The 57,671-nt window shown below is 43.0% G+C and carries 57 protein-coding genes (1 of these 57 cut by a window edge); 36 read left to right on the top strand and 21 right to left on the bottom strand.

Translation table 11 applies throughout. From position 1 onward, the window contains the following. Positions 1-839, bottom strand: the 5' portion of a protein-coding gene (gene folE2, locus GSF13_RS21080) for a GTP cyclohydrolase FolE2 (protein ID WP_102057492.1). Its footprint begins 82 nt before the window's first position; 839 of the gene's 921 nt are visible here — the first part of the coding sequence; it begins with the start codon at positions 837-839; its stop codon lies beyond the left edge, outside the window. A gap of 321 nt (positions 840-1,160) precedes the next feature. Here folE2 and arcB point away from each other — a divergent pair, with 321 nt between their 5' ends. Next, positions 1,161-3,482 carry an aerobic respiration two-component sensor histidine kinase ArcB gene (arcB, locus tag GSF13_RS21075; RefSeq protein ID WP_010607596.1) on the top strand — a complete coding sequence of 774 codons (2,322 nt, stop codon included), beginning with the start codon at positions 1,161-1,163 and terminating at the stop codon, positions 3,480-3,482. Between the two features lie 6 nt (positions 3,483-3,488). Here arcB and arcA read toward each other — a convergent pair whose 3' ends face one another. From arcA to trmB, 5 genes are all read right to left on the bottom strand, one after another. After that, the gene (gene arcA / locus GSF13_RS21070) at positions 3,489-4,208 is read right to left on the bottom strand and encodes a two-component system response regulator ArcA (RefSeq protein WP_010379411.1); all 720 of its coding nucleotides are present in this window, start codon (positions 4,206-4,208) and stop codon (positions 3,489-3,491) included. 107 nt (positions 4,209-4,315) lie between these two features. Beyond that, positions 4,316-4,837, bottom strand: coding sequence for a YfiR family protein (locus GSF13_RS21065; RefSeq protein WP_010607597.1), 522 nt, complete (start codon positions 4,835-4,837; stop codon positions 4,316-4,318). Further along, entirely contained in the window at positions 4,834-6,456 is a 1,623-nt protein-coding gene (locus GSF13_RS21060) for a HAMP domain-containing sensor histidine kinase (RefSeq protein WP_010607598.1), read from the bottom strand. The genes GSF13_RS21065 and GSF13_RS21060 overlap by 4 nt, the downstream gene beginning before the upstream one ends. 164 nt (positions 6,457-6,620) lie before the next feature. Beyond that, the gene (locus GSF13_RS21055) at positions 6,621-7,649 is read right to left on the bottom strand and encodes a methyltransferase (protein ID WP_174169733.1); all 1,029 of its coding nucleotides are present in this window, start codon (positions 7,647-7,649) and stop codon (positions 6,621-6,623) included. An 80-nt stretch (positions 7,650-7,729) separates the two neighbouring features. Further along, positions 7,730-8,455, bottom strand: a complete 726-nt coding sequence (gene trmB, locus GSF13_RS21050; protein ID WP_174169734.1) for a tRNA (guanosine(46)-N7)-methyltransferase TrmB — start codon at positions 8,453-8,455, stop codon at positions 7,730-7,732. Between the two features lie 143 nt (positions 8,456-8,598). Between trmB and mutY the strand changes: the two genes are divergently transcribed. Both mutY and GSF13_RS21040 read left to right on the top strand, forming a co-directional pair. Then, on the top strand, positions 8,599-9,660 hold the full coding sequence (gene mutY, locus GSF13_RS21045) for an A/G-specific adenine glycosylase (RefSeq protein WP_174169735.1): 1,062 nt from the start codon (positions 8,599-8,601) through the stop codon (positions 9,658-9,660). A gap of 65 nt (positions 9,661-9,725) precedes the next feature. Beyond that, the gene (locus GSF13_RS21040) at positions 9,726-9,998 is read left to right on the top strand and encodes an oxidative damage protection protein (protein WP_010379401.1); all 273 of its coding nucleotides are present in this window, start codon (positions 9,726-9,728) and stop codon (positions 9,996-9,998) included. 49 nt (positions 9,999-10,047) lie between these two features. Here the strand turns inward: GSF13_RS21040 and ispB are convergent, their stop codons facing one another. After that, a complete protein-coding gene (gene ispB, locus GSF13_RS21035; RefSeq protein WP_174169736.1) occupies positions 10,048-11,019 on the bottom strand; it encodes an octaprenyl diphosphate synthase in 972 nt (323 codons plus the stop codon). Between the two features lie 417 nt (positions 11,020-11,436). Here ispB and rplU point away from each other — a divergent pair, with 417 nt between their 5' ends. From rplU to glsB, 7 genes are all read left to right on the top strand, one after another. Then, on the top strand, positions 11,437-11,748 hold the full coding sequence (gene rplU / locus GSF13_RS21030; protein WP_010374575.1) for a 50S ribosomal protein L21: 312 nt from the start codon (positions 11,437-11,439) through the stop codon (positions 11,746-11,748). A 19-nt stretch (positions 11,749-11,767) separates the two neighbouring features. After that, entirely contained in the window at positions 11,768-12,025 is a 258-nt protein-coding gene (rpmA, locus tag GSF13_RS21025; RefSeq protein WP_010374578.1) for a 50S ribosomal protein L27, read from the top strand. 168 nt (positions 12,026-12,193) lie between these two features. Further along, positions 12,194-13,351, top strand: a complete 1,158-nt coding sequence (cgtA, locus tag GSF13_RS21020) for an Obg family GTPase CgtA (protein WP_010374580.1) — start codon at positions 12,194-12,196, stop codon at positions 13,349-13,351. 379 nt (positions 13,352-13,730) lie between these two features. Then, positions 13,731-14,222: a type 3 dihydrofolate reductase gene (folA, locus tag GSF13_RS21015; protein WP_029215928.1), complete on the top strand. Its 492-nt coding sequence runs from the start codon at positions 13,731-13,733 to the stop codon at positions 14,220-14,222. Between the two features lie 79 nt (positions 14,223-14,301). Beyond that, on the top strand, positions 14,302-14,673 hold the full coding sequence (locus tag GSF13_RS21010) for a DUF3718 domain-containing protein (protein WP_010607605.1): 372 nt from the start codon (positions 14,302-14,304) through the stop codon (positions 14,671-14,673). 207 nt (positions 14,674-14,880) lie between these two features. Further along, entirely contained in the window at positions 14,881-15,237 is a 357-nt protein-coding gene (gene raiA / locus GSF13_RS21005; RefSeq protein WP_010374586.1) for a ribosome-associated translation inhibitor RaiA, read from the top strand. Positions 15,238-15,323: 86 nt separating this feature from the next. After that, positions 15,324-16,241 (top strand): glutaminase B, encoded by a 918-nt coding sequence (gene glsB, locus GSF13_RS21000; RefSeq protein ID WP_174169737.1) that lies wholly within the window; start codon positions 15,324-15,326, stop codon positions 16,239-16,241. Positions 16,242-16,324: 83 nt separating this feature from the next. On the opposite strand, the gene GSF13_RS20995 is transcribed toward glsB, so the two are convergent. Further along, positions 16,325-17,629: an inosine/guanosine kinase gene (locus tag GSF13_RS20995; RefSeq protein ID WP_174169738.1), complete on the bottom strand. Its 1,305-nt coding sequence runs from the start codon at positions 17,627-17,629 to the stop codon at positions 16,325-16,327. Positions 17,630-17,888: 259 nt separating this feature from the next. On the opposite strand from GSF13_RS20995, the gene tadA reads away from it, so the two are divergent. Next, positions 17,889-18,389 (top strand): tRNA adenosine(34) deaminase TadA, encoded by a 501-nt coding sequence (gene tadA / locus GSF13_RS20990; protein ID WP_099030450.1) that lies wholly within the window; start codon positions 17,889-17,891, stop codon positions 18,387-18,389. Here the strand turns inward: tadA and GSF13_RS20985 are convergent. Both GSF13_RS20985 and mltF read right to left on the bottom strand, forming a co-directional pair. Then, positions 18,386-18,568 (bottom strand): hypothetical protein, encoded by a 183-nt coding sequence (locus GSF13_RS20985; RefSeq protein WP_174169739.1) that lies wholly within the window; start codon positions 18,566-18,568, stop codon positions 18,386-18,388. The two genes, tadA and GSF13_RS20985, sit on opposite strands and share 4 nt — an antisense overlap. Positions 18,569-18,697: 129 nt before the next feature. After that, the gene (gene mltF, locus GSF13_RS20980) at positions 18,698-20,128 is read right to left on the bottom strand and encodes a membrane-bound lytic murein transglycosylase MltF (RefSeq protein WP_069022778.1); all 1,431 of its coding nucleotides are present in this window, start codon (positions 20,126-20,128) and stop codon (positions 18,698-18,700) included. Between the two features lie 201 nt (positions 20,129-20,329). On the opposite strand from mltF, the gene purL reads away from it, so the two are divergent. From purL to GSF13_RS20960, 5 genes are all read left to right on the top strand, one after another. Further along, on the top strand, positions 20,330-24,214 hold the full coding sequence (gene purL, locus GSF13_RS20975) for a phosphoribosylformylglycinamidine synthase (RefSeq protein ID WP_211866993.1): 3,885 nt from the start codon (positions 20,330-20,332) through the stop codon (positions 24,212-24,214). A gap of 104 nt (positions 24,215-24,318) precedes the next feature. Further along, positions 24,319-25,437 (top strand): hypothetical protein, encoded by a 1,119-nt coding sequence (locus GSF13_RS24850; protein WP_249122724.1) that lies wholly within the window; start codon positions 24,319-24,321, stop codon positions 25,435-25,437. After that, positions 25,416-26,870 (top strand): YdbH domain-containing protein, encoded by a 1,455-nt coding sequence (locus GSF13_RS24845; RefSeq protein ID WP_249122723.1) that lies wholly within the window; start codon positions 25,416-25,418, stop codon positions 26,868-26,870. Before GSF13_RS24850 ends, GSF13_RS24845 begins: the two co-directional genes overlap by 22 nt. Positions 26,871-26,873: 3 nt before the next feature. After that, positions 26,874-27,053, top strand: a complete 180-nt coding sequence (locus tag GSF13_RS20965; protein WP_010374602.1) for a YnbE family lipoprotein — start codon at positions 26,874-26,876, stop codon at positions 27,051-27,053. A 9-nt stretch (positions 27,054-27,062) separates the two neighbouring features. Beyond that, positions 27,063-27,383 (top strand): YdbL family protein, encoded by a 321-nt coding sequence (locus tag GSF13_RS20960; protein WP_010607614.1) that lies wholly within the window; start codon positions 27,063-27,065, stop codon positions 27,381-27,383. A 66-nt stretch (positions 27,384-27,449) separates the two neighbouring features. Here the strand turns inward: GSF13_RS20960 and GSF13_RS20955 are convergent, their stop codons facing one another. Both GSF13_RS20955 and waaA read right to left on the bottom strand, forming a co-directional pair. Further along, the gene (locus GSF13_RS20955) at positions 27,450-27,992 is read right to left on the bottom strand and encodes a DUF1415 domain-containing protein (RefSeq protein ID WP_211866991.1); all 543 of its coding nucleotides are present in this window, start codon (positions 27,990-27,992) and stop codon (positions 27,450-27,452) included. Positions 27,993-27,995: 3 nt separating this feature from the next. Further along, complete coding sequence (gene waaA / locus GSF13_RS20950) at positions 27,996-29,264, bottom strand: lipid IV(A) 3-deoxy-D-manno-octulosonic acid transferase (protein WP_211866989.1); 1,269 nt, start codon at positions 29,262-29,264, stop codon at positions 27,996-27,998. A gap of 145 nt (positions 29,265-29,409) precedes the next feature. Here waaA and GSF13_RS20945 point away from each other — a divergent pair, with 145 nt between their 5' ends. The 3 genes from GSF13_RS20945 to hldE are packed head-to-tail and all read left to right on the top strand — an operon-like array spanning position 29,410 to position 32,937. After that, positions 29,410-30,855: a capsule assembly Wzi family protein gene (locus tag GSF13_RS20945; RefSeq protein ID WP_211866987.1), complete on the top strand. Its 1,446-nt coding sequence runs from the start codon at positions 29,410-29,412 to the stop codon at positions 30,853-30,855. Positions 30,856-30,895: 40 nt separating this feature from the next. Further along, on the top strand, positions 30,896-31,492 hold the full coding sequence (locus tag GSF13_RS20940; protein WP_010374612.1) for an SIS domain-containing protein: 597 nt from the start codon (positions 30,896-30,898) through the stop codon (positions 31,490-31,492). Beyond that, positions 31,489-32,937, top strand: coding sequence for a bifunctional D-glycero-beta-D-manno-heptose-7-phosphate kinase/D-glycero-beta-D-manno-heptose 1-phosphate adenylyltransferase HldE (gene hldE, locus GSF13_RS20935; RefSeq protein WP_010607618.1), 1,449 nt, complete (start codon positions 31,489-31,491; stop codon positions 32,935-32,937). The genes GSF13_RS20940 and hldE overlap by 4 nt, the downstream gene beginning before the upstream one ends. Here hldE and GSF13_RS20930 read toward each other — a convergent pair. Then, positions 32,934-33,647, bottom strand: coding sequence for a 3-deoxy-D-manno-octulosonic acid kinase (locus GSF13_RS20930; RefSeq protein WP_211866985.1), 714 nt, complete (start codon positions 33,645-33,647; stop codon positions 32,934-32,936). The genes hldE and GSF13_RS20930 overlap by 4 nt on opposite strands. 107 nt (positions 33,648-33,754) lie before the next feature. Between GSF13_RS20930 and GSF13_RS20925 the strand changes: the two genes are divergently transcribed. From GSF13_RS20925 to glpG, 6 genes are all read left to right on the top strand, one after another. After that, positions 33,755-34,822, top strand: coding sequence for a glycosyltransferase family 9 protein (locus GSF13_RS20925; protein ID WP_211866983.1), 1,068 nt, complete (start codon positions 33,755-33,757; stop codon positions 34,820-34,822). Then, positions 34,815-35,369: a D-glycero-beta-D-manno-heptose 1,7-bisphosphate 7-phosphatase gene (gene gmhB, locus GSF13_RS20920; RefSeq protein WP_010607621.1), complete on the top strand. Its 555-nt coding sequence runs from the start codon at positions 34,815-34,817 to the stop codon at positions 35,367-35,369. Before GSF13_RS20925 ends, gmhB begins: the two co-directional genes overlap by 8 nt. 225 nt (positions 35,370-35,594) lie before the next feature. Further along, on the top strand, positions 35,595-36,791 hold the full coding sequence (locus tag GSF13_RS20915) for a glycine C-acetyltransferase (RefSeq protein WP_010374617.1): 1,197 nt from the start codon (positions 35,595-35,597) through the stop codon (positions 36,789-36,791). Between the two features lie 44 nt (positions 36,792-36,835). Then, complete coding sequence (gene tdh / locus GSF13_RS20910) at positions 36,836-37,861, top strand: L-threonine 3-dehydrogenase (RefSeq protein WP_010607622.1); 1,026 nt, start codon at positions 36,836-36,838, stop codon at positions 37,859-37,861. Between the two features lie 104 nt (positions 37,862-37,965). Then, on the top strand, positions 37,966-38,283 hold the full coding sequence (gene glpE, locus GSF13_RS20905; RefSeq protein ID WP_010374619.1) for a thiosulfate sulfurtransferase GlpE: 318 nt from the start codon (positions 37,966-37,968) through the stop codon (positions 38,281-38,283). Beyond that, positions 38,280-39,107 (top strand): rhomboid family intramembrane serine protease GlpG, encoded by an 828-nt coding sequence (glpG, locus tag GSF13_RS20900; protein WP_010607623.1) that lies wholly within the window; start codon positions 38,280-38,282, stop codon positions 39,105-39,107. Before glpE ends, glpG begins: the two co-directional genes overlap by 4 nt. Positions 39,108-39,160: 53 nt before the next feature. Here glpG and GSF13_RS20895 read toward each other — a convergent pair whose 3' ends face one another. After that, positions 39,161-39,556, bottom strand: a complete 396-nt coding sequence (locus GSF13_RS20895) for a flagellar basal body-associated protein FliL (RefSeq protein WP_010607624.1) — start codon at positions 39,554-39,556, stop codon at positions 39,161-39,163. A 157-nt stretch (positions 39,557-39,713) separates the two neighbouring features. Between GSF13_RS20895 and GSF13_RS20890 the strand changes: the two genes are divergently transcribed. Further along, positions 39,714-40,241 carry a chorismate lyase gene (locus GSF13_RS20890; RefSeq protein ID WP_249122722.1) on the top strand — a complete coding sequence of 176 codons (528 nt, stop codon included), beginning with the start codon at positions 39,714-39,716 and terminating at the stop codon, positions 40,239-40,241. After that, a complete protein-coding gene (gene ubiA / locus GSF13_RS20885; RefSeq protein WP_010607626.1) occupies positions 40,234-41,097 on the top strand; it encodes a 4-hydroxybenzoate octaprenyltransferase in 864 nt (287 codons plus the stop codon). Before GSF13_RS20890 ends, ubiA begins: the two co-directional genes overlap by 8 nt. Before the next feature lie 55 nt (positions 41,098-41,152). On the opposite strand, the gene GSF13_RS20880 is transcribed toward ubiA, so the two are convergent. The 3 genes from GSF13_RS20880 to GSF13_RS20870 all read right to left on the bottom strand — a co-directional run bounded on the left by GSF13_RS20880 (position 41,153) and on the right by GSF13_RS20870 (position 44,144). Next, positions 41,153-42,055, bottom strand: coding sequence for a LysR family transcriptional regulator (locus GSF13_RS20880; RefSeq protein WP_010607627.1), 903 nt, complete (start codon positions 42,053-42,055; stop codon positions 41,153-41,155). 108 nt (positions 42,056-42,163) lie between these two features. Next, the gene (locus GSF13_RS20875) at positions 42,164-43,687 is read right to left on the bottom strand and encodes a DUF3369 domain-containing protein (protein WP_010607628.1); all 1,524 of its coding nucleotides are present in this window, start codon (positions 43,685-43,687) and stop codon (positions 42,164-42,166) included. A 58-nt stretch (positions 43,688-43,745) separates the two neighbouring features. Continuing rightward, complete coding sequence (locus GSF13_RS20870; RefSeq protein ID WP_010374626.1) at positions 43,746-44,144, bottom strand: DUF2721 domain-containing protein; 399 nt, start codon at positions 44,142-44,144, stop codon at positions 43,746-43,748. 109 nt (positions 44,145-44,253) lie between these two features. Here GSF13_RS20870 and GSF13_RS20865 point away from each other — a divergent pair, with 109 nt between their 5' ends. The 3 genes from GSF13_RS20865 to tsaD are packed head-to-tail and all read left to right on the top strand — an operon-like array spanning position 44,254 to position 46,241. After that, entirely contained in the window at positions 44,254-44,601 is a 348-nt protein-coding gene (locus GSF13_RS20865; protein ID WP_010607629.1) for a DUF2007 domain-containing protein, read from the top strand. Next, positions 44,585-45,178: a YjaG family protein gene (locus tag GSF13_RS20860; protein WP_010607630.1), complete on the top strand. Its 594-nt coding sequence runs from the start codon at positions 44,585-44,587 to the stop codon at positions 45,176-45,178. Before GSF13_RS20865 ends, GSF13_RS20860 begins: the two co-directional genes overlap by 17 nt. Before the next feature lie 49 nt (positions 45,179-45,227). Then, positions 45,228-46,241 (top strand): tRNA (adenosine(37)-N6)-threonylcarbamoyltransferase complex transferase subunit TsaD, encoded by a 1,014-nt coding sequence (tsaD, locus tag GSF13_RS20855; RefSeq protein ID WP_010607631.1) that lies wholly within the window; start codon positions 45,228-45,230, stop codon positions 46,239-46,241. Positions 46,242-46,502: 261 nt separating this feature from the next. Here the strand turns inward: tsaD and plsY are convergent, their stop codons facing one another. After that, the gene (gene plsY, locus GSF13_RS20850) at positions 46,503-47,093 is read right to left on the bottom strand and encodes a glycerol-3-phosphate 1-O-acyltransferase PlsY (RefSeq protein ID WP_029215929.1); all 591 of its coding nucleotides are present in this window, start codon (positions 47,091-47,093) and stop codon (positions 46,503-46,505) included. 124 nt (positions 47,094-47,217) lie between these two features. On the opposite strand from plsY, the gene folB reads away from it, so the two are divergent. The 3 genes from folB to GSF13_RS20835 are packed head-to-tail and all read left to right on the top strand — an operon-like array spanning position 47,218 to position 48,861. Continuing rightward, entirely contained in the window at positions 47,218-47,568 is a 351-nt protein-coding gene (gene folB / locus GSF13_RS20845; RefSeq protein ID WP_010607633.1) for a dihydroneopterin aldolase, read from the top strand. Between the two features lie 7 nt (positions 47,569-47,575). Next, a complete protein-coding gene (folK, locus tag GSF13_RS20840) occupies positions 47,576-48,064 on the top strand; it encodes a 2-amino-4-hydroxy-6-hydroxymethyldihydropteridine diphosphokinase (RefSeq protein WP_095729838.1) in 489 nt (162 codons plus the stop codon). After that, positions 48,061-48,861: an undecaprenyl-diphosphate phosphatase gene (locus tag GSF13_RS20835; RefSeq protein WP_010607635.1), complete on the top strand. Its 801-nt coding sequence runs from the start codon at positions 48,061-48,063 to the stop codon at positions 48,859-48,861. Before folK ends, GSF13_RS20835 begins: the two co-directional genes overlap by 4 nt. 67 nt (positions 48,862-48,928) lie before the next feature. Here the strand turns inward: GSF13_RS20835 and GSF13_RS20830 are convergent, their stop codons facing one another. Next, positions 48,929-49,885, bottom strand: coding sequence for a methylenetetrahydrofolate reductase (locus tag GSF13_RS20830; protein ID WP_174169752.1), 957 nt, complete (start codon positions 49,883-49,885; stop codon positions 48,929-48,931). 270 nt (positions 49,886-50,155) lie between these two features. Here GSF13_RS20830 and GSF13_RS20825 point away from each other — a divergent pair, with 270 nt between their 5' ends. Then, the gene (locus GSF13_RS20825; RefSeq protein ID WP_206472120.1) at positions 50,156-53,032 is read left to right on the top strand and encodes a pitrilysin family protein; all 2,877 of its coding nucleotides are present in this window, start codon (positions 50,156-50,158) and stop codon (positions 53,030-53,032) included. Positions 53,033-53,107: 75 nt separating this feature from the next. On the opposite strand, the gene GSF13_RS20820 is transcribed toward GSF13_RS20825, so the two are convergent. Continuing rightward, on the bottom strand, positions 53,108-53,515 hold the full coding sequence (locus GSF13_RS20820; RefSeq protein ID WP_010374636.1) for a diacylglycerol kinase: 408 nt from the start codon (positions 53,513-53,515) through the stop codon (positions 53,108-53,110). Between the two features lie 243 nt (positions 53,516-53,758). On the opposite strand from GSF13_RS20820, the gene cysE reads away from it, so the two are divergent. After that, complete coding sequence (gene cysE, locus GSF13_RS20815) at positions 53,759-54,580, top strand: serine O-acetyltransferase (RefSeq protein ID WP_010607638.1); 822 nt, start codon at positions 53,759-53,761, stop codon at positions 54,578-54,580. Positions 54,581-54,628: 48 nt separating this feature from the next. Here cysE and xseA read toward each other — a convergent pair whose 3' ends face one another. Continuing rightward, a complete protein-coding gene (gene xseA, locus GSF13_RS20810; protein ID WP_174169754.1) occupies positions 54,629-55,966 on the bottom strand; it encodes an exodeoxyribonuclease VII large subunit in 1,338 nt (445 codons plus the stop codon). Positions 55,967-56,097: 131 nt separating this feature from the next. Between xseA and guaB the strand changes: the two genes are divergently transcribed. Continuing rightward, positions 56,098-57,567: an IMP dehydrogenase gene (guaB, locus tag GSF13_RS20805; protein WP_174169755.1), complete on the top strand. Its 1,470-nt coding sequence runs from the start codon at positions 56,098-56,100 to the stop codon at positions 57,565-57,567. Positions 57,568-57,671: the final 104 nt, after the last annotated feature.

The raw sequence follows: 57,671 nt of genomic DNA, 5'->3' as shown, positions 1-57,671 counted from the left end.
TTAACGTAGAAATCTAAATAAGTTTGCTGGTTTAGCAATGCTTTTAACTTCCTCGCTGCATCTTCACAAAACATTAGGTTTTGGCCGTTAAGGCGCGCAAATTCTTGTTCATCTTCTCGTTTTACTGCGGCTTGAACAGGAGTTTTTAACTCGTTTTCAACCAATTCGATCAGATCTAAAATCTCAAACTCACTACTATTATCTGTGAGCTTAACTTTTATATTTGCAATCGAGCGCTGAGAGTGGGGGGTTGCAACGATCCCTTCTGTGCTACCTAGCCAGTCATGCACACTATGGAAATCTAATTGTTTACCATCAAAAGCTTGTTGGAAAGCGTTTTGGATCAGTTGACGAGACAGTGCAGCTGAACAGGGGCAAGTAGACGAGTAAGCAACGTCAAGCGCCAGTTCTAGCTTGTAAATACCGTTTATCAACGTCGCATCAAGGGTAATTGGGTATGATTTCCATCCCATTTTTTTACTTAAAAGCGAAGGGCGTCTGATAGGCAATTCAAACTGTAGTGTTACTTTTGCACCTGTACTTAAGTCGTTATGCGTACTTAAAAAGTTATCTAACAACTGTTTTAGAGTTTTTGGTGTAAGTATTTGCTCACAAGAAAGCGTGTCAAGAGCAAGAAAGAGGCGTGACATGTGAATGCCTTTTGCGTCTTCTTTTTGCAAATTAACAAAAGCATCGGCTTTGGCTGTAACAGTAACTTGATTTAGGCCTTTGCTTTCTAATACTAAAGGCAACTCTATGTTACCCATGCCTACCCAGTCTAAAGTTCCCGTTTGTAACGCACTAGCACTGTGTGCAATGTCTGGCATGTTATTTTGCATCGACGTTCTCTTTTCTCACGACTTAAAAAACGGGCATATTACACGAAATCAGATTAAGTTGGGATGGTGAGCTTAAATCTATCCGCACTAAATTAGATGATTTGTGCATTTAGTGATACAGAGTCTCATTTCTGTTATCTATCATTCTGCTTTGCGTACATGAAATTGACTGAATGATCTGACCCTGCAATTTCTATACTCGCTTATTACTAGGGCTTTTGTATAATATTTACTTTGAGGGCTTGAAAAGCAATTCAGTCAGGCTCAAGCGGTAGAATATAAACTTGCCTGACAAGTGTTTAACAATGGTGAAGTAATAATATGACAGAAAATTCGTTTGGCTCATGGGCTCGAATTTTATCAAACTTGGTAGAAAAATACGGCAACAAGCGGGCGTTTGCCATCGCTTATGCTTTTACGCTCTTCGTTGCAGTTATTCTATCTTGCATGTTTTACTATGTTGCATTAGGTGTAGTTGAAATTGTCGATATATCGGCACTCTTTTTCTTAACTGCTGTTATTGCGCCCGCTCTCATCATGATGTCCGTCGCAGCAATGCGGGAGGTACATTCATCCAAGGCTTATTTGGAGTCGGCAACACAACAAGAAAAGATGCTGAACCAAACGCTAAAGGACAATATTAATCGTTTAAATAGTGAGATTGACGAGCGTAAAATTGCTCTGCATGCTAAACACCGCGCGATAGATGAATTAAGAAAAGAAATTGCAGAACGTAAAAAGACCCAACAAGAACTTGCGCAGCAAGGTATGTTGCTGCGGAGTATTGTTGATTCATCTCCTGATCTGTTCTATTACCGCGATGAAAACGGTGTATTCGCAGGTTGTAACAAGATGTTCGAATTAGTGATGGGCAAAAGCAGTGAAGAACTAATTGGTAAGTCAGTCGAACAGATATATTCAAAGCAATACCTTCCAAAAGTACTAGAAACAGATAGCCAGGTATCAGAAACACAGCAACCATTAACACTTGACGTTGAGTATCCTGTTGAAGGCGAGTCTCGTTGGTTTGAAATGCGTAAGCTGCCATTTATCAACGATAACGGCGAATATATAGGCTTGCTGGCCTTTGGCCGTGATATTACAAGTCGTAAAGAAGCTGAGCAGGCGTTAGAAACTGCGTATAAGGATAAAGGAAAGTTTATTGCTACGCTAAGTCATGAATTAAGAACCCCGCTTAATGGTATTGTTGGTCTGACGCGCATGATGTTAGACACTGATCTGACGGCGCAACAAAAAAGCTGGTGTAATACTGTGTTTTCAAGTGCGGAGACGCTTGGCAATATTTTTAACGACATCATTGATCTAGATAAAATTGATAGGGAGCAGCTAGATATTGCAACGGACAGTATCAATGTCTCTGATTTTATAAATGATGTGGTCAACTTTGCAGGCCTAATTGCTGATCAAAAGGGCCTAGAGTTTACTATCAATCGCTCTGGAATATTGGACGTTTACGCATTACTCGATCCGACACGTTTGCGTCAGGTACTCTGGAATCTAATTAATAATGCGGTGAAGTTTACCCACAAGGGTAATGTGACGCTGGAATGTCGCCGCGAGAATCGAGATGATGGGCCATGGCTGACAATTAGTGTTATAGATACTGGTATGGGAATATCTGGAGATCAGCTTGAGCGGATCTTTGAAATGTATTACAAGGCTCCGGATGCATCTGGTAGCAATGCAATTGGTTCAGGAATTGGCCTTGCTGTTACTAAAGCTCTCGTTCAGGCTATGAAAGGAACGATAGCGGTTACTAGCCAAGAAGGTAAGGGGAGTCGTTTTGATGTTGAGATCCCATTACAGCTATGTAATGCACCGAAAGAACAGAGCTATGCTGGTAGAAGTTTGTACATTTTACTTGTTGAGGATGTGCCGTTAAACGCGGAGATTGCGACAAACTTATTAGAGCAGCGTGGACATGAAGTTATTTGGGCTGAAACTGGCGAGGATGCACTCTCATTTGTTGAGACTGAGGATGAGCTAGACCTAATTCTATTGGATATGCAGTTACCAGATATAAATGGTGACGTAGTCGCGCGTCAAATAAGAGAAGACAGTCACTTCGATCACTTACCGATTGTAGCCTTAACCGCGAATGTTAGAAGCGCTGAGCAGGAGTTAGAGGGGATCAGTGTTCAGGGGGCTTTGGCCAAACCAATAAATACCACTAAACTCGACAAAATGCTCGCAGAATTATTTGGAATTGAGGCACAGAAAAACAAACAAAGCATTGATATTCGAGAAGCATTGTCACAGCCCGAATACTCAGATTTAGATATAGAGACCATTTGCGATTTTGTTGAGTCTATGGGGGCTGCTGCATTCCAAAGAAGCTGTGACCTATTTACCAAGCTCAATCCTAAGTACTGTCAAGAACTCAGAGAGGCTGTTGCACAAAATGATATTGAGGAATACGGTGCGGTTGCACATAAAGTTAAAGGTGCTGCTGGCTCTGTAGGGTTGCAACTTGCCCAATTACAAGCAAAGAAAATGGAATTAGAGTCAGAGGGTAAAGAGGAAGCGACACTATTGGATTGGGTATCTGAGTTAGAGGTTAAAATAGAAGAAGGGCAAGAAGCCCTTCATCCATTAATTGCAAAACTCGCTGAAGATCAGTAAAAACGATTATTGAGCGTCGAGTTTACCAATGAAACGGTAACCTTCACCGTGAATTGTACTGATTAATTCAGGCGTGTTGTTATCAGTTTCGAAATGCTTACGAATTCGACGAATAGTAACGTCAACAGTGCGGTCATTTGCGCGAAGTTCACGACCTGTCATGTGCTTGATAAGCTGTTCACGGCTAAAAATACGGCCTGGAGAATCTAGCATTAGACGGAGTGCTCGATATTCACCTTTTGGTAGGCGCTTTGAATCACCTGTTGGGGATGTTAAACAGCGACTGTTTTCATCTAGCTCCCAACCATTAAAAGTAATAACGCCGTTGCTATCAATTGTTGACTCTTCTGCAGACGTGCCAGTACGAGAGATCAGGTTGCGAGCACGAATCGTTAGTTCACGCGGGTTAAATGGTTTTGTGATGTAATCATCAGCACCAATCTCAAGACCAAGAATGCGGTCAACATCATTGTCACGACCTGTTAGGAAAATAAGGCCGATGTTTTTCTTCTGGCGTAATTCACGCGCCAAAATTAAACCATTTTTACCAGGAAGGTTGATATCCATGATTACAAGGTTTACATCATCATTTGATGTCAACTTGTCATGCATGTCATCGCCATCAATGGCTTCGATTACTTTGTAACCTTCCGCTTCAAATAAACTAACGAGGTTCAGTCGAGTTACGTCTTCATCCTCTACAATTAGAATGACTGGCGTTTGCATTATTAATTAACCTTTTCGGAATATATAATTTACAATGTGTCCGGACTTATATAATAAATCCGAATATTTACGATTATAGGAGCTTATCCAATTGTTAACAAGTAAAATCAGTTGGGATGAAACTTGGATACGGCAAGCAGCCTTGAGCGCACGATGAAGTACTGTTTTTCTAGGGCTTGCTTATTTATATACAGTCGAATTTTGCTCCCTTCTTGGACCAAAGAAGCAATCCCGCCTCTTTCTAAAAACTCAATACTTTCGCCCACGGTCAACATGTTTGACTCTATTGTATCGGTCCAAGCGGACAGTATATCATTTTCGTTAGTTTCATCAATGTATGTGATATCGCAAGCGCTGGAAAGTTCCTTATAGCTCCACGTTTTTTTTGCTTCTACGAGTTTAATCGGTTTTCCTCGCACGTTCAGCTTTGTTGCACTTTTTAGTTCAGAAGCGGGTCCTGATTCGAGAGAATAAAAACAGAATTGGAAACTGGACTTTGTGTTTTCGTCGGGAAACTCGACGAATTTTGCCATCTGATAGAGAAAAGCTGAGCGAACCTGATCTGGGGATTTTGCAGCTGAATATAAGGAAACAAATAAAAGCAAAATAGTCAGATTAATCAACCTCATTTTAGATCACCTGAAAGTGGGAGCGTTATAATAAATTTGGCACCTTGGCTAAATTCTTCATCTAAGGTGATTGTTCCCCCAAGTGCTTGAGTTACTAAGTTATAAACTAAATGCATACCTAGACCGCTTCCACCCTCACCTCTACGAGTGGTTACAAACGGATCGAAGATACGCTTTTTAATTGCTTTGGGAACACCCATCCCGTTGTCTGCATATTCAATCGCGAGTTGCCCCATTGATGACTTTACTGTAATTGAAATGCTGTTGTTTTGTTGGTCTTTAAAGCCATGGAGTAAGGAATTAGATATAAGCTGCTCTAGCACTTGTTGTAATGGCCCTGCTTTACTCTCGATGGCAAGTCCAGTGTCACAGTCAATGGTCACTTCAGGCTGTTTCGTGGAGAGTTCAGCTCGCATAGATGCTACGACTTCAGTAAGCAGGTTTGACAAATCTATTCGTGAGTTCACTTCTAGATCCTGGCTTACGGCAAGGCGCTTAAAGCTAGAAACCAACTCAGCCGCTCGGTTTAGGTTGCGGTAGATGAGATCAAGGTTTTCAATTCCATCGTTAACAAAGCGCTCTAACTGCTTGGAGGTTAAAGACTTTGTTTGAAACGCTTCGCGAATATCAGATAATTTATCTCTTAATAGCGTAGATCCTGTAATACCCAAGCCGATAGGGGTATTTACCTCGTGCGCAACGCCAGCCACCATCTGCCCCAGCGAAGCCATTTTTTCGTTCTCGATGATTTGGTTTTGATATTGATGCATACGCTCTAAAGCGTTCAGCAGTTCTTGGTTAGCCTCTCTTAGCGCAATTGTGCGTTGATTAACTTTTTCCTCCAAGCTCTGATTGAGTTGTTTTATTTCTTGCTTGTCAGCTTTATGACGCTCTAGTTGATTTTCGGTGCGAGCTAACATGATATTTAAATTATTCGCCAGCACGTTTAGTTCTGCGATATTGCTGCCAGGAGCTCTTGCACTGTAATTATGGTTCTTCGAAACGTCTTGCAATAGCGTTGAGAGTTCTTCAATTGGCGTCGCTATACGCTTTTGGATCCCTCTTGAAACTAGCAATACAAGGAGCAGGACGAATAAGGTGAGTGCAATATCTACCAGTATTTTTTTATTAATATAGTTAGAAAGTCGCTCAAGACCCCCGCGAACATACACATAACCTTCAATATTGCCTTCATAAACAACAGGTTTGATTAGTTCAATGTAATCTTCTGAAACCTTAGGGGTCTTCAACTCCTCTATTTGATTAACTTTTAGCGGTACCGGTGGTGTTCGACTAGCGTTGTAACTGGTAAAAAATACAGGGGTGTTGGTTACGTCATCCATAGCATATATATGGATGTTTTTAATTATGTCTACTTGCTGAAAAGATTTGAGGCGTGCATCTTCGGTCTTTCGATCATCGAACAAAATAGTGATCTGAGAATTAAAAGCAACGATGTCAGCTATCATCTCTATCTTATTGATGATTAATTGCTTTTGTTCTTTTACATCAAGGTAAGTGGAAATAGAAATGGATAAAGAGAGACACAGCGCAGTTACAAGCATCACTGCGCTGATCAATACTTTTCTAATGCTTGTTTTTGTTAATTGCTTACTCATTCTTATTCCAGCTGTATGATCAGCCTTGGCTGCGGCTACAGAGCTTTTGAGATTCAGTAACTCATTATAATAAAGTAGAGCAAATCTTTGAAAATGAAAAGATAAAAGGTCGGTTTGAGTGAAGGTTTACTTGATATATGCAAGTAAACCTTAGAGCTAGTAAACTACTGCGCTTTATAGATGGCAAATTTAGTGTTTTTAGTGACAACTTCAAACTGTTCAAATTGAGCTTCTAAAATAGGAGGATATTTTAGGAAGCTATTTGCAACCAACTGAATATTAGACTTGGTATCCATATGACGCTTGATGTTATGTAGAAATTGTTCAGCGATATCATAGTCTGTTGAAAGGCCCGTATGAAATGGTGGGTTGCTCAATATAAGGTTGAATTTACCGTTTAGCTCACTTAAACCATCGCTAAGCAGCAAAGTTGCACCGAGGTTGTTCAAAGCCAAGGTTTGCTGCGTAGCATATAGCGCAAGTGCATTGACATCTAAACAGGTGAATTTAAGTGTTGGGCTGTTCAATAAGGCGTAGCAGGCGATAAGCCCGGCACCACAGCCAAAATCTAACACTTTGCCTTTATAGGGAAGGATGACATTTTCCAGTAATAGCTGAGTCCCAGCGTCGAGCTTCCCATGATTAAATACACCGGGCAAACTCGCGGCGGTGAACTCGGTCTTGGCGATACGCACTGAAAATGTCTGTATGTAATGGCTTACGTCAAAATTTGGGTTAGTAGTAAGCTGATCAAACTCATATAAAATACAGTGTTTTGCGCTTTCTAATTTATAACAGTGTGCAGCGTGCTCTTTAAGTTGCTTTTCTGCACTTTTAACCCCACTTTTGTTTTCGCCAACAACGAGTAACCTAGTTTCAGCCGTGCTCAAGTGGCGGATGTTATCAAATACCATTTGCGCTTCAGGTTTTGATTTAGGGTAATAATAAATAACTAAATCAATATCTTGCAATTGCGGTAGTTGATGGTCTACATAACTCTTAACATCGGCGATTTTATCGGCGTGAAGGTGGTCTGCAAAATCGAAACTAAACGCATGAATTGCCGAACTTGGATTGAGCGCTTTTAATTCACGTAGGAAGCCATCGCGCTGATGGTTAATAACCAGAATATTGTTGGCAATAAGCTCTTCTTCATTACGAAGTAGTAATAAACTCGGGTTGGTAAACTGCAACGCTAACTCCTAGTGAATGTACTCAAATAGATGGGCGATGAAGCAGCCTGTTGAGCCGCTCCATTATAAAGCGGGGTTGTTTAGCTAATACGCTTGAACATTAAATCCCAAACGCCATGTCCTAAACGATGGCCTCGTTGCTCAAACTTAGTCAGCGGTCTAAAGTCTGGACGAGGAACATAGTCATTGCTTTGCGACTGGTTTTTATAACCAGGTGCTGCACTCATCACTTCAAGCATATGCTCGGCATAGTTTTCCCAGTCAGTTGCCATATGGAACACACCACCGACTTTAAGCTTTTGGCGTATTTTTTCAGCAAACTCAAGTTGTACAATGCGACGTTTGTGGTGACGCTTTTTATGCCACGGATCAGGGAAGAATAACTGTAATTTAGCAAGGCTGCCATCAGCGATACAATCTGCTAAGATTTCAACAGCATCATGTTCAAAAACACGTAAGTTAGTGATGCCTTGTTCATCTGCATCCATCAAGCAGGCACCTACACCTGGACGGTGTACTTCTATGCCAATAAAGTTTTGTTGTGGGTTATTTCTTGCCATCTCAACGAGAGACTTACCCATACCAAATCCAATCTCAAGAACGACATCATTGCTGTTACCAAATACTTCAGTAAAGTCTAGCAAACCTTGTTGGTGTTCCAGTCCCATTGTTGGCCAGCACTTTTCTAGCGATGCTGCTTGGCCTTTAGTAAGACGTCCTTCACGCTTAACAAAGCTACGCACTTTTCTGATGTACTTGCCTTCTTCCTGCGCCTGTTCGAGCGCACTTTTGCTTGATTCGTTCATGGTCATTTCTATGCTCGTGAAAATGGTCGCATATTATCGTCATTCAGTTGGCAATAAACAAGTATAGAGTGAAACTTTACGTGGTGACTATTAAAGCGATTGTGATTACACTGGCGGCTTTGTAACAAGTACTAGTCAAGTTTATGAAAGTTAGCCAGCAACAAGCTAAGTGGTTTGGTGAGCAAGTTGTGTCTTGGTATCACCTTCATGGTAGAAAAACACTGCCGTGGCAACTCGGAAAAACGCCGTATAAAGTATGGGTTTCAGAGGTGATGTTACAGCAGACTCAAGTAACCACAGTTATTCCTTATTTTGAGCGCTTTATGGCGCGCTTCCCAACGGTAATTGCGTTGGCCGATGCACCGGAAGATGAAGTGTTACACCATTGGACTGGGCTTGGTTATTACGCCAGAGCAAGAAATCTTCATAAAGCTGCAAAGGTGATCAGAGATAGTTATAAGGGTAAATTCCCACAAACATTAGAAGCGGTGATGGACTTACCGGGCATTGGTCGCTCTACCGCAGGTGCGATACTCTCTCTTGCGCTTGGTCAGCATCATCCAATACTCGATGGTAATGTTAAGCGGGTCTTAGCTAGGTTTTATATGGTTGAGGGCTGGTACGGAGTAAAAAAGGTCGAAAATCAGTTATGGTCTTTGAGTGATGCCGTCACGCCAAGCGGTGATGTAAGAGCGTTTAATCAGGCTATGATGGATTTAGGTTCAGGCGTATGTACCAGAAGTAAGCCAAACTGTGATGTTTGCCCACTTGTTGAGGAATGTTCAGCGTTCAAAAATAATCGGGTTAAAGAGTTTCCGAACCCTAAACCCAAAAAAGAGAAACCAAAAAAGCGTACTCACCACTTAATAATTAAATGTGATGATAAAGTGCTGATGGAGAAGCGCCCTTCCAGTGGAATATGGGGTGGGTTATTCGGCTTTTTTGAGTTCGCAGAGCGAAATGAGTTAGACGCGTTTATTAAGCAGCAAGAACTTAAACTTGAATGTACAAATACACTTGAACCCTTTGTGCATATTTTTACGCATTTTGAGTTAACTATTACCCCCGTGGTTGTAGAAGTAAAAAGCATACCGGATTGTGTGCATGATCAGCAGTTGCTGTGGTTCGATACTCATAATCCACCAGAGGTTGGGCTTGCTGCGCCGACTAAAAAGTTGGTTAAAGTATTAACCGCAATAGGGTAAACTGACGCTATCACTGGTGCTGACTCTCATTGAGTGCACGATTAAAATTGAAGAGGTAGATACTCATGGCACGTACGGTATTTTGTCAAAAGTTACAAAAGGAAGCGCCTGGACTGGATTTTCAACTGTATCCAGGAGAAGTTGGTGAACGTATATTTAATAACATCTCCAAAGAAGCTTGGCAGCAATGGCAGCATAAGCAAACTATGCTAATCAACGAAAAGCATCTTAATATGATGGATCCTGAGCACAGGCAAATGCTTGAAGAGCAGATGGTCGGCTTTTTGTTTGAAGATAAAGAAGTCGAAATTGAAGGCTACAGGCCACCAGAAAAATAAAGGTCGCATCAACGACCTTTTTATAGCTCATAAACTGGTTAGGAGACGATTAATACTCTCTATCCACAGAAAGTTTAGCAAGTCCTATAAGCGCTTCTTTGTGCACTGAGTCAGGTAAAACGCTCAATTGTGCAATCGCTTTTTGGGCTTCTTCTTGGGCTTTAGCCATCGTGAAGTCAAGTGCTTTGGTCTCGGCTAGTGTTGCTAAAATATCTTCAAGATAATCAAGTCCATTACCACTTTCTATCGCTGTTCTGATCTGAGATGATTGCTGAGCATTTGCATACTGCATTGCATAAATAAGCGGAAGCGTAGGTTTACCCTCGGCGAGATCATCGCCAATATTCTTGCCAAGTAATTCTGCGTTAGCACTGTAATCAAGAATATCGTCTACAAGTTGGAAGGCAGTGCCTAAATGCATACCGTAAAGCTTAAGCGCAGTTTTAATTTCGTCGGATTGCTCTAGCACTACAGCGGGTAGTAAAGTTGCAGCTTCAAATAGCTTTGCCGTTTTGCTGTAGATAACCTGCATATAACTCTTTTCAGTTGTATCTGGGTCATTACAGTTCATTAACTGTAACACCTCGCCTTCTGCGATGATATTAGTCGCATCGGCCAAAATCTGCATGACTTCCATATTACCAAGACCAACCATCAACTGGAATGAGCGAGTGTAGATAAAGTCACCGACTAATACGCTTGCCGCATTTCCAAATTCAGCATTTGCAGTCGGTTCTCCACGGCGCAGCAATGACTCATCAACCACGTCATCGTGGAGTAAGGTCGCTGTGTGAATAAACTCTACAATTGTCGCTAGTGTGATGTGTTTATCACCTTCGTAACCTAATGCTCGTGCAGCCAAAAGGGCCAACATTGGGCGGATGCGTTTTCCTCCGCTATTTACAATGTATAAACCTAGTTGTTTTACAAGTGCAACATCAGATTGCATTTGTTGATGTATAAGTTGGTTGACGTCAAGCATATCTTGCTCAACCAAATTTTGGATAGTTTTTATATCCATTGCGCTCCGAGCCAATCTATTAACCGAAAATGAATAAACTCGGCGATTGTACTACAAAAAAATCATCGACTCGATAAATTGTCGTAGTTGCTTATAAAAAAACGTTTTTATGCTTACTTTTTGTGCTTTCAATGGTTTCGCAAGGGGTGAAATAGGTACGGTGAAATCTCATTTGGTACTGTATTAGGTAAACTATAGAGTCGCCTTTTGTCTAATGAATTGAGAGAAAAAAGAGCTTGGCTTTGACATTTTTTTGACTAGAATAGGGGAAAATATTTGATTGCCCTCATACGAGCTAAATTTTATTCACTTTCTTCAAATTTACTCTTGCGCCAAGATACGCATTAGCGTAAACTTCGCGCCCTATTGAAGAATATTAAGTTGCGTCGATTTGAGGGCGCACAGACGGAGTTAATTATGTACGCGGTTTTCCAAAGTGGTGGTAAACAGCACCGTGTGACTGAAGGTCAAACAATTCGTTTAGAAAAGCTAAACGTTGAAACTGGTGCAGCAGTTGAATTTGATTCAGTACTTCTAATTGCTGATGGTGAAAAGATCGAGATCGGTGCACCGTTTGTTAACGGTGGTAAAATTACAGCTGAAGTTGTATCTCACGGTCGTGGCGAGAAGATTAAGATTGTTAAGTTTAGACGTCGTAAGCATTCTCGTAAGCAGATGGGCCACCGTCAGTGGTTCACTGAAGTTAAAATCACTGGCATTAGCGCTTAATTTTTAGAGGTACAGAAAGATGGCACATAAGAAGGCAGCTGGTAGTACTCGTAACGGTCGCGATTCAGAAAGTAAACGCTTAGGTGTTAAACGTTTTGGTGGCGAATCAGTTTTAGCGGGTAGCATCATCGTTCGTCAACGTGGTACTAAGTTCCACGCTGGTTCTAACGCAGGTATCGGTAAAGACCACACAATCTTCGCAAAAGCAGACGGTAAAGTTGTTTTTGAGCAGAAAGGTCCTTTAAACCGTAAATACGTTAGCATCGTTGCTGAGTAATCGGTATTAAATACTAAAAACCCCGCTTAGGCGGGGTTTTTTGTTTTCAGCACATCAATTACCAAATTAGCTATATCAAGGCGTATTAATACAATTGGTATTAGGAGCGATTTGTCGCTGCTGCTATAATGGTGTAGTGAATTCAGACAGAGTTAAAGAGTTTAAACCATGAAGTTTGTCGATGAAGTAGAGATTAGAGCGGAAGCCGGAGATGGGGGCAGTGGTGTCGTTTCATTCCGCCGCGAAAAGTTTGTGCCAGATGGTGGCCCAGACGGTGGTGATGGTGGCGATGGCGGTAGTGTATTCCTGCAGGCTGATGAAAATTTAAATACGCTTATCGACTATCAGTTTGAACGCTTTCACAGGGCTGAGCGTGGTACCAATGGTCAAGGTCGTAATTGTACCGGTAAAAAAGGTCAGGACTTAGTACTTAAGGTACCAGTTGGTACAAGAGTTACAGATGTCGATACTGAAGAGTGTTTAGGTGATTTGACCAAAAATGGACAAAAGCTGATCGTAGCGAAAGGTGGGTATCATGGCCTTGGCAATACGCGTTTTAAGTCAAGTACTAATCGCGCACCAAGACAGAAAACACTAGGTACTCAAGGTGAAGTTCGTAACCTTCGCTTAGAATTAATGCTGCTTGCAGACGTTGGTTTATTAGGTCTGCCAAATGCTGGTAAATCTACGTTTATCCGCAGTGTATCTGCTGCCAAACCAAAAGTCGCTGACTATCCATTTACCACGCTAGTGCCTAATCTAGGTGTTGTAAGACCAGAAGCGAGCAAGTCATTTGTAATTGCTGATATCCCAGGCCTAATTGAAGGTGCAGCGGACGGCGCTGGCCTTGGCATTCGTTTCTTAAAGCACTTAGAGCGCTGTCGAGTGTTATTGCACATTATTGATGTGATGCCGGTTGACGGTAGTGATCCTGTCGAGAATGGCTTCGCTATTATTAACGAACTGCATCAGTACAGCCCTAAATTAGCGGAAAAGCCTCGTTGGTTAGTGCTAAATAAAGTGGATTTATTGCTTGAAGAAGAAAGAGAAGAAGTATGCGCTCGTATTGCTGAAGAGCTAGACGCAGAAAACTTTTATATGATCTCTGCTGCAAACAAGTTAAATACGCAACCTTTATGCTTTGATATCATGAACCTTCTTGAAAGCATGCCAAAAGATAAATTCGAAGAAGAGCAGCAAGAAGAAGTTGAATTTAAGTGGGACACATACCACAGACATGCAACTAAAAATGATAAGAGCGACGATGATGACTGGGATGATTGGGATGACGACGACTATGATGTTGAAGTTATTTACGAGCGTTAAGTTACATTGAATTTATTCTAGAGGCCCATTAAATGGGCCTTTTTTATGCCTATTTGAACGGTATATTACTTCAACTCAGTATTCTCGCCGCAATTGTATTGAAGATGATATACTAATCAACCTGAACTCGGGATAACAACTTGTTCTCTAGCAGCTGTTATCCCTTACTACTGCGTTAAATTTGTTTGCAATAGGCCAGCTATTGATGCACAAATTTGCCTTGTATTAAGAAATAACTTCTGGCTAGAGTGATACTACGCTTTTGAGCTTAGTGATTTTAGTGGATTAACTTACTTCTTATCCCGAGTTCAGGTTAATCAAACATCTTGCATGCTAATTGTATGTATAAACTAATACTAAAATACTATAAAGGTGCGTTGTGGTAATTTCAATGATAGCTGCGATGGCAAATAACCGTATTATCGGAAAAGATAACGATATGCCGTGGCACTTACCTGCAGATCTTCAACATTTCAAAAAGGTTACGCTAGGTAAACCTGTGATCATGGGTCGAAAAACATTTGAGTCTATTGGTAGGCCTCTGCCGGGTCGTAGAAACATAGTGATATCCAGAAATCTTGACTACACTCAGGAAGGTATAGAGGTCGTCGCTTCGCCTGAAGCCGCATTGAGTACTGTTGAAGGGTGTGACGAAATTATGATAATTGGTGGTGGTCATATATATGACATATTTCTACCTTATGCTCAGCGACTCTATTTGACCTTCATCGATTTAGAGGTTGAAGGGGATACTCAATTTCCTGACTACGAGCAGGTTGCTGAATGGGAAGTGCTTGAAACTGAGTGTAACGAACCTGACGAGAGAAATAACCATAGTTATAAATTCGTAACTCTGAACAAAAAACTATGAGTTTCTTGCTAACAATTGTTTAGGTTGCTAAAATATAGCCAGTTATATGCTACGAATAAAGTATTAAAGGGTCTGTGTAATGAAATTAACTACCGTGCTACTGTCAGCTTCCATCGCTGTTGCTGCTTTTTCTTTCAGCAAACCGGTAAGTGCAAACGATCAGTTGGCGCTTTCTATATGTGAATATATCGCTGCGGACGATAAAAATCGCATTCGTAACGCTTTGAAAACATCACGCCTTAAAATGCGTAATGTTTACGATGCAATTCAGTGCAACGGTAATAACTTACTAAGACATGCAATTGCTAGTAACGCAAACGATGCTGGGGAATACATTATTAAAAGTATTCCAAAAAGCGCGTTAGAAGACGGTAAAGATTTAGCATGGGCTGAGTCAAACCACGGTGGTTCAGCATTGATTGCTGTCATCAAAGAGCGTGCAGGCCTTTAATTGTAAAGTTTAACGCAATATGAAAAGAGCCCTTACTAGGGCTTTTTTATGCCTGGATTTATTATCGCGTAATTTTTCTAGAAATGTTTTTTTGATTAGAATCAGCTTCCTTCCAATTTTTGTAATAAATTTTTGCTAAGGCTCTTGAGAAATCGAGTAATCGTGCCAATACTATTGTTAAGGGTAAACGCAAAAGAAGGATTGCATATGAAGATTAATTTATCTGGCCATCACGTAGATGTAACCGATGCTGTTAAAAACCACGTTCATGAAAAGTTTGCCAAGATCGCTAACCATTTTCCGTCGTTGTTATCCCTAGACATCATCGTCAGCAAAGAACACAAACAATTTTACACGGAGATAAGTACAAACTACGCTGGTAGCCGAATATCGGTAAAAGGTGAAGACGAAGTGATGTATCCTGCTATTGCCAAAGCGTCTAAAAAGTTGGATGCAGCTTTGAAGCACCGAAAAGGTCAGTTAAAAGCCAATAAACATCAGAAGCCGGTGAGTACAACGCCACCTATTGCGCACGAGATCATTCAAGAAATGGAACTGAAATAACCATAGTTTCAGATAAACATCAGGCCCTACGGGGCCTTTTTTGATACACTTCCCCAATCATCCTAGCTAGCCTTAATTACGAGCATATGCCAAATTACCAAGAAATTTTAGAACAGGCTGTGCAGCGAGTTCAACCGTTGTTACGCCAAGGCAAAGTTGCTAACTATATTCCAGCTTTAGCTGAGCAGCCATTAGAACAATTTTCTGTTTCACTGCATACGGTAGATGGCGAAACTTATAGTGCCGGAGATACTGAAGCCAGATTTACGATTCAATCAGTATCCAAAGTAATGACATTGACGTTAGCGCTGCAGCGCTATGGTGACGAGCTTTGGAGTCGGGTAGGGAAAGAGCCTTCGGGTACAGCTTTTAACTCCTTAACTCAGCTTGAGTTCGAAAATGGCATTCCAAGAAATCCATTTATAAATGCAGGTGCCATTGTAACTTGTGATGCGCTGTACTCTCGTTTATCTGCTCCAATTCATACCATGCTAGAAAGCTATAGAGCGATGTCTGGTAACGACAAGCTGTGTATTAATAAGGTTGTGGCGCAGTCTGAATATGATCACAGGTATAGAAATGCAGCGATGGCTTATTTGATGAAGTCATTTGGCAATTTTAATAATGAAGTCGAGGATGTGTTGTGGTCATATTTCAATTTTTGCGCAATTGAAATGAATACCACTGAGTTGGCGAAGTCATTTTCCTATCTGTCTAGTCAGGGTTACTGCAACTTATCAAAACAGCGGATACTTACCAAAAAGCAAACCAAGCAAATGAACTCGCTGTTGTTTACGAGTGGTCTTTACGATGCAGCTGGTGACTTCGGTTATCGAGTGGGGATGCCTGGCAAGTCTGGTGTCGGGGGGGCGATAATCGCCATCGTACCCAATCGTTTTACGGTTTCGGTATGGTCGCCAGGGCTTGATAAAGTTGGTAACTCTTTGGCTGGGATCGCGGCATTAGAATACCTATCCAACGAACTTGGTACTGCTATTTTTTGATGCCAAGTTATATACAAACTAGCTGATATAAAAATAGCGACCGAAGTCGCTATTTTTACCAATCCTAAACAAGCTAAGAACCGTTATTGTTCCCAGTATGATTGCTCTAGTGAGTCTTCACGCTCAGGTAGGCCTCGCGATAACCTTGGAGAGTGTTGAACGAGTACCTCGTAGCTTGCACGGTTTGCATACTTGCTTATCTGTGCCAGCGATGAATAGGTAATTGCACTTTGCTCATGTTTTGCTGAGTTTGGTACATTTAGTTTATGGTATTCATTGGCACAAATATCATGCAAAACAGCGGCAAGAGCGCAGTCACCTGCACCATTAGTATTCTTGATGATGTCTGGTCCACCCATATAAGGAGCGGTATGGCTGTATGCTCTGATAGGCTGTTCACACTGGGCTTTTTTCATTGCGCGTGAGAATTCGTAGCGATTAAATTCAGGAATAGCACCGGGAAGTAATGGGTATTCAGTCACACGCTTACAGCAGTCATCAACATAACCCGCCATAAACAACCCTTTAGGGCCCGCAGTACAGATGACCAGATCAACCCAGTCCAGTGCTTTATCCGCAGCGAGAAGTGGATCGCTAAAGCCTGTGATCGCCTCTCCTTCTTCTTCGTTCATCGCAAGGATATCAACATGTTTAGCAACGAAGTCAGCCCACCATTTGGGGTCTTGTTCAATTAAGAACTTAGTACCAAGCGTCAATACTACGGGTATGCCGGCATTATTGGCATACTCAACCGCCTGCATTGTTGCTTGTGTCATGGTTTCATCGCCACTTGTACGCATTAAGTAAGCGCTGATCACTAACGCCGATGATTCTTCGATAAGCGTTTGGCAAATAGACTCAGGACGTAGGTGATTCATTAATCCTGCGCTGATAGCAAAAGTTCGCTCACCACTGTCATCAATAAGTGTAAAACAACGACCAATGGGGCCATCAACTGGCTGCAAGTAGTCTAGATCAACTCGGCTTGAGGTGTTACATAAAAATTTATAGGCGTAGCTGCCAATTTTTATGTTTTCACTCATCACCCCAAGTAGGACTGAGCGGTCATCTGCTAGCACCGAATAGTTGTGCATGGTGTTACCTATGGTACCGCCGGCAAATTCATAGTCGATCATGTCATCACGTTTTAGCCTATCATAAAGGGCGTTGGTGACATCATTGTCTATCACTTGTGACATACCACGCTGTAAGTGGAATTCATCAAGAAAAGCTTGATCCACTTTCGCTTCAATATCAACGACGATTTGATCTATACCACAGATATAGCTCCTTTTTAGCCGATCATCAGCGTGTAACTGGTTAATAAGCGGATCTTTATCTTCCACCGGAAAATAGTGTTTATGCCTACGGCGTCCCGGAAATTTCATATTCTACCCGTGTGTTTTTGAGCTTACGAAATAAAAAAAGCGGCGAATTATAGCGTAAATCCAACCCTGTGAGCCACGGCAAAATTGCGAAAATTATCAATAATGTCCGCAAAATATTAAAAAGATGTTGGTAACATCCTGAGTTTGCTTATAAAAGCAGCTGTATTGGTGACTGTGATTATTTAAGAATAGCAGCTTAACCAGAGCTCTGCAGGAGGTGATATACTCCATTTTAGGTGAGGACGACTATAAAATTACCATGTCAGAAGTAAAAGATGATCAATATTGGATGAAAGTGGCGTTAGCATTTGCTGACAAAGCTGAAGCGGAGAACGAAATTCCTGTCGGTGCTGTTGTAGTGAAAGATGGTGAAATGATAGCTGCGGGTTGGAACCGTTCAATTACCTGTCATGATCCTTCGGCTCACGCTGAAATGATGGCTATTCGAGAAGCTGGCAAAGTCGTTGAAAATTATCGGCTGATTGATTGCACTTTATATGTGACGCTTGAGCCATGCCCTATGTGTGCCGGTTTACTGGTCCATAGCCGCTTGAGCCGAGTGGTGTTTGGAGCCTCTGACGCAAAAACGGGCGCGGCCGGTTCGATAATGAACTTGTTACAGCATGAAAAGCTCAACCACCAACTAGAAGTTACATCGGGCGTACTGGGTGAGGCATGTGGCGAGAAGCTGTCTGCATTTTTCAAGCGCAGACGCCAAGAGATTAAAGCAGCAAAAAAGTTGAAAAACGGTAGTACTTAGGGTTGTACTACCGCAGTGGCTGTTTTCGCATCCCTTTGCTCTTCCATTTGAATTAGCGCAAAAATACGATGGCGCAAGAGCATTTTACGGTGTGTATTTTTCATCATTACACGGCGGCGATTTGGCGACGTGTATTTGGTGTTACGTTTAAATTGATGATTCCGACGTCTTCTCAACATAGAACCTCCGAATGTGAGAGATTAGGTGGGGGTACCGCCCCCAAATATTAATTTAGTATAAATACGCTATGCCTATGACAGATTTATGACCTTTTGAAGCATTTATCAAGCCAGTTTAGTAAATATAAATTACTGCTGCTTCTCGACTTCACTTGCTTTGTCTGGATTATCAACCGGAGTCGTTTGCGAAGAGGCTTTACTGCTGTCAGGTAGGAGTGCACCGTTGTCTTCCAACCATACAAGTGCATCATAATAGCGGCGAATATTATCTACATACGTTACCGCAACATCACCACGAGCATATCCATATCTTGTATTTCGATAGTAGCGCTTTTTAGTAAGTAGTGGTAGTCGTTTTTTAACGTCAGCCCAGTTATTCGGATCGCCTCCTTGATCCGCAGTAATGTTACGTGCATCTCGCACATGTCCCCAGCCCACATTGTAAGAAGCAAGGGCAAGCCAAGTACTATCGGGCTGCTGTATTTCTTCAGGCATACGGTCGAATAAAATACGTAGGTATTTGGCGCCACCTTCAATATTTTGCTGCGCATTGAGGCGGTTTGTCACGCCAACTTTTTTAGCCGTGGGTTGTGTTAGCATCATGATGCCACGAACCCCTGTTGGAGACTTAGCTCTGGGATCCCACATCGATTCTTGATAGCTGACTGCAGCCAGCAAACGCCAATCGATATTGTGCTGTTTCGAATAACTTTTAAACCACTTGAGATAGGTGGGTAAGGTACTATGTACAGCTTCGACAAAAGCTAAGGTGTTTACATAGTTAAACTCTTCGATATGACCAAAATACTTCTCTTCGAGTGTGGCCAAAAAGTTGTTTTGTTGTACTCGGGCAAAAAATGCAGGCAGCAACGCATATAACGAATCGTCTTTTTCGTTACGCATCATCCACGCCACATGTTCATCTTTTGTAACTGAAAACGCAATACTGACGGTTGGGTGGTAGCGTCTAAATAGGGCCAGTGAATGTGAGTCTGTGATGGTGTAGTCAATCTCTCCGTCAATGATGGCCTGAAGCAGCTCTTCTTCACCTTTATCTGAGACAACTTCCCAACTCAAATGAGGATGGCTTGTTTTTGCTTCTTCGAGGGCAATAACATGGTTGCTGTGTGCTAGTACGGTAATTGGCGCTTTAATATCATCAAAGTCTCTTGGCCATTCTCTCCCTTGTTTGTACACGAGCTTTTGACTGATCATTCTATACGTCGGGCCAAAACGATATTGCGCTGTTCTTGATGGGTGAAAGCTTACTGCGGAGGCAACGATATCTAAGTCCCCGGCATCTAGCCTTGCAAATAACTCATCTAAATTAAAGTAAGGAACGATGTGTAATTCAACACCAAGCTCATTGGCAAATTCACTCGCCAGTTCATATTCGAACCCTTGTTCTCCAGTGGTGCCTTGGTAGTAGTTTCCCGGGCCCGCGAGCGTGCCAACACGTAATACCTTATTTTGTTTTACATGTTGCAACTGATTAAGAGGGGCTTTGTCGCACCCAACTAAACAGATGACAACAAAGCACATAAAGATGTATTTAAACATGACCTAGGTTCTCTTTTGCGCTCGAAATCCCAACTTACCGCAGCAAAATCATAATTGCAAAAGCCGAATTAACTTAAGGTAATGATAGATTTGCATGATATTTTCTAGTTTTGACAAATTAGTGTTAATTCCGCGCGCTATTTCCACTATAATGAGCGCCCAAAGATATCGTTCAATCCTTAACCCCGGATGAAAATACCTATGTTAATCCTACGTGGTGCACCTGCACTTTCAGATTTCAAAGTCCAAAAGATCCTTAAAACCTGCGCTGCAGCTCAATTACCAGTTATCAATGTTTATGCCGAGTTTATGCATTTTGCTGATTTAACGGCTGAGCTTTCAGAGGCTGAGTTAACTAAGCTAAACAGCCTGTTAAAGTATGGACCGACTATTACGGAGCACACGCCAGAGGGCAAACTGATCTTGGTAACACCAAGGATCGGAACTATCTCTCCTTGGGCTTCTAAAGCGACAGATATTGCAAACAACTGTGGTCTTACGCAAGTACACCGTGTTGAGCGTGGTATTGCTTATTATGTTGAGGGTGAACTTACACAAGCTCAGTTCGAAGAAGTTGCACAGTTACTTCATGACCGCATGACCGAATCTGTTCATGCAGAGCTTGATGATGCTGCTAAATTATTCCGCACGGAAACGCCTCGCCCGATGTCTTCAGTGGATATTCTTGGCGGCGGCCGTGAAGCACTTGCGGTTGCGAACATTGAGCAGGGCTTTGCACTAGCTGATGACGAAATTGACTACTTAGTCGAAAGCTTTGAAAAGCTAGGTCGTAACCCTAATGACATCGAACTGTTCATGTTCGCTCAAGCAAACTCTGAGCACTGTCGTCACAAAATTTTCAACGCTGATTGGACTATCGATGGTGTAGAGCAGCCTAAGTCGCTGTTTAAAATGATTAAGAACACCTACGAAACCAATAGCGACAATGTATTGTCGGCTTATAAGGATAACGCGGCAGTAATGACTGGCTCTAAAGCGGGTCGTTTCTTCCCAAATACTGACGGCGAATACGCTTACCACGAGGAAGATATCCACATTCTGATGAAAGTGGAAACACACAATCACCCAACGGCGATTGCCCCATTCTCTGGCGCATCAACAGGTTCAGGTGGCGAAATCCGCGATGAAGGTGCAACCGGTCGTGGTTCTAAGCCAAAAGCAGGTCTTGTTGGCTTCACGGTTTCTAACCTTCGTATTCCGGGTTTTGAGCAACCTTGGGAAACTAACTTTGGTAAACCAGGACGCATTGTTAATGCATTAGACATCATGCTTGATGGCCCACTTGGTGGCGCTGCATTTAACAACGAATTTGGTCGTCCAAACCTATTGGGTTACTTCCGTACTTACGAAGAAAAAGTAGAAAGCCATAATGGCGCTGAAGTACGTGGTTACCACAAGCCAATCATGATCGCTGGTGGTTTAGGTAACATCCGTGAAGATCACGTGCAAAAAGGCTCAATCCCTGTAGGTGCTAAGCTAATCGCACTTGGTGGTCCTGCAATGAACATCGGTCTTGGCGGTGGGGCTGCTTCATCAATGGCATCTGGCCAATCAAACGAAGATTTAGACTTTGCTTCTGTTCAGCGTGAAAACCCTGAGATGGAACGTCGTTGTCAGGAAGTGATCGATAAATGTTGGCAGCTTGGTGATGATAACCCAATCGCGTTTATTCATGATGTGGGCGCGGGTGGTTTATCAAATGCATTTCCTGAGCTTGTCGACGACGGCGGCCGTGGTGGTAAATTCCAGCTGCGTAACATCCCGAACGATGAACCAGGTATGGCACCACACGAAATCTGGTGTAACGAGTCGCAAGAGCGCTATGTATTGGCTGTTGCAGCGGAAGACTTTGCTCGCTTTGAAGCAATTTGTAAGCGTGAGCGCGCACAATATGCGGTAATCGGTGAAGCGACGGAAGAGCGTCATCTAACAGTAGCTGATAGCCACTTTGATAATAATCCTGTGGACCTGCCACTAGACGTATTACTTGGCAAGCCACCTAAAATGCATCGTGACGTTGAGTCAAAGCGTGTAGTGGGTACAGCATTAGATACAGCTGGTATTGAACTTGAAGATGCAGCTAAGCGTTTACTTCGCCTACCTACGATTGCTGAGAAAACATTCCTTATCACGATTGGTGACAGAACCGTAACGGGTCTGGTTGCACGTGACCAAATGGTTGGCCCTTGGCAAGTACCAGTCGCTAACTGCGCGGTAACTGCGGCAACTTACGATACTTACCACGGTGAAGCGATGTCGATGGGTGAGCGCACCCCTGCGGCACTACTTAACTATGGAGCATCAGCGCGTCTAGCAGTAGCAGAAGCGTTAACCAATATCGCTGGTGCTAATATCGGTAGCCTAAACAACATTAAGCTTTCTGCAAACTGGATGGCGGCTGCGGGTCACCCAGGCGAAGATGCGGGTCTTTACGAAGCGGTTAAAGCAGTTGGTGAAGAGTTATGTCCTGCATTAGGCCTTACAATCCCAGTTGGTAAAGACTCAATGTCAATGAAGACAAAGTGGGATGAGAATGGCGAAGAAAAGTCAGTGACTGCGCCATTATCACTTATCATCACTGCATTTGGTCGTGTTGAAGATATTCGCAAAACAGTCACGCCTGAGCTTCGTACAGATAAGGGTGAAACCAGCCTATTCCTACTTGACTTAGGTGCTGGTCAAAACCGTCTTGGCGCGTCAAGCTTAGCGCAAGTGTACAAGCAACTTGGCGACAAAACACCTGACGTTGACAGCCCTGAGCTGTTAAAAGGCTTCTACAATGCGGTACAAGTATTAGTTGAATCTGGCAAGCTTATCGCTTACCACGACCGCTCTGACGGTGGTCTATTCACCACTGCCGCGGAAATGGCGTTTGCAGGCCATACAGGTGTGAGCATTGAATTAGATGCGCTGCAAGGTACAGACTTAGAAGTGCTATTCAATGAAGAACTTGGCGCAGTATTGCAAGTTCGCAATGATGACATTGCAGCGGTTGAAGCGGTATTTGCCGAACACGGTATTGCTGATATTGCACATCGCATCGGTACGCTAAATAGCGAAGATAAAATTATCTTTACTCGTGGCGGTCAGGCAGTACTTGAAAATACTCGCACAGAGCTTCGCACTACCTGGGCTGAGACAACTTACCAGATGCAAGCGCTACGTGATAACCCTGATTGCGCGAAGCAAGAGTTTGACGCTAAGTTCGATGACAAAGATCCGGGCCTTAACGTTAAACTAAGCTTTGATCTAAACGAAGATATCGCAGCGCCTTACATTGCAAAAGGGGTAAAGCCTCAAGTTGCCATCTTGCGTGAACAAGGCGTTAACTCACATATCGAAATGGCGGCTGCATTTAATCGTGCTGGTTTTGCGGCAATCGACGTACACATGAGCGATATCCTTGAAGGTCGCTTAACACTAGAGCAATTCAAAGGCCTAGTGGCATGTGGTGGCTTCTCATACGGTGACGTATTAGGTGCTGGTGAAGGCTGGGCGAAATCAATCCTATTCCATGACTCAGCACGTGAGCAATTCCAAGGCTTCTTCCAACGCCAAGATACTTTCAGCTTAGGTGTTTGTAATGGTTGTCAGATGCTTTCTACATTAAAAGAGCTGATCCCAGGCACGGAAAACTGGCCACGTTTTGTCACCAACAAGTCAGAGCGTTTTGAAGCGCGTTTCAGCTTAGTTGAAGTACAGCAAAGCCCGTCAATCTTCTTTGATGGTATGGCTGGCTCTCGCATGCCAATCGCGGTATCACATGGTGAAGGTCATGCTGAGTTTGCAAGCGAAGCGGCGGTACAAACGGCACTGAATTCAGGTTCAGTTGCTGTGAAGTTTGTTGATAACTACGGTGATCCAACCACTCAGTATCCAGCTAACCCGAATGGCTCACCTGCTGGTATTACAGGCATGACGTCAACAGACGGTCGTGCAACTGTGATGATGCCGCACCCTGAGCGTGTATTCAGAGCCGTTGCAAACTCTTGGCACCCAGATGAGTGGCAAGAAGATAGTCCTTGGATGCGTATGTTCCGCAATGCGCGTAAGCTAGTAGGCTAACATATTTGAAAAAGGTCACTTCGGTGACCTTTTTTATTCATGGCTCGATAATTATCTATCGGGTACACTGAAAGGGAAATAGCAATCATATTTTAGGGATACGAATGAAAAAATGGCTTTGGAGCTTAGCGTTGATACTCAGTGTTTTAGTGGGTGTTTACCTTGCCAGAGTTCCTTTGTCGCTCTGGGCCATTAAACATTTTATACCCGTTAATGAACTTCAGGTCAGTTGTCTTGACTGGCGCTTGTCGGGCTTCAATCGTATCCATATTACAAAAGCATGTGTGCAGACAGATGCGTTTAATGCCCAGCTTTATGATGCGCAACTCAGCATGCGCCAAGTCAATATTGAAAAAGCGGATATGCAACTTCTTTCGCCCAAAAAGTCAGATGCAACTCGGCCACAGCGCCTTGCATTGCCACTCGACATCACCAGACCCAAAATGCATGTTGCCAAGCTCTCTATATCTGGTGAGCCATTACCAAAGCCATTAGTCGTGTCGATTTCGGAGTCCGAGCTGAATCAATTTGTAATTTCAGGTGACATCGCTGCTGAAGTTACATTGCAGCCAGAGCGTATTGCTGCAAATGTTGACCTTAGTGGCGAGTACCTCAGCGCTTTGTTACCTCCTCAGATCCAAGCACTTTCAGGAACTAGCCAGCTTGAATTCGATGGCCTGGCTATGGACGCAAAGCTGGAACTTGAAACTTTAGTAGCGCTTGAACAGGCTGAGTGTAAAAGTACCGTTGCGTATATAGGCGCTGTGTCAGGGCGGTATGATTTAGCCACGCAGCAGGGGAAGGTAGCACTTGCCGAGCCGATTTCAGCGAAATCAACGCTTGATTGTCTTACTTCTGAATATAGTAAACTGTTACCGACCACTTGGCAGCTTCGTTTACCGAGTGAAATTACCATTTCTGCGGATTCAATCGCGACAGATTTACTTGAAGTGACAGGTAAAGATAAACCGCTACAGTTTGAAGTTAACGAGTTGGCAGTCGACTTAACTGAGCCTTTCGTCAATGGTGATATTCGCCTTGAATTTTCCGATGAAAAGTGGGGCGCGCATACACTGGCGGGAGCGCTTAGTGCGCGGCCAAATTTTGTTAATATGAGGGGGAAATCACAAGTGACCTTCAAAAGCTTACACTGCAAGATGTTATTGCTGAGAATCTCGAGCTCAATAGCCGCTTCAAAATATTGGGTGATCCAACCAAGCTAATTACAGTTGAGGCTCAGCCGAGCATATTCTCAACCCAGTTATCGACATCAGATTTGGTGATTGATAATCCATCTCTGACGTTTGACTTACATGCGCAGCTAGATGTGCCAAAACTCAAAAGTGGACATCTACTACACAGAGTCTTACCTGAAGGAATGAGTTTTGCGATAACGCTTGATTCAAAACTGCAAAACCTGAGTGTTGAGAATGTAACAGCAAAACAGAGTGCGTTGAGCGGGCGAGTTGTGCTTGAGCCTACACATGATTTTGATATCAACCTCACCTTAACCAGTGCACAGATACAACAGCAGAGTTATAAACTGAATGAGTTTGCACAGACACTGCACTGGCAAGGCTCAGTCGCGACCGGAGAAATCTTTTCAACCTTGTCGGGCAATACTAAGGTAGCAGAAGTTAACTTAGCTGATCTCAGTTTGAAAAACGTGAGCATTGACAGCAAAGGGCAGCAAAGCCGCGGATTGATGGCGTCACATGTGGTTAATATTGATGGTGTAAAGGCGTTGCTTGAGCATCAATATTCAAGCTTAAAACATCCAGCACAAATACACGTGCCCACGCAGCAGCTCACTCAACTTCAGCCATATATTGACGCATTTTTACCGAACTTAAAAATTACCCATGGTAACTTCTATGCAGTACTCGAAGGGGATTTATCCACGCGCATATTTACCTTAGACGGGAGCGTTCAAAACGGCTCTGCGTTATTTAATGAACGGCTTATTCAAAATGCAGCGATTGATGTCTTTGGTCTAATAAGTTCAGCTAATATTCAACTCAAGCCAACCACACTGAGTGTTGAAGAGTTGAGAGCTGGTGTTATCGTTCAAGCAATAACAGGCCAACTATTCAGCGAAGCAGGCGTGGCTAAACTAAAAGATATTAACGCACAGGTTTTTGCCGGTAACGTGGGGATTGATGAAGTTAGTTTGGTCTCAACGCCGCAGGTCGTTCAGGTGTCGCTAGATAAACTGAGTTTAGATCTTATTGCCGCCTCTGGGCATGATGCAGGCGTTGAGCTCAGAGGGCTGATCTCAGGCAAGTTACCAGTACAAGTATCTTCATCTGGGGTGCGTATTGATTCTGGCCATATCCATAATGTTGGTGAAGGGCTATTAAAGGTTGAAAACAATGCATCAATTAATGCGCTAAAAGAGCAGCAACCTAGCTTACAAACGGTGATTGGTGTACTTGACGAGTTGACCATTGAGCAATTGAGTAGTGGCGTAAATTTAAGTGAAGACGGCTGGTTGGACTTAGATGTTAAAATTACAGGAATTAACAAACTCCAACAACAACCAGTAAACTTTAACTATACACACTCAGAAAATGTGTTTACCTTATTACGAGCCCTACGCTTGAGCGACGAGATTACGCGCGAAGTGGAAAATGCGTTAAATAAAGAGGAGCGTTAGTGAATGAAATGGATGCTAGTGATATCAGCTTTATTGGTATTGAGTGCTTGTACTCATAAGGTGCAAGTAGAAACCAAAGAGCCTATTACGATTAACTTAAATGTAAAAGTAGATCATGAGATCCGCGTGAAAGTGGATAAAGAACTCGACAATTTATTCAGCGAAGACAGCGAGCTATTCTAAGGAGGATTTATGAAGCTAAAAGCAATCTCTACCCTAATTATTGGGCTCAGTATGAGCTTCGCCGCATTCGCAATTTCCATTGACGATGCTAAATCACAGGGTTTAGTTGGCGAAACTACATCGGGCTATCTTGGCGTGGTTAAAAATGGCCAAGGTGTACAGCAGCTAGTTGATGAAGTGAATGAAAAGCGCAAACAGAAATACCAGCAATTAGCGAAAAAGAACGGTATCACGCTTGAGCAAGTAGAGGCTTTAGCGGCTAAAAAAGCGTATAACAAAACGCAATCAGGTCATTATATTCAAGTCAATGGCAGCTGGGTGAAAAAGTAGTAATTCAAAACCTTACAAGAAAAGGCTGGCTAAACCAGCCTTTTGACTATTTAACCGTAGCTTAGGTTATTTAACCTTGTGGCATTGCTGCAGCAAATGCTGCCAAAACGCTTCCCCTTTACGTCTTGCGAGGCGGATATTATTTTCTGGGATCTGTTCAGGATCGATATAGTCTTCTAATGCTTGGGCCATACTTTCTTCGCGGATCAAGTGGAGTGTTGGGTAGGGCGCGCGGTTAGTATAGTTTGCTGCGTCATGCTCATCGCTATCAGCAAACACATAATCTGGATGAAAAGTGGCAATTTGATAAGTGCCTTCAAACCCTTGCGCTACTAATAAAGCGTTTGCTAGGTCGACGAGATCCAAAAAGTCATCAAAATTACTAAAACCCATATCAAATATAACTAGTGTTGTTTCTCGCTCTGGCTCATGGTTTAACTCTGAGCACTGCTCTAACATATCCATTACGGCATCGTCGTGGCTTATCGCTTGAGACACGAAATAATGAATGCTGTTACTTTCAACTTCCTGTCGAGCAAACGGGCAAAAGTTGTATTTTACAATGACTTGGCTAACCCAGTTTTGCATTGTAGAGATGACTGTATTCATGAATTATTCCAAGCTCTTATTGATTAGTGTCATGGTTTTAGAAATAGCCCCGGTATTTTCAACTAGTACCGATTGAGCGTTAGCACCGATTTGCGTTCGAAGCGATTTATCTTCAAATAGCGTAATAATTTGAGCGGCAAGCTTGTCCTCATCATCAACTACGATGGCACCTTGTTGCGCGATAAGTTGAGGGTATATATGCGCAAAATTATAGGTATGTGGGCCGGTTAATATTGGCACACCATGAGCCGCCGCTTCTAGTGGGTTATGACCGCCGCGCTCAATCAAGCTACCTCCAATATAGGCGATATCAGCACCACCAAATAGCCACTTTAATTCCCCTAAAGTATCCGCTAACAAGACCGAAGCTTCTGCGTCTATACCGTTACTACTCTTTCTGGTAAAAGCGATCTCTTGTTCACTGAGGTAGTCAGCAACCGCTTGAAACTGCTCGGGATGGCGAGGCGCGATAATAAGTAACGCATTACTTATCTGCTCTAATACTCGTTGATGAGCAGCAATGACTTGCTCATGCTCCTTAGGATGCGTAGATCCTGCAAGCCACATTAACCGCTCGGGGTAATTTTCTTGAAACTGTCTTGCCTTTGCAATTTCTTCTTCGGTGATTGAGATATCAAACTTGATTGAGCCAGTAATGTGAAGCTTAGATTGAACAAGCCCGAGCTTGATGAAACGCTTGCCGTCTTCTTCATTATGGGCTGCAAGCAGATCTATGTTGCTCATCAAGCCTTTCGTTAACCAAGCATGCTTTTTATAACCTTGGTATGATTTTTCAGAGAGTCTGGCATTGACTACCAAGGTTTTACATTGGTTTTGTTTGGCGTAATAAAAAAGATTAGGCCACAGCTCAGTTTCCATCACAATAAGGAGTTTGGGCTTCAAGGAATTGAAAAATTTTCTGACCGCAAAAGCAAAATCTATAGGTAAATAACAGACATGTACCTGAACCTGAGCGCGAAAAGCTTTTGTTATCTCTTCTCTACCTGTTGGGGTGTTACAGGTGATAATGATTGGAGCTGCTGCTTGTTCTTTAAGTACTGATTTTATGAGAGGTGTGGCTGCAAGCACTTCCCCAACGGAAGCGCAATGGATCACAACAGCATGTGGCGGCAGCTTGCTTAGGTTAAAGCCTAAGCGCTCTGTAAAATGAGTTCGATAGCCAGGATTTTTCCTACCTCGAATAAAATAGAGATAGCTCAATAACAAAGGGGCTAACACTAGCAACAGCAGGGAATATAAATGGCGTGCCATAGAAATTGCTTCAGCTCAAAAATCAGTATTTTACCTTGTTCCAGGGCGAAATTGAATGAACAACACAATTTTACACAGTTCAACAGATGCCTAGGGGCTTTTGGTTTGGTAGTATTTAGCGCATTAAAAGTAATGGAATAACAAAATGAATTTAGCTCGAGTACTCGCTTGCTGTAGTTTATTGGCTTCGAATCTCGCTTTAGCGAGCCCAACAGCCTATTTACCCATTGGGCAAGATCCGCTGTTGGAATACCAAATCGATAAAATGTTTGCGTTGACCGTTGGTTCGCCTATGGCAAAGCCTTACCGTATCAGTGAAATCAAGATGCATTTGATGAAGCTTAGGCATATTGACGCCACATTACAACAGAGTATTAGTCAGGGAATTGCACCTTACTTACAAGATGACGCACTAACGCAAAGATCTGTCACATTACGTGTTGATAGCGGTGAGGAAAAGCAAATCGCCAACGACAGAGGTAATTATAGTGGCGAATATGCCGAATTGGGATTCGCTGGAGTATGGCGAGGCGGTGATTCGAGTATTCTACAAATAGGTGCTGAGTATCGAGTAGAAGCTGACAAACTAGTGGCGTATAACACTTTTTACGGGCTATCTTATGGCAATTTACAGCTTAACCTAGGTTATAAAGAACATTGGTTCTCGCCATTTAAGCATTCGGCTCAGGTCTACTCTAATAACGCTAAAAACCGGCCTTCTATTTCATTGGGGTTAGTTGTTCCACTTAAAAACTGGTGGAATTTTGATGTTGAATTGTTTTATTCAGAGTTAGATAAAGTCGAAAAGGGAATTCGTTTTCAAAATACATTGCATGATGGTACACCGAAAATTGCTGGTACACACTTTAGTATTGAACCAATCGATGGTTGGAAAATTGGTCTAAATCGAGTACTACAATTTGGTGGAGGCCCTAGGAAGGTGGATTTTGAGGACTTTATTAAGGCCTATATAGATCCTGCTGGCAATGACAATAAAATCGGCGACCTGACTCAAGATGATGAACTTGGCGACCAATGGGCAACGATCACCACGAGCTTCACTACAAATTACGGTACCAGAGCACAATGGTATCTAGAGTATGGTGGGGAAGATACTAATAACCATAAGAACTATTTGTTTGGTAATACAGCGACTAGCGTAGGCATTTTCCTACCGAATGTAAGTTCAACCACCTCATTACGCTATGAATTTACCGACATGGAAAGTCTTTGGTACGTCAATGAAATTTATCAAACTAAAGGCAATACGATTGATGGGTTTGGTGTGGGACACTTTGCTGCCAACCATCGCCAGTTCGATGATGGTGCACCGACGCAGATCCATGTACTAGAAGGTACTTATCAAGCAGATTACCGTTCTTTGTGGCGAGCTAAGCTGTCGGTTATTGATAACGAAAGTAAATACTTCAACGAATTAAATGAGCTTGGTGCTGAATATGAAACTGGTTATGAATTTGAGCTGGCGCATATTGGTGAAGCTTACAGCAAGCAAGTCGAAACTAAATTAACCTTGGGTAAAGATGTCTTCGGTGAGAATTACACTTGGTTATCAGTCCATGTATACTGGTAGGTATCACGCGGGACAAGCATAGAATAGTTTAGGAACAAATATGTCATTGAATGAACAAGTAGCACAAAGCTACTTCGCAAGCTTACAGCGCCATGTTGATGTTTTTGAAACAATGGCAAACTATCACCAAGAATGTGTTGAGCTACTTGAAGCATGCCAAAGTACATTAGCAGCAGGTGGTAAGGTCATTTGGTTTGGTAATGGTGGCAGCGCGGCAGATGCGCAGCACCTAGCTGCAGAATTTGTGGTGCGTTACAAATTAGAGCGTGGTCCTTTGGCTTCGATTGCACTGACTACCGACACCTCAATTTTGACCGCGCACAGCAATGACTATCACTTTGACTCCGTATTTGAACGTCAAGTTCAGGCACTTTGTAAACCGGAAGATATGGTGATTGGTTTAACCACATCAGGTACGAGCCCTAATATCAATTTGGCACTTCAAGCCGCGAATGAAATTGGCGCGTTTACCGTGGCATTGACTGGCAGAACTGGTGGCAAAGTTAAGGATATTGCTAAATTACCGATTATTATCGCAAACGACGAGACAGCGCGTATTCAAGAAGCGCATATGTTTATTGGTCACTGGCTATGCGAAGCGGTCGATATGCTCGTTGCGGCGGAGCAAGAGGCATGAAGTTAGCGGCGCTTCAACAGCTAAATCAAGCCAAGGTATTGGTGGTTGGCGATGTGATGTTGGATAGGTACTGGCATGGAGATACCGGGCGCATTTCTCCTGAGGCTCCAGTACCTGTGGTTAAAGTCAGCGCGTTGGAAGACAAAGCTGGTGGTGCGGCGAACGTTGCCAAAAACATCGCTCACCTAGATGGTAAAGTGGGTTTGCTTGGGCTTATTGGCGAAGATGACAATGGCAAAACGCTTGAGGCTATTCTTACCAAAGAAAACATTGAATCTAGCCTAGTTAACGTCGTTGAGCTGCCGACTATCGCAAAAATGCGTGTGATCAGCCGTCATCAGCAAGTAGTCCGACTCGATTTAGAAGAACCCTTTCAGTTATCTCACAGTCAACTACTGCTTGAGCGTCTAAAGCAAGAAGTTGATAAGTATGACTTTGTGTTGTTTAGCGACTACAACAAAGGCGCTTTATGCGCCATTTCAGATATGATTGCGGTGGCTAAAGCTGCTGGTAAAACGGTACTTATTGATCCCAAAAATAGTGACTTGAGCCTTTATCAAGGTGCTGATTTTATCACGCCTAACTTAAACGAATTTAAACTCGCAGGTGGAGATACAAGCAGCGAAGAGGCACTCACCTCTAGTGCGCGCGAGCTCCTGAAAACGTCAGGGATCGGCGCTATGTTGCTGACGCGCTCCGAGCAAGGTATGTCTTTGATAACCAATACTGAAAAGTTTGATTTCCCAGCTCAAGTACAGGAAGTAAGTGACGTTACGGGAGCTGGCGATACCGTGATCGCCACACTGACGACGATGTTAGGCGCAGGAATGTCTGCTAAAGACGCGGTGGAGGTTGCAAATATTGCCGCAGGCATTGCCGTGAGTAAGTTAGGTGCTGCAACGGTGTCACCGGAAGAGTTGAGTCGCAAACTGGGTCAGTATCTTAGAGAAACGGGCGAGCACTACCAAACGCCGTTTGAAGAAGTGCTTAAGCACATTACTTTTGCCAAGCAAAACGGCGAAACCATTGTGTTTACCAACGGCTGCTTTGATATTCTCCATGCAGGCCATGTGCGTTATTTAGCGCAAGCTAAAGCGATGGGAGATAGACTCGTCGTTGGGTTAAATAATGATGAATCAATCTCGCGTCTTAAAGGGCCTGAACGTCCAATCAATCCATTGAAAGAGCGGGCAATGGTGTTATCTGCACTCGCTTCTGTGGATTGGGTTATTCCGTTTGGCAGTATTGAAGAAAATGATACACCAGCTAAGCTGATAGAAATGGTCAGCCCTGACATTTTGGTCAAAGGTGGTGACTATAAAGTGGAAGAGATTGCAGGTGCAGAGCATGTGCTTAATCAAGGTGGAAAAGTCGAGGTGTTAGCATTTTTGGATGGCTGCTCGACTTCCAATGTGATTAAAAAGGCACAGCTACAAAAAAGTTAACGTGCGCTGTGATAGGCTTGCATCAATACTTGCCATTGATTTTCATCAAAATAAAAGGTCGGCCATTTGTCGGCCTCTTTTTTAAATGAACGTTGCAAACGCTCCATGTTTGCGTGCTGCCAACTTGAGTTTGGCTGCATGATTTTGCCCTTATCAAAATCAATTAGAAATACTTTGCCGTTGGCATCAAACAAAATATTGTTGATGTTCAAATCATCGTGATAGGCACCGGCTTGGTGAAACTGAGCAATGGTGTGGCCGATACTTTCCAGTTCATTTGTACTAAGCGTTCTTGCTTGCAAAATTTCGCAAACACTGGTGGCATCAGACACCGCTTCGGTCAAAATATCTGCACGATAAATACCAAAATGAAGCGATATTCTTGCGCCAAGTGGTGTTGGGACTGGTAAACCTTGTAGTTGTAGTTGCTCTAGCAAAGCAAACTCTTGATATACGCGAGTATTTTCTAGTTTGGTAAAAATATATTGATCACTCAACAGCTTGCCGATTAAGCCACCACGATAATAGTGCTTGAGTACCGCTATGCCTTGATTAAACCGCACGAACCACGCCGTTGCTCGGCCTTCTTTCGAGCCGACAATCGCATTATTTTTCTGCCAATATTCAGGGTCAAACATTTCTTCTGAAACATCATAATCTAGAGTTGAAGGCGTTAGTAAATAGCTATGCGGCTGTTTGGTGATTTGCACAATATAGGATTCTTAAGAGTCAATTGTGGCATTCTAACGATTTTTCACCCTCAGTGAAACTTGCAAACTTGTTTGATTAATTTAAGATCAAGCGCTTGTTACTTTCCATGAGAACTATTGTTTTGAGCAAATCCTTGACCTCTATTTGTATTTTGCGACTTTCTGCGATTGGCGACGTGTGCCATGCAGTGAGTGCTGTACAGGCGATCCAACGCGCACATCCGCAAGCGAAAATAACGTGGGTGATAGGTAAAGTGGAAGCCATGTTGCTGGCTGACCTACCCGGTGTTGAGCTCGTCGTATTTGACAAAAAGCAGGGTAAAGCCGCGCTCAAGGCGTTAAAGGCAAAGTTCAAAGGGCAAAAGTTTGACGTATTACTACATATGCAGGTTGCGTTAAGAGCCAACCTTGTTGCGCGAGTTATTCCTGCAAAGCAAAAAATAGGCTTTGATAAAGGGCGCTCTAAAGAGTTACACAGTTTGTTTATTAATAAGCGGATCGCACCTCAACAGTCGCCACATGTGCTCGAAGGTTTCCAAAACTTTGCCCGTGCAATTGGTGCTGAGTGCGGTGAGCCAACATGGCAGATGCCAGTGACGGCAGCTCATCGAGCTGCGGCAAAATCGCTATTACCTGAAGGCAAGGTTTTTGTGATATCGCCTGCGGCAAGTAAAGCCGAGCGCAATTGGCTTCCTGAGCGTTATGCGAGGGTTGCAGATCATGCTGCTGCATTGGGGTTTCAGGTGGTGATAACGGGTGGCCCAACGGAACTTGAGCAAAACTTAGCAGCCGAAATTCAACAACACAGCCAAGCTGAGTTATTAAACTTAGTGGGAAAAACTGATTTGAAAACCCTACTTTGTGTATTGGAGCAAGCCGAATTGGTGTTAGCACCTGATACTGGGCCTGCTCATATGGCTGTGACAGTTGGAACGCCGGTGATCGGTTTGTATGCTCACTCCAACCCAACTCGCACAGGGCCGTACCTGTATCAAGACTATGTAGTTGAGGTTTATCATCAAAACCTCATTGCGCAAAAGGGTAAAACTGCTGAGCAATTACCCTGGGGAACACGGGTAAAAGGTAGCGAACTCATGTCTCAAATTTCTGTTGATGCTGTTATTACGATGTTTGAGCGGGTAATAAAAGAGCAGGGGATTGTGACCAATGCATAAGGCTGTATTTTTAGACAGAGACGGCGTTGTTAATAAAGATCACGCCTATGTTCATAAAATCGCGGATTTTGAGTTTATCGATGGGGTATTCAGTGCCTGCCAAGCATTTAGCAAAGCCGGTTATAAAATTGTGGTCGTGACGAATCAGTCGGGCATTGGCCGAGGTTACTACGATGAAGCACAATTTCACGCGTTAAGCGAGTGGATGTGCGCGCAGTTTATGGCGCATGGTGTTGACATCGCTGGTGTTTATTTTTGTCCTCACCACCCTGAAAAGGCACAAGGCCCATATAAAGTAGAGTGTGACTGTCGTAAACCAGAACCCGGGATGCTGCTGCAAGCGATAGCCGAGCATGACTTGGATCCTACGCATAGTATTATGATTGGTGACAAAGTCTCAGACATCAAGGCCGCCCGCGCTGCTGGCGTAAAAACAGCCATTTTAGTTGAGTCTGGGCAGAGTTTTAGTCAAGAGCAACAACAGCTCGCGGATAAAGTATGTGCGTCGTTGGCGGAGGTACCAGCCGCACTATGTTTGTCTGAGTAAAATAAAGTTTGCTGCCAGTTGTCGCAAATCGTGCATTTATTGTGTGAACCTTTTAAAATAAAGATATCTTTTGATGTACCAGGTATGATTGAATTGGTACGTTCCAATTAACTTGAGCTAATTAATATAGAATAAGCCCAAGCGTTAACTTCTGATAGTGAGAATGACAACCGCCTATGGCGATGCGTAGCTTACTATCACCGTGCAAAAAATGGAGACTCCCAGATGAGAGCATCGGCCTTCTACAGCCAGCTTCAGCAACAAATTGAAGAAGTAAAAGCTGAAGGATTATATAAAAAAGAGCGTATTATCACTTCTCAGCAGCAAGCTGAAATTGCAGTATCGACTGGCGAAAGTGTAATTAACTTCTGTGCAAACAACTATCTAGGTTTGGCGAATCACCCAGAGCTAATTAAAGCGGCGCAAGGCGGCCTTGATGACCATGGTTTTGGTGTCGCGTCGGTGCGCTTTATCTGTGGTACGCAAGATATTCACAAAACGCTTGAAGCAAAGATCAGTGAATTTTTAGAAACGGAAGATACTATCCTTTACTCTTCATGCTTTGATGCCAATGCTGGTTTATTCGAAACTATCTTAGGCCCTGAAGATGCAATTATCTCGGACTCATTAAATCACGCTTCCATCATTGATGGTGTGCGTTTATGTAAAGCTAAGCGTTTCCGCTATGCTAACAACGATATGGCTGATCTTGAGCAGCAGTTAATTGCTGCTGATGAAGCTGGTGTGAAAACCAAGCTTATCGCCACCGATGGCGTATTCTCAATGGATGGCGTTATTTGTAACTTAAAAGCGGTTTGTGACTTAGCGGATAAGTACGACGCTTTAGTGATGGTTGATGATTCACATGCGGTGGGTTTTGTTGGTGAAAATGGCCGAGGAACACCGGAATACTGTGGTGTATTAGACCGAGTGGATATTATTACAGGAACGCTTGGTAAAGCACTTGGCGGTGCATCTGGCGGTTATACCTCTGGTAAGAAAGAAATCGTAGAGTGGTTACGTCAGCGTTCACGTCCTTATTTATTCTCAAACTCGCTAGCGCCTTCAATTGTTACAGCTTCAATAAAAGTGCTAGACATGATGAAAGAAGGCGATGCCCTACGTGCTAAACTATGGGATAACGCAGCCTACTTCCGTACTAAGATGGAAGCCGTCGGCTTTACTTGTGCGGGTAAAGATCACGCTATTATTCCGGTTATGTTAGGCGATGCCAAAGTAGCCTCAGAAATGGCTGACAGATTGCTAGCTGAAGGGATCTATGTTATCGGTTTCTCTTATCCTGTCGTGCCAAAAGGGCAAGCTAGGATCAGAACACAAATTTCAGCTGCGCATACTACTGAGCAGCTAGACAAAGCAATCGAAGCCTTTACCCGTATTGGTAAAGACCTAGGCGTCATTTAATTTTGCCACCGGCATTAAGCCGGTGCAGCTAACGAGCGAATACTATGAAAGCATTATCCAAGTTGAAAGCTGAAGAAGGAATTTGGATGGCGGATGTGCCAAAACCGGAAGTAGGGCACAACGATCTATTGATCAAAATCCGTAAAACAGCAATTTGTGGTACCGACGTACACATCTACAAATGGGATGAGTGGGCACAAAACACGATCCCAACTCCAATGGTTGTGGGACACGAATACGTAGGTGAAGTGGTCGATATGGGCCAAGAGGTGCGTGGTTTTAGCATTGGCGACCGAGTCTCTGGTGAAGGTCATATCACATGTGGTCATTGTCGTAATTGTCGTGCTGGTCGTGTTCACCTATGTCGTAACACCATTGGGGTAGGCGTTAACCGCGAAGGTTCATTTGCAGAATACCTAGTTATTCCTGCTTATAATGCGTTTAAGATCCCTGACAACATTTCAGATGAACTCGCTTCTATCTTCGACCCATTCGGTAATGCAGTGCACACCGCATTGTCGTTTGACTTAGTTGGTGAAGACGTCCTCATTACAGGTGCGGGTCCAATTGGTATTATGGCTGCGGCAGTGGCGAAGCACGTCGGTGCGCGTCATGTGGTGATCACAGATGTAAACGAATATCGCCTTGAACTTGCCACTAAAATGGGTGCTACGCGAGCAGTAAATGTTGCCAACGAAAGCCTCGAAACGGTTATGAAAGATCTTGGTATGACAGAAGGGTTCGATGTTGGGCTTGAAATGTCAGGTGTTCCTTCTGCATTTAAGGGCATGTTAAACAGCATGAACCATGGTGGTAAGATTGCAATGCTGGGCATTCCTCCTTCTGACATGGCGGTGGATTGGAACCAAGTGATCTTCAAGGGTCTAGTGATCAAGGGGATTTACGGCCGTGAAATGTTTGAAACTTGGTACAAAATGGCAAGTTTGATCCAGTCAGGCTTAAACCTTGACCCAATCATTACACATCAGTTCCATGTTGATGACTTCCAGACTGGCTTTGATACGATGATTTCAGGGCAATCAGGTAAAGTGATTCTGAATTGGGATTAATGCTCAACTTTGCTTAGTGCATGAATGAGTAGTTATAATAGAAAGACGGCTAGGTCGATAAGGCTTAAGCCGTCTTTTATTTTTTAGTTTTAAATGGGTAACACATGTCTTTTAAACATATTTCAGTAGCAGACACACAAGCGCTTTTAGGCAATGATGATGTAGTGGTAGCAGACATCCGCGATGAAAATACTTTTGCACAAGGGCATATCCCAGGCGCTGAGCATTTATCTAACGCTAATCTTGCGCATTTTATGCAGGAAAAAGAGTTTGACCAACCTATTGTTGTGGTGTGTTATCACGGGATCTCCTCACAAGGCGCTGCTAACTACCTAGTTGAGCAAGGCTTTGAAGATGTTTACAGTATGGATGGCGGTTTTACGCAGTGGGCGAGTGAATTGCCAAACGAGATTGAAAAGTGAAGTTAATAGCCCATTATCACAATGCACGACTAGCACAAGGTGCGGTCGATTATTTTAAGACGCAAGGGGTTTATTGTGTTTTGCAAAGTCACGATGGGCAACAAGTTGAAGTTTGGCTAGAGCGTGGTGATGAAGCGCTTGCTATGCGTCTTTGGCAAACGTTTTTGGAGCAACCTGAGGCTGAACTATATCAAGCGGCTTCTTGGCAAACCGGAAGTACACAGGGGTTATTTAGCTACCAAGGCCAAAACTTAAACTTAGTAAAGCGCTTTTTGGGATTGAACTGGTTATTACAGGGCGTTTTTGGTGTCAGTATTATTATTTTTGTCGCCATGTTATTTGGTGACGCTAATGGCATCTTTTCTGCGCTACGTTTCTCCCTAGATAAACCTTGGACTTGGATAGCGCCTACACTGATACATTTTAGCGCCATACATTTGATTTTTAATTTAAGCTGGTGGTTACACCTTGGCGCGCAAATTTCAGAGAAACTAGGGCTCTGGGCGTTAGTTTGCATCTACTTTGTAACCGGCTTAACCAGTAATTTTATGCAGTACCTATTTGTTGACGCTAATTTTGGTGGACTAAGTGGCGTGGTCTACGGACTACTAGGCTTTTGCTGGGTAATTGGTCATCGAAATCCTGCCGGAGCCGCTTTGGTCTCTAAGCCTGTTATTGGTTTTATGCTGCTTTGGATGCTGTTTGGATTTACGGATATGTTTTTCATCAACATGGCTAACTGGGCACATTTGTTCGGACTGCTATCAGGTATGTTGGTTGCGGTATTTTGGCCTATCAACAGGCAACTCAAAGAGAATAGCTAGTTACTTCGAACTCGGAATCTAGCGCTTCCGAGTTCTTGTATGAGTTGATTCGGTTAGTGATATAAATATTTGGTAAAAAGCACATCTCGAACAATTTCCTGCCCAGTTTCTTCTTTTAGCAATGTCTTTAGCTTTTCAGCACAGCGCTTTCTGATTTCTTCTCTGCCAGTTAATGACTTAATGGTTTCTTCGTTTTCTTTACTCAGGATCTGTACAATTGCATCTCTTAGTAAAGGTGTATGGTGCTCAACCACGGCAATATTCGCAACGTCATTCAGCATTAGGTCAACGGTGACTCGGACATAGCCAAGCTTTTTATTAGATTGGCCTATGTAGTTCGTGATGATATCTGGCTCAAACCCGAAATACCCAATAGTTGAATCCGCTTTTACAGGGGAAGCCGCGGTTAATGCAATGCACAAAGTGAGTACAACAGCCAACAGTCTCATGTTTTATCAGGTATCCTAATGCAAGTTACTTTTTACTTAGTTTATACATAATTGCGTTGATTTTACAGTTGGCTTCAGCACAAACATAAACTTTTTAGAAAGCCTCTGCTCTGCTATTATGACCGCGGATTTTTAAAACGGAAATAGAACGTTGCCTTTGCAATTACCCTTAGAGCTCCCCTGGCTGAAGAGCACACAGTTGGTGGATGTTGAGCCAGCACTTTCTTCTTATTTACTAGAGACCCAATCTCTAACCGCAAAATTGAAAGAAACTTGTGATAAATTTTCTGTGACTGTGCTTGCTAATGAGTTCAGGAGCGCTCCAGATGCGTTACGTACAGATCTTTCTGAACAGGTTTGGTGCCGAGAAGTAACGCTAAATTGTAACGGTAAAGCAGCTGTATTTGGACAAAGTTGGCTCAATGAGGACGCATGTACTGTCGGAATGGATGCAATTGGTGAGACGCCGTTAGGTGAGTTACTGTTTACTGATTCAAATTGGCAGCGCGGAACCCTTGAGTATCTTCGTTTAGCTACTTCAGACTATCCAGCGCTGATTGAACTTATTGCACCCATCACTGGCGTCGTCCCAGAGCGTTTATTTGCCAGAAGAAGCTGGTTTAAAAACGGTAAAGCAAAGATTTTAGTTTGTGAAGTCTTTATATCGGAAAGCTTTTATGATTGAACACCAGAAATGGCAGGCTTACAGCCAACTTATGCGATTAGATAAGCCAATCGGAACTTTACTATTATTGTGGCCAACACTTTGGTCACTGTGGTTTGCAGCTGAAGGTATTCCAAGTATCTGGCTTATTGTTACTTTTGCACTTGGTGTATTTCTAATGCGAAGTGCGGGCTGTGTTATCAACGATTTCGCCGATCGCAAGGTTGATGGGGCTGTAAAGCGTACGGCGACAAGACCGCTTGCAAGGGGGGCCGTGACGAGTAAAGAAGCGCTAGGACTATTTTCTATTTTGGTAACGCTAGCTTTTATTCTGGTGCTTTTTTTAAACTGGCAGACTATTGCATTATCGTTTGGTGCACTTGTGTTGGCTTCTGTCTATCCTTTCATGAAGCGTTATACAAACTTACCTCAAATCGTACTTGGGGCTGCTTTTAGCTGGGCGATACCGATGGCCTTTATGGCAGTAAATCAGAATGTGCCAGTACTTGCTTGGGTGTTGTTTGCTGCGAATTTAATTTGGACGGTCGCTTATGACACCATGTACGCCATGGTAGATAGGGATGATGATTTGAAGATTGGGGTAAAGTCTACTGCGATTTTATTCGGAAAATGGGATCTCCACATTATTGCATTGCTCAACATCACATTTATCGCGATGATGGCGGCAGTTGGTGTAACGTTTGATTTAAACCTCGCTTTTTGGTGTGGCTTACTCGCAGCCTCTGTGCTGCTTGTTAAACAACAATATGCCATACGCAATAGAGATAGAGACAGATGTTTTTGGGCTTTTTTAAACAATAATTATGTTGGCTTGGCGATTTTTGTAGGGGTCGTGTTGGGGTTTTTACCGTTCTAAAGCCGGTTATTAAAAACGGGCAAGTAATACAGATTATTTGCCCGTTTTTTTGCAACTAATAAGTTACTGTTTTTTTGCTAGATGAAGATGCTGCATCTTCGATTAGCTCAAGCAAGTGATTTATATGTGCATTTGAACCAATTTGATGATTGGTTTGTACAATCAATTGCTCTCTATCCAATGCCTTATTGGTTTTTAAGAAAACTAAGTTAGGATCTTGTGCGATGGTTTTGGAATGCTCAATGCTAGCAATTGCGAAACTGTTGCTATTCTTTAAGCCATCAATTACTTGCTCAATATTACCAATTTTAACGCTGGTTGATTTGTTTAGCGAATCAACGGCTTCATTAAGCATACCTTGAACTTGCTTTGATTGGGAAAAGCACCCATACATAGGATATTGCGTTAATTCAGCTTTTCTAATGCTGTCTTGGTTTGCTAGAGGGTGGTTTCTAGAAACAAACAAAACTAGCTGATCGGGTAGGTGAATATCGCTCACTATGCTATTTGCGCTTTGTAAATATACGCTAATATCAATTTCACCAAGTTGCAGCTTGCGAGTAAGCTCCAACTCATCTTGTAACTGCATCTCGATTTTTACATTAGGATACTGAGCTAAAAACTGACCGCAAGAAACTGGCACAATGCTACTTGCTTGTGTTGTATAACCAATAATTAACTTCTGGTTATCGCGACCAAACAAACTTTGCTTGATGGTTTTCTTGGTTAGGTCGAGTTCTGATAGCGTCGTTTTACAATACTTTAAGAACAGTTCACCTTGCTCAGTTAATTTTACTGAACGCGTTGAACGTTTAACGAGTTCACAACCTATTTCATCTTCAAGGGTTTGGATGCTTCGGGTAAGCGCTGAAGTACTGATCTGGGTTTGTTCTGCGGCTTGTCTAAAATGTCTTAAATTACCTAATGCTACGAACTGCTCGAGTTGTTCAAATCTCATGTGAAATTCCTTTTAATTTCAACTAAAACACATTTACTACGTCTTTTCCCAATAGTAATACACAAAACGAGAAAAAGAAAGTGAAGTTTTTACATTCTGATTACAAAGTTAGTCAGGATACCTGTCACGTATCTCAATAAATTGTTCCAGATTATTTAGAAAAAGGTCAACTAATTTGGGGTCAAATTGTTTTCCTCTTTCTTTATTGAGTAATTCAATTATCTTTTCCAGCGGCCAAGCGGGCTTATAACAACGCTCGCTGCCCAGTGCATCAAAGACATCCGCCAGTGCTGTGATCCTCCCGACAATGTTTATTTGCTCAGCTTTCAAGCCGTTTGGATACCCAGAGCCATCCCACTTTTCGTGATGTTGATGCGCAATTAATGCACCACATTGCAGAATCTCATTTGTTGAATTTTTTAAGATTTCAAACCCTTGCTGTGCGTGAGTTTGCATAATTATCCATTCTTCATCAGTGAGTTTTCCGGGTTTATTCAGGATTTGATCTGGAATACTGATTTTGCCAATATCATGGAGCGGAGAGGCGAGTTTGATGATTTCTGCATGGTAGTGAGAAAGTCCATAAAGCTGGGCTAAAAGCATACTATAATGTGCCACGCGTTTTACGTGGGAGCCTGTTTCTTTCGAGCGTTTTTCGACGGCTTCACCCAAAATATAAGAAAGCTCTTTTTGAGAGTCTTTGACGGTTTCACGCAACTTTAAGTTGTCGTAGGCTAGCGCTATATTGTTTGCAAAAAATTCAAGTAGCTGGAAATCCATGCTATGAAGATCGCTATCCTTACTCACATAAATCATCGTTTCACTGCCTTCTCGGGAAGGGAAGTAGCCGATATATTCATTGCGGGTCTTCATAGATGATTTTTTGTTGTGCGTTTCTATAAATAAATTTTGTACATTCTCTGGCAAAGTTACATTACTTGGCTCTACGCCTGCACCAGAGGCTGCTAGTAACTTAAATTTTGTGGGCTCATTAGCTTGATGATTTACTGCTGCTGCACAGTATATTTCCGAATCTGATAATCCCATTACAGCGGATACATGGGATAATATAGTTGATGCAAAATCCTGAATATTGCTACACTTTAAAAAATTCGAAGATGCATCAATAATGCGTTCGAGTCCCATTTTGTGCTTTTCGATGGTTTGAATATCCCGGTGAGCGCGTAAAGCAGAATAGAGCAGCGTTTTTAACTTGACGGCAGTGAGCTCGGTTTTGTTCTTATAGTCATTAATATCGTAATCGCGAATAACCGATTCTTCCGGTGCTTCACCTGGCTGCCCTGTGCGCAGCACAAGGCGAATATCAAAGTTTTCTAAGTCATCACGGATATATCGCACTAAATCAAGCCCTGCATGATTACTTTCCATCACGACATCAATAAGGCCTACAGAAATATTCTGCTCCGTGTCCAAGATGACTTTTGCTTCTTGTGCTGAGTAGGCATGATGAAATCTCAATGCTTTATTCTCAAACTTAAAGCCGGACAACACCAGCTTAGTCACTTGGTGAATGTCTTCTTCATCGTCTACAACCAGAATATCCCAGTAGGTATCGGCCATTTGATTTATTGGGCTTTCTAGCACTTCATCTGAGAACAAAAATCCGCTCACAGATTGCTCCTCTTTTTATGCTGACTCAACGTTAGTATAGTCGGCAGTAACAAGGCCGCTAATCTTGTTGAGGTTTTTTCTCGATATTTTGCAATTCTAGTTCGATTGCATCGCAAGAAATGTGGATTTCATAAAGAGAAAGTAGCAATGATAAGGTTAGGCTACAGAGACTCGCACCAAATAATGTTACGCCAAGTAAGGATATTTCAAGGAACAAGGCAAACATTGAAGACGTACAAAGTAAAAACGCAATTACGCCCCATACTTGCATTCGTCTGATTAATCTAATTCGTTTCCTTAAGTTTTCGATTTGCGCTTTAACCAAAGATCTTATGGTGTCGCCTTCTCGAGCGTTTAATTCACGGATCAATTGTGCGAGTACCAAAAAGCGATTGGTGTAAGCGAGCAGTAATAAAGAAATTGCTGGGAATAATAGGCCCGGTGTTGTTAGAGTCATAGTCGTATTTTAATGGAATAGCTTGATGTTTAAGTGTGATGATAATGAATGATTTTATCAAGAAACAAATGAGCACATTGAGTGCTAATTCAATAGTGAAGATAATGCAATGAGTGAACAATCTTTTCATTGGGTGCAATTGTGCGCTATCAGCGGCTTTGTTGAAGCGCATTTACTCAAAGGTCAACTAGAACAAGCGAATATTCAGGTTCGCTTACAAGGTGAGCATTTGTCAGGTGCTATTGGTGAAATTCCAGCAGAGCAAGCTGCCATCAAGCTCTTTGTTTATGCAATAAAGTTACCCGAGGCTCAGGAAATATTGGTAAACTATAACAAATCACGTCATCGCAGTGCCGCCGAGCTGTCGGATTGGCTATGTAACCACTGTGCAGAATTAAATGGACCAGCGTTTGAATATTGCTGGCAATGTGGAAATAAGCATGAGCAAAGCAAATAACTTTCAAAGAATTAGAGAGTTAAATTATCTTCAAAAGGCAGTCTTAGGTGCTGCTATTATTGAGCGTATGTTGCCAAATTATTCATTATTTAGTGAGGCTACGGGTTTTGGCGACGAGCAAGTTCTCAGAAATGCGCTGAATTTAATCTGGGAGAAAATATTACTGCCAAAGAGCAAAATTAGCTTAGAAAAGCTGGTTGAAAAGGTTGAACCAAATGTACCTGAGCTCAGTGAGTTCGATATGTTTGGTACCTATCCCGCAATCGATGTAGCGACAGCTCTGTTAGGCATGTTGCAAGGCCTAATGACAAAAGATGAACATGAGTTTGTAAGCGTTGCCAAAATTTCTCAGGCAACGGTAGCTAAATACATCGAGTTTATGTTGATGGCGGAAGATATATCTCCAACGAATGAGTTAGTGCGTGAACACCCGCAGATGCAGTATGAAATTGAAATCCTCGCTGAGCTTATCGAACATGTGGAAAATATGGGGCGTATTAGCAGCGACTCGGTGAAGTCGCTAAAGGCCTTGGCACTAGCTGACGGCCAAACAAATATTGGTTTGGAACTTGAGTAGTTGATTTCGTATAATCAGCGGCTGCAGTAAAGAGTTTGGAGAAAGTAACTTGCGTATTTTGGGTATAGAATCCTCATGTGATGAGACGGGTATTGCTATTTATGATGATGAGCAAGGGCTGTTGGCACATCAATTATATTCTCAGGTAAAAGTACACGCCGATTATGGTGGGGTAGTGCCTGAACTTGCTTCTCGTGATCATGTACGCAAAACGATCCCTCTTATTGAAGCTGCTTTCGCGCAAGCGGGTTGCGGTCCTGAAGACCTTGATGGCATTGCTTATACCGCAGGGCCGGGTTTGGTCGGTGCTTTGTTAGTTGGCACCTCAATTGGTCGCTCGTTAGCATTTGGTTGGGGGATCCCAGCCGTTGCCGTACATCATATGGAAGGCCATTTGCTTGCCCCTATGCTTGAAGACGATAAACCAGAGTTCCCATTCGTCGCGCTGCTAGTCTCTGGTGGTCATACCATGATGGTCAAAGTCTCAGGTATCGGTGAGTATGAGGTACTTGGTGAGTCAGTGGATGATGCTGCTGGTGAAGCATTTGATAAAACCGCAAAGCTACTCGGCCTTGATTACCCTGGCGGCCCAATGCTTGCGAAAATGGCGACACAGGGTCAAGCAGGGCGATTTACTTTTCCAAAACCGATGACAGACAGACCAGGTCTGGATTTTAGTTTCAGTGGATTAAAAACCGCAGCGGCAAACACGATCCGTAATGAAGGCGATGATGAGCAAACGAAAGCAGATATCGCTCATGCCTTTCAAACTGCGGTCGTAGAAACACTAGCGATTAAGTGCAAGCGGGCACTGAAAGAAACAGGCATTAAAAGCCTTGTGATTGCAGGTGGCGTCAGCGCCAATACAGAACTTAGGCAAAAGCTTGAGCGCATGATGCTTGGTATGAAAGGGCGAGTTTATTATCCGCGCACTGAATTTTGTACAGACAATGGGGCGATGATAGCTTATGCAGGAATGCAGCGCCTAAAAGCAGGTCAGCATGCGCCACTTGATATGAAGACTAAGCCACGTTGGCCGCTGGATAGTCTAGAAAAAGTCTAGGGTCTGTTGATCTTTGCTGTTTGATTTTTGTTCTCCTGAGTGTGTTTTGGTCGCGACGCTCGACTTGCCGCCTAGTAATCTAGGCAAAAGTTGAGCAACAATGAACAAAGCGCACTCAGGTGAACCCAAAGGGCAGCGCTTGATTAGCATTTCTACTGTGTTCTCGCCTGACTCACATAGAATAACTATGCTACGCAGGCTCTGCCTTGTACAAATACCAATCAAACTGCTGCAAAAACAAACTTGAAAGGTAAACAGGCCCTAGTCTTTAGACTTTTTCCCCACCTTGGGCTCTTTACCACTCAAGAGCCTTTTAATATTTGCCCTATGACGAATAATAATCACCACAGTTAAAAAGCTTACCGGCACCGTATAAAGCGGTTTTATCCACCATGTGTAAAGTGGAGCTGCTGCGACTGCGACAATCGCTGCGAGTGAAGAATAGCGTGTTAGCGCTAGCACCACGAGCCACGTACTAATCAATAGCCCACCCAATGACAAGCCGATGGGTAATAGCGCACCAAATGCCGTTGCTACCGCTTTACCACCGTTAAAGTGGAAGAAAATAGGATAAATGTGACCAAGGCATGCGCTTACGGCTATTGCACCTAACCACACAGGTTCTATTTTCAGAAAGTAGGCTCCCCACACCGGGATGGTTCCCTTTAAAATATCGAAGACGAGCACCAGCGCAGCTGGGATCTTTCCTCCCAATCTTAATACATTGGTTGCGCCTGGATTATTAGAACCATTAAAGCGTGGATCTGGTAGATTGAATAACCGACAAACCAGAATCGCTGAGGAAATCGATCCCAATAAATAAGCACATACGCACATTAAACTGATTAACACTGTCTTCCTTATTTTTTATTGCGTTGTTTTGGGCTATGATCGGCGGTCTTAAGTCCTGCACAGATCGCGAATTGCGATTAGAAAATGCGGGTGAATTACAGCGATAAACATGTTTGGAGTTTACATGGATAAAGTCTATATCTCACAGCTACACGTCGAAGCCATAATAGGAGTGTACGACTTTGAAAAAGAAAGTAAACAAAGCCTTTACTTTGATGTTGAGATGTTGACCGATATTAGCGCTGCCGCTCGCCATGACGATATTAGTTTGGCGGTTGATTATGCTAAAGTGAGTGAGCGTATTATTGCGCATACCCAAGCAAAACCAGTTGAGCTATTAGAAACGTTAGTTGAACAGCTTGCCGCAATGATCCTAAATGAATTTAATGTACAACAAGTGCTTATAAAAGTGAGTAAACCTGCTGCCGTGCCACAAGCACAAACGGTTGGTGTAGAAATTGTGCGTAAGAAGTAGAATTATCATGGCACAAATTTTTATCAGTCTCGGCTCAAACATAGAAAAAGAAAAAAACTTGCTGAGTGGCTTGAGCGTATTGATAGAACACTTTCCGGATTTTCAACATTCGAGTGTTTTTGAGAGTGAAGCCGTCGGGTTTGCTGGGAATAATTTCTATAACTCGGTCTTTGCGGCACAAACACAGCTGTCTTTAGACGAAGTGTATAAACTGCTCAAGTCGATAGAATACGATCATGGTCGTCGCTGTAGTGAAAAGAAGTTTAGTCCACGCACTTTAGATCTCGATATTCTCTTTTATGACCACCTTATTTGTTCATCACCCGCTCAGTTGCCTCGGGATGAAATAACCAAAAATGCCTTCGTGCTTCAGCCATTAGCTGAACTAGCTCCTGATTTTATCCATCCTGTTGAGGGTAAAAGCATTGCTCAGTTATGGCAGGAGTATCACAACCCAACTCAAAAATTATGGAAAGTGGAGTTTCCCAAGCAATGAGCTTTATTGAGATTGTCGTCCTTGCAATTATTCAAGGTCTCACTGAATTTTTACCTATTTCGAGTTCTGCCCACTTACTGCTACCTTCACAGGTACTAGGTTGGCAAGATCAGGGTCTTGCCTTTGATGTTGCTGTTCATGTTGGTACTTTGCTGGCTGTCGTTATTTATTTTCGACAAGACATTGTCAGCCTATTGGCAGGATGGTTCAAATCATTCTCAGGTACGCACTCGAAAGAAAGCCGGCTGACTTGGTGTATTGTGGTTGCCACTATTCCATTCGTGATCTTAGCTCCACTGCTTAAGGATATCGTAGAAGTTTATTTACGTAGTGCTTGGGTGATTGCAACATCGACGATAGTATTTGGTTTACTGCTTTGGTATGCCGACGTGAAAGCGAAACAAATCAAAGACGAATTTGCCTTAAACTGGAAAAGCGCATTGATACTGGGGCTTGCGCAAATTACCGCTGTTATTCCCGGCACATCGCGTTCAGGTATTACCATCACCGCAGGTTTATTACTCGGGCTTGATAAGAAAAGTGCGGCGCGCTTTTCGTTTTTAATGTCTATTCCAGTCATTTCGATGATGGGATTGTATTACAGTTTAGAGCTTGCTACCGGCGATGAAGTGGTTGATTGGAATGCGTTATTAAGTGGTGCAGCACTGTCGTTTATCTCAGCTTATGCCTGTATCTTCTTTTTCCTGAAAATCATAGAGCGCATGGGCATGATGCCATTTGTCATTTACCGCTTGCTACTTGGGGTGGGATTAATCGCTTTCTTGAGCCTAAGTTAATCTGGGCTTTGGATAATTCAGCAAGGTTAACAGAAAAGCCAGCTTGATGAAGCTGGCTTAGACTGCATTAAGCAATTTGCTTTTCCGCAAGGCATAATTCCATGGTCGCCTTCAACAGTCGATAAAGGTTTATAGATGCATCTATTTCTTCTTTACGGTTTGTTAAGCTCTCAATATTTAAGCCAAGAGAAATATCTAGATGTGAGCAGCTTTTTAAGATTTGATCTAGATTTTCTCTACAAATACGAATTGACTCACTTAGTGTATTGTCTGCATCTAACATGCGCCATTTGGTTGCTTCTGGTACTGAAATCCCCAGCCACTCCATAAACTGCAAGGTTTTTTCTCCACCACATGGAGTAAAGGTAAGAATAATGCGTTTTGGTGTTTGCCCTTGCTGTTTACAGGTGCGAGCATAGCTCGTAATAAGATCTATGGTTGCTTGAGCGTCATACACTGCTTGGGAAACAAAGAATTGGCAGCCTTGCTCTGTTTTATCAATTAATCTTTCGTGTTCATTACGCTTACTGGCGTGGCGCTCTGCGATAGTTACACCACCTAAGAAAAAGTCATCTTGATGATGCTTCAATACCTTATAGGCTTCAGAAAGCGGCAACTTAATATCGCCTTGTGAAGACGGATTGCCCACTAATACTAGATTGTTTAACCCATATTGCTGTTTTGTGCTGCTTAACCAATCGCCAAAAGCTTCACTATCGCGCTGTGCCACACTTTTATACGTAATTACATCAAGGTGTGATAATTCGCGGATCAACTGACTATATTCACACGGATCAACGGTGTGCTTAAAAGGGAATGGACGTGGTACTTGAGTACGGCTGCTTTCATCTTGAATGTCATAGATGATCACGCCGTCGTATTCAATCTCATGTAAACGGCCCAAAAGCTTAGCGGCAATTGATTTTAGCTGCTCTGGGTCGGTGCCAATCTTAGGTGGTGTGGTACCAATTAAATATACCCCTTGGTTAGGGTCAATGATTTTCTCTTGAAGCGTTAAAGCCATAATCCTCATTCCACAAAAGCATTTCTGTATCTCTTTACTAATATAGCAGCCATTTAGACGTCTAGATAGATTTTTTTAATGAAAGAATTTCAATAATTATGAATTTATCTCAAGTGCTCAAACCAAAATTTCATATTTGTTTACACATTAGGATGGTAAATCACCTTGGAAATTAGCGAATTAGTATGGCTTTGGGGCATAATCAGGAGGTTTACTAACGTAAGTGAACACGACTTACTTAGAATAAAAAATATGATTAGGACCAAATTCATGAAATTCAAATTACTAGCAACCAGCTTTGCCGTAAGCTTAGCGCTTAGTGGCTGCGCAGCGACGAATTCAGACCAAGCCCAACAGTCAGCTGAAAGTACTCAAGCTGCCCAATCCAATAAAGTATTCGCCCAAGATTATGTTTTGGAAGAGCTAGAAAATGGCCTTCGCGTCATGGTAGTTAAAACTAACTATCCTGATGTGGTATCGCTACAGATCCCGGTTTCTGTTGGTTCGCGTAATGAAGTCGAAGCGGGTAAAACCGGCTTCGCTCATTTCTTTGAGCATATGATGTTCAAAGGCTCAGAAAAGTATCCACAAGACGTTTATTCGGACATTTTGAAAAATTCAGGTGTTGATAATCGCGCTTACACGACCAATGACTACACGAACTACCACCTAAATTTCTCGAAGCAGCATTTAGATAAAGTATTAGAAATCGAAGCGGATATCTTTCAGAACCTGACTTACAGTGAAGAACAGTTTCGTACTGAAGCACTAACCGTGAAAGGTGAATACCTTAAAAATAATGCCAGCCCAGTTCGAAAACTGCTTTCTGCGGTAAGAAAAGAAGCATTTGATAAACATACCTATAAACACACAACGATGGGCTTTTTTGAAGACATCGAAGCAATGCCAGATCAAATGGCCTATGGTAAAACCTTCTTTGAACGTTTTTACAAGCCAGAATACGTATCGCTTGTCATTGTGGGTGACGTAGATCCAAAAGAAACCATGGCTATGGTGAAAAAGCACTGGGGTAATTGGAAAAAGGGTGATTATCAAGCTGATATTCCAGTTGAGCCTAAACAAGAGAAAGCACGTTACGTCCATGAAAAATATGATGGCTTACCTGGTCACTGGTTGCTTGTTTCATATAAAGGCACTGCATGGGAGCCTGCGAAAAAAGACCGAGCTGCGCTTGATTTGATCTCGCAGTTATACTTCTCTCAAAACTCTGAGTTATATCAAGAGCTGGTGGTAGACAAACAGCTTGCAAGCCAAATGTTTACCTACAACCCTGAAACCAAAGACCCTGGTCTTCTGCATGTTTTCGTTAAAGTTGAAGATGAAAAAGATCTGGCGACAGTGCGTGATGCAATCAATAACACTTACGCAAAAGCACGCACAGAGCTGGTAGATGAAAATAAACTTGCTGCACTTAAATCAAACCTAAAGTACAGCTTTATTAACGGCCTTGACTCATCACAATCTATTGCTTCGACACTCGCAAGCTACATGCATTTTGAGCGTGACCCTGAAGTGGTGAATGCGCTTTATGCAAGTGCAGATAAAGTCACTGCGAAAGACATTCGTGATATTGCCAATAAATACTTTGTGGACAGCAGCCGCACAACGGTGACTATGTCTGCACTTGAGTCTGTGCCTGGTTTTGATAAGGAAGTTAACTTAGACAAGTTAGTGGCAAAAATGGACAAGCCAGTAACGCGTCATTTCAACGTATTAGACAAGACCAATAATTCACCGCTGGTGGATGTGAACTTTCTTTTTTACACAGGTGCTGCCGCAGATCCTGCAGGTAAAAAAGGTCTTGCTGCGCTTACTGCGGCTATGATTGCCAATGGTGGAAGTGAGTCGCAATCATACAAAGAAATTCAAAAGGCGCTGTATCCTATTGCTGGTAGCTTCGGTTATCAAATCGATAAAGAAATGATTTCTTTACGTGGTCGTATTCATAAAGATAACGCTGATCAATGGTATGGCATTGTGAGTCAGCAGCTTTTGAGCCCAGGGTTCAGAGAAGATGATTTTAAACGTCTGAAAAAAGAGCTAATCGACGGCATTAAGGCTGGTTTGAAAGCGTCAAATGATGAAGAACTAGGTAAAGAAGTGCTTTATCACGAGCTGTACAAAGGCCACCCATACGAAAGCTATAACTTTGGTGATTTATCAGACTTAGAAGCAATCACACTGGATGACGTTAAGGCTTTTTACGCTCAGCAATTTACTCAAGCTAAACTTAACGTGGGTATCACAGGTGCACTCGATAAACAGCTAAAAGAAACGATGTTTAACGATCTTGCGGCTTTACCTAAAGGCGAAGAAGCGCGTTTACAAGTGCCTGATGCCCCTAAACTGTCTGGCCATCACGCAACCATCGTAGAAAAGAATGCAAAATCAACAGCGGTGTCTTTTGGTTTCCCAATCGACACGGTTCGTAGCAGCAAAGACTGGGCTGCGCTTTGGTTAGTGCGTTCATACTTTGGTGAGCACCGCAGTTCAAACAGCCACTTGTACCAGCGTATCCGTCAGGTACGTGGTATGAACTATGGTGATTATGCATATATCGAATACTTCCCTCGTGGTATGTTCCAAACTAAGCCGGATGCAAACTTAGGTCGTAGTGAGCAAATTTTCCAAGTGTGGTTACGCCCACTTCGTTCTAATAACGATGCCCATTTTGCAACGCGTACTGCATTGTTTGAACTCGATAAGCTGATCAAAGAAGGGATGAGCCAAGCAGACTTTGAAGCAACACGTAACTTCTTAATCAACTTTGTGCCGCAAATGGTGGCGAGCCAAGATAGACAGCTAGGTTATGCACTTGATAGCCAGTTCTACAACACCGATGAGTTTGTTGCCTATGTGACAAAGCAGCTAGCGTCGCTGTCTGTTGAAGATATCAATCGCGTTATCAAAGAGAACTTGCAGACCGAAGATATTCACTATGTGTTTATCACTGGTGATGCAAAAGATATGGCGAAGCGCCTAAGTGCTGAGCAGCCATCTCCTATGACTTATAACACGAAAAAGCCTGATGTATTGCTGGCAGAAGATGCTGAAATTGCTACATACCCGCTAAATATTCCAAGTAAGAATATTAAAACGTTGGATGTAGAAAAAGTGTTTGAATAACGATTATTCAGCTTAATAAAAAATGGCGGCTAAAAATTTAGCCGCCATTTTTTTGTATCAAAACCACGCGTAATTTTAGGTTATGGTGTTGAACCACTCCACTGCGGCAGCTATCCAAATTAACGAGCTAATTAATAATGTCAGCGTAACGGCCGCTGATGCCATATCTTTTGCACGACCAGATAGTAAGTGATGCTCGGTACTCACTCGATCTGTCAGCGCTTCGATTGCCGAGTTGATAAGTTCTATGACTAATATCAACAGTACACTACCGACCAATAAGGCCCACTGAGCAATACTTTGCGCCAATATGATTGATAAAGGAAGACTTGCCACCAGTAACCACGTTTCTTGTCTAAATGCCGACTCTTCTTTATAAGCCGCTTTCATTCCTTTCGCCGAGCAATGCGTTGCTTTGATTATCCGCGCAAGCCCTGTGCCATTTGGTTTGTTGGTATCCGTTGTCTTGATCTTTATCGACATATTAGCGATCCCGCGTTGGTAGTATTCAATGGGGCGTTATTATACGAAGATCTACTCAGTTCGACAGTGCTAAATTGTAAGAATCTTTGGTCCAGCTGAGGGTATTTAAAACCAGGCTAAAATATGTTGGTTGGTTATTAGATATAACCAAGTGTTTGAAGCCTGATTTTTTATAATACATGACACTCAATGACTCTAAGCGTTACACTATGAGAAGTATCAGTATTATCGGAAGTTCGTCACATGAGACATGAGATTTGGAATAAGTTACGCGAAGAAGCCAATGAGTTGGTTGCTCGCGAACCATTGCTTGCTAGTCACGTTTACTCGAGTATTTTAAATCACGAGTGTCTTGGTTCTGCATTAAGCTTTATCGTTGCAAATAAGTTGGCGGATGCTGTGGTGTCAGCATTTACAATCCGCGAGCTGTTTGATCAGGCCTTTGTGCACTGCGATACTATGCTGACTCATGTTGCACATGATATAAAAGCTGTTAAAGATCGTGACCCAGCTGCCGATAGTTATCTCAACGTAATTTTAAATCTGAAAGGTTTTCATGCAATCCAAGCACATCGATTGGCATACTGCTTATGGCGTCAAGACAGAAAAGAGCTGGCTCGCTTTATACAGAGCAGAACCTCTGAAGTATTCGGTGTTGACATCCATCCTGCTTGTAAAGTCGGTCATGGTATTATGTTTGACCATGCGACTGGTATAGTCATTGGTGAAACAGCGGTTATTGAAGATAATGTTTCTATTCTGCAATCAGTCACACTTGGTGGTACGGGTAACGAGCAGGGTGACCGTCACCCGAAAATCCGCGCCGGTGTATTGATTGGTGCTGGTGCCAAAGTACTTGGCAACATTGAAGTAGGAGAGGGCGCTCGAATTGGGGCTGGTTCTGTTGTACTCAGCCCTGTAGCACCGCACACTACGGTAGTGGGGATCCCTGCTAAGGTGGTTGGTAAGCCATCATGCCCATGTCCTGCAGAGAGTATGAACCAAAACTTCCTAGAAGACGATGATAGGCTCGAAAATGAGTCTATCACTTCTGCGATGTTGTAGGTTATTAGATTAAAAATGGGGAAATCACTTCCCCATTTTTATGTCCGCTTACTGGGTTGCTTTGACCATAGACACCACCTCCCCATCAGCCAGTTGCGTAATTATCGGCTTTTCTGGGTCGACATCCGCCACTGACTTAATCACGTTATCTTCCTGCTTGGCAATACTATAGCCCCGAGCTAATACCGCCAGTGGGCTGACACTGTCTAGTTTTGCGCTTGATACCGCGAGTTGATGTCTTTGTGTATTAAGCTTTTGCTCCATTGCATACTGCAACTTATCACTGAGTTGTGCGACTAATTGCTTGAACTGGGCGATCCTTTGCTCTGGATGTAATCGATCAAATCTATGCTGCAACAGATGGAATTGCGATTGCTTTTGACGTAAGTGATGGGCTTGGGCACGAATTAATCGCTGCTCCAATTCATCAACTCGCTGTGTTTGCTGCATAAGTTGATTCTTAGGGTGTTGTAGCTGCAGTCGGGCTTCAAAGTTTGCTAATCGCTGTGATGCACCTTCAAGGCGACGTTTAAAAGCCTGATTGAGATATTGTAGCAACTGTGAAGTACGCTGTTTTAGCGCTTCTGAGTCTGGGCTCACTAATTCGGCAGCCGCCGATGGGGTTGGTGCTCTTACATCTGCAACATAGTCGGAAATGGTAGTATCTATTTCATGGCCGACTGCGCTTATCACCGGAATTGAGCTGGCAAAAATGGCCCTTGCGACGGGCTCCTCGTTAAAGCTCCATAAGTCTTCTAATGAGCCGCCACCTCTGCCAACGATCAATACGTCTACCTCGCGTCTAGCATTCGCCTGAGCGATTTGTTTGCAAATCTGCTGCTTGGCTTCATCGCCTTGCACTAGAGCTGGGTAAATTACAACTTGTAACTGTGGGGCACGACGTTTGAGTACAGTCAAAATATCCTTGATGGCAGCGCCAGTCGCTGAGGTGACGACCCCCACGCGATTAATGACACTTGGCAAAGGCTTTTTGTGACTAGCCGAAAACAGGCCTTCTGCGGCCAGCTGCATTTTAAGGGCGTCAAACTGTTGCTTGAGCAAGCCTTCACCAGCTGGGACCATTTGCTCGACTATCAATTGATAGTCGCCTCGCGGTTCATACACTGACACTCTAGCTTGTACCATTACCTGCTGACCGTTGGCAGGGCGGTGGTTACAGTATCGATTATTACCTCGCCACATGGCCGCTTTTATCTGTGCTTTGTCATCTTTTAGAGAAAAATACCAATGCCCTGAGGCCGGAGCAACAAAGTTTGAAATTTCTCCGGTGAGTTGTACAGAGGCAAAACCTTGCTCTAAGAGCGAGCGTATTTCTCTGTTAAGTCTTGATACAGAATAGGTTTTATTATTATTGGGGTATCCCATGTTGGCCTCCATAAAAAATTCACAGTCACTTTATCACATTTTTTGCTAAATTTTATTTACTCCCATAAGGAACGCTGATAAAATTCGCACGCAATTCCTTATACTCAGTTCACTTGAGAGAAGCCGCGAACATGCTAAGAATTGCAAAAGAAGCCCTTACCTTTGACGACGTACTTTTAGTACCAGCTCATTCAACTGTTCTTCCTCACACAGCAAACCTGAAAACGCGTTTGACTCGTGGGATTGAATTAAACTTACCGCTTGTTTCCGCTTCAATGGATACAGTGACAGAAGCGCGCTTAGCGATCGCTCTGGCACAAGAAGGTGGTATTGGTTTTATCCACAAAAACATGACTATCGAAGAGCAAGCTCGCAACGTGCGTAAAGTTAAGACGTATGAAGCGGGTATTATCTCTTTCCCTGTGACGGTTACTTCTGATCTTACGATTGCAGAAGCAATGGAGCTTGCACAGGACAAAGGGTTTTCAGGTTTCCCGGTTGTTGGTGCAAACAACCAACTTGAAGGCATCGTGACTAGCCGTGATATGCGTTTCGAAACTAAGCTAGAAAAAGCAGTTTCAACGGTAATGACTAAGAAAGATGACTTAGTGACAGTAAAAGAAGGCGCATCTCGTGAAGAGATCCTTGGCCTCATGCACGAACACCGTATCGAAAAAATCTTAGTGGTTGATGACGCATTTGCACTAAAAGGCATGATCACCGTTAAGGATTACCAAAAAGCGCAAGATAAACCAAACGCGTGTAAAGATGAGCAAGGCCGTCTTCGTGTTGGTGCTGCTGTTGGTGTTGGTGCTGGCACTGATGAGCGTATTGCTGCTTTGGTTGAAGCGGGTGTTGATGTACTACTAATCGATACTTCTCACGGCCATTCTCAAGGTGTTATTGACCGCGTTAAAGCCACGCGCGAAACTTATCCAGAGCTACAAATCGTTGCTGGTAACGTCGCAACTTCAGAAGGTGCAATTGCATTGGCTGATGCTGGTGCAGATGCCGTTAAAGTGGGTATTGGCCCAGGTTCTATCTGTACTACTCGTATCGTGACTGGTTGTGGTGTACCACAAATTACTGCTATCTCTGATGCAGTAGAAGGCCTAAAAGGTCGTGATATTCCAGTGATTGCCGACGGCGGTATCCGTTTCTCTGGTGATATCGTAAAAGCGCTAGTTGCTGGTGCTGCATGTGTAATGGTGGGGTCTATGCTAGCGGGTACTGAAGAGTCTCCTGGTGAAGTTGAACTATACCAAGGCCGTTACTACAAGTCTTACCGTGGTATGGGTTCTCTTGGTGCGATGAATCAAAAAGAAGGTTCGTCTGACCGTTACTTCCAGAAGAGCGATGCTGCTGACAAACTAGTACCTGAAGGTATCGAAGGTCGCGTAGCATACAAAGGACCAATCGCAACGATTATCCATCAGCAAATCGGTGGTATTCGCAGTGCAATGGGTCTAACAGGTTGTGCAACCATCACTGAATTAAATACTAAGCCGCAGTTTGTACGTGTGACTTCTGCGGGTATGGGTGAGTCTCACGTACATGACGTGCAGATCACCAAAGAGGCGCCTAACTACCGTATGGGTTAAGCCTCAAGGCGTGTTTCTGGGCTAGCAAGTTGCTAGCCCTTATTACTTTTGATAGAGGCGCAATGCGGCTTTATCCTGTTTAGTTCCTAACTAACGAGATTATC

It is taken from the genome of Pseudoalteromonas sp. M8, from assembly GCF_018141365.1.
Classification (GTDB): domain Bacteria; phylum Pseudomonadota; class Gammaproteobacteria; order Enterobacterales; family Alteromonadaceae; genus Pseudoalteromonas.
The sequence above is the reverse complement of the archived record's forward strand: the minus strand, read 5'-3'. Positions and strand labels throughout refer to the sequence as shown.

What these genes read in the sequence shown, in the direction of transcription:
- ubiA (WP_010607626.1), top strand. Translation starts at nt 40,234, where the DNA reads ATGATTGAACACCAGAAATGGCAGGCTTACAGCCAACTTATGCGATTA.
- GSF13_RS21010 (WP_010607605.1), top strand. Translation starts at nt 14,302, where the DNA reads ATGAAATTAACTACCGTGCTACTGTCAGCTTCCATCGCTGTTGCTGCT.
- mutY (WP_174169735.1), top strand. Translation starts at nt 8,599, where the DNA reads ATGAAAGTTAGCCAGCAACAAGCTAAGTGGTTTGGTGAGCAAGTTGTG.
- trmB (WP_174169734.1), bottom strand. Translation starts at nt 8,455, where the DNA reads ATGAACGAATCAAGCAAAAGTGCGCTCGAACAGGCGCAGGAAGAAGGC.
- glsB (WP_174169737.1), top strand. Translation starts at nt 15,324, where the DNA reads ATGCCAAATTACCAAGAAATTTTAGAACAGGCTGTGCAGCGAGTTCAA.
- GSF13_RS20835 (WP_010607635.1), top strand. Translation starts at nt 48,061, where the DNA reads ATGAGCTTTATTGAGATTGTCGTCCTTGCAATTATTCAAGGTCTCACT.
- GSF13_RS20880 (WP_010607627.1), bottom strand. Translation starts at nt 42,055, where the DNA reads ATGAGATTTGAACAACTCGAGCAGTTCGTAGCATTAGGTAATTTAAGA.
- GSF13_RS20960 (WP_010607614.1), top strand. Translation starts at nt 27,063, where the DNA reads ATGAAGCTAAAAGCAATCTCTACCCTAATTATTGGGCTCAGTATGAGC.
- GSF13_RS20965 (WP_010374602.1), top strand. Translation starts at nt 26,874, where the DNA reads ATGAAATGGATGCTAGTGATATCAGCTTTATTGGTATTGAGTGCTTGT.
- purL (WP_211866993.1), top strand. Translation starts at nt 20,330, where the DNA reads ATGTTAATCCTACGTGGTGCACCTGCACTTTCAGATTTCAAAGTCCAA.
- GSF13_RS21065 (WP_010607597.1), bottom strand. Translation starts at nt 4,837, where the DNA reads ATGAGGTTGATTAATCTGACTATTTTGCTTTTATTTGTTTCCTTATAT.
- tdh (WP_010607622.1), top strand. Translation starts at nt 36,836, where the DNA reads ATGAAAGCATTATCCAAGTTGAAAGCTGAAGAAGGAATTTGGATGGCG.
- GSF13_RS20945 (WP_211866987.1), top strand. Translation starts at nt 29,410, where the DNA reads ATGAATTTAGCTCGAGTACTCGCTTGCTGTAGTTTATTGGCTTCGAAT.
- GSF13_RS20830 (WP_174169752.1), bottom strand. Translation starts at nt 49,885, where the DNA reads ATGGCTTTAACGCTTCAAGAGAAAATCATTGACCCTAACCAAGGGGTA.
- GSF13_RS20985 (WP_174169739.1), bottom strand. Translation starts at nt 18,568, where the DNA reads ATGTTGAGAAGACGTCGGAATCATCAATTTAAACGTAACACCAAATAC.
- folB (WP_010607633.1), top strand. Translation starts at nt 47,218, where the DNA reads ATGGATAAAGTCTATATCTCACAGCTACACGTCGAAGCCATAATAGGA.
- gmhB (WP_010607621.1), top strand. Translation starts at nt 34,815, where the DNA reads ATGCATAAGGCTGTATTTTTAGACAGAGACGGCGTTGTTAATAAAGAT.
- folK (WP_095729838.1), top strand. Translation starts at nt 47,576, where the DNA reads ATGGCACAAATTTTTATCAGTCTCGGCTCAAACATAGAAAAAGAAAAA.
- hldE (WP_010607618.1), top strand. Translation starts at nt 31,489, where the DNA reads ATGAAGTTAGCGGCGCTTCAACAGCTAAATCAAGCCAAGGTATTGGTG.
- raiA (WP_010374586.1), top strand. Translation starts at nt 14,881, where the DNA reads ATGAAGATTAATTTATCTGGCCATCACGTAGATGTAACCGATGCTGTT.
- GSF13_RS20955 (WP_211866991.1), bottom strand. Translation starts at nt 27,992, where the DNA reads ATGAATACAGTCATCTCTACAATGCAAAACTGGGTTAGCCAAGTCATT.
- mltF (WP_069022778.1), bottom strand. Translation starts at nt 20,128, where the DNA reads ATGTTTAAATACATCTTTATGTGCTTTGTTGTCATCTGTTTAGTTGGG.
- glpE (WP_010374619.1), top strand. Translation starts at nt 37,966, where the DNA reads ATGTCTTTTAAACATATTTCAGTAGCAGACACACAAGCGCTTTTAGGC.
- rplU (WP_010374575.1), top strand. Translation starts at nt 11,437, where the DNA reads ATGTACGCGGTTTTCCAAAGTGGTGGTAAACAGCACCGTGTGACTGAA.
- GSF13_RS20925 (WP_211866983.1), top strand. Translation starts at nt 33,755, where the DNA reads ATGAGAACTATTGTTTTGAGCAAATCCTTGACCTCTATTTGTATTTTG.
- GSF13_RS20915 (WP_010374617.1), top strand. Translation starts at nt 35,595, where the DNA reads ATGAGAGCATCGGCCTTCTACAGCCAGCTTCAGCAACAAATTGAAGAA.
- GSF13_RS21060 (WP_010607598.1), bottom strand. Translation starts at nt 6,456, where the DNA reads ATGAGTAAGCAATTAACAAAAACAAGCATTAGAAAAGTATTGATCAGC.
- GSF13_RS20895 (WP_010607624.1), bottom strand. Translation starts at nt 39,556, where the DNA reads ATGAGACTGTTGGCTGTTGTACTCACTTTGTGCATTGCATTAACCGCG.
- xseA (WP_174169754.1), bottom strand. Translation starts at nt 55,966, where the DNA reads ATGGGATACCCCAATAATAATAAAACCTATTCTGTATCAAGACTTAAC.
- tadA (WP_099030450.1), top strand. Translation starts at nt 17,889, where the DNA reads ATGTCAGAAGTAAAAGATGATCAATATTGGATGAAAGTGGCGTTAGCA.
- GSF13_RS21040 (WP_010379401.1), top strand. Translation starts at nt 9,726, where the DNA reads ATGGCACGTACGGTATTTTGTCAAAAGTTACAAAAGGAAGCGCCTGGA.
- GSF13_RS20820 (WP_010374636.1), bottom strand. Translation starts at nt 53,515, where the DNA reads ATGTCGATAAAGATCAAGACAACGGATACCAACAAACCAAATGGCACA.
- GSF13_RS20870 (WP_010374626.1), bottom strand. Translation starts at nt 44,144, where the DNA reads ATGACTCTAACAACACCGGGCCTATTATTCCCAGCAATTTCTTTATTA.
- GSF13_RS20995 (WP_174169738.1), bottom strand. Translation starts at nt 17,629, where the DNA reads ATGAAATTTCCGGGACGCCGTAGGCATAAACACTATTTTCCGGTGGAA.
- GSF13_RS20940 (WP_010374612.1), top strand. Translation starts at nt 30,896, where the DNA reads ATGTCATTGAATGAACAAGTAGCACAAAGCTACTTCGCAAGCTTACAG.
- guaB (WP_174169755.1), top strand. Translation starts at nt 56,098, where the DNA reads ATGCTAAGAATTGCAAAAGAAGCCCTTACCTTTGACGACGTACTTTTA.
- arcB (WP_010607596.1), top strand. Translation starts at nt 1,161, where the DNA reads ATGACAGAAAATTCGTTTGGCTCATGGGCTCGAATTTTATCAAACTTG.
- GSF13_RS20865 (WP_010607629.1), top strand. Translation starts at nt 44,254, where the DNA reads ATGAGTGAACAATCTTTTCATTGGGTGCAATTGTGCGCTATCAGCGGC.
- rpmA (WP_010374578.1), top strand. Translation starts at nt 11,768, where the DNA reads ATGGCACATAAGAAGGCAGCTGGTAGTACTCGTAACGGTCGCGATTCA.
- GSF13_RS20860 (WP_010607630.1), top strand. Translation starts at nt 44,585, where the DNA reads ATGAGCAAAGCAAATAACTTTCAAAGAATTAGAGAGTTAAATTATCTT.
- arcA (WP_010379411.1), bottom strand. Translation starts at nt 4,208, where the DNA reads ATGCAAACGCCAGTCATTCTAATTGTAGAGGATGAAGACGTAACTCGA.
- GSF13_RS20825 (WP_206472120.1), top strand. Translation starts at nt 50,156, where the DNA reads ATGAAATTCAAATTACTAGCAACCAGCTTTGCCGTAAGCTTAGCGCTT.
- waaA (WP_211866989.1), bottom strand. Translation starts at nt 29,264, where the DNA reads ATGGCACGCCATTTATATTCCCTGCTGTTGCTAGTGTTAGCCCCTTTG.
- cysE (WP_010607638.1), top strand. Translation starts at nt 53,759, where the DNA reads ATGAGACATGAGATTTGGAATAAGTTACGCGAAGAAGCCAATGAGTTG.
- GSF13_RS24850 (WP_249122724.1), top strand. Translation starts at nt 24,319, where the DNA reads ATGAAAAAATGGCTTTGGAGCTTAGCGTTGATACTCAGTGTTTTAGTG.
- cgtA (WP_010374580.1), top strand. Translation starts at nt 12,194, where the DNA reads ATGAAGTTTGTCGATGAAGTAGAGATTAGAGCGGAAGCCGGAGATGGG.
- ispB (WP_174169736.1), bottom strand. Translation starts at nt 11,019, where the DNA reads ATGGATATAAAAACTATCCAAAATTTGGTTGAGCAAGATATGCTTGAC.